A 55,459-nucleotide genomic window follows, 5' to 3' on the forward strand; every position below is an offset into this window, starting at 1 on the left:
CCGCCTGGCTCATCATCACCGAGGGCAGCAGGGGCGTCTCTCCCCCGTCACCGCTCGCAACGTGGCGCAGGCGTACGTCGGCGGTTGGGCCGAGATGGCGAGCAGTCGTACCTGTCCGTCTGCCACGCCTGCACCTCGTATCAGTGTTTTCGGTGGTCACTGGGATGCGTCGGGTTTTCGGTGGGGGCGATGCGCGCGCACCTGGCCCTCCGGATGCATCGTCGAACCGCTTCGTACCCGTGCCGACCGCGTTCTCCCGTGAAGGAATTCGGCCTGGGGCGGTAAGTACGGGTGACCGCATACGCCAGGAAAGGTCGGTATGCATGACAATCCCTCGCGAAGCAGTCGAGGTCGACGACGCGCTCCTCATCGAGAGGTCGCTGAACGAACCCGAGATCTTCGCCACGTTGTTCGACCGGCACGCGCCGCTCCTCCACCGCTACGTAGCCAGACGGTTGGGCCCCAGCGAGGCGGAGGACGTCGTGGCCGACACCTTTCTGGCCGCCTTCCAGCACCGCGGCGGCTACGACAGGAATCGCCCCGACGCCCGACCGTGGCTGTACGGCATCGCCTCCAACCTGATCGGCCGGCGGCGGCGTACCGAGATGAGCCTCTACCGCGCCTACGTGCGCAGCGGCGTGCACCCCGCGGAGCTGTCCGGCTCCCGGGTCGAGGACGGGGTCAACACCCTGGCCGTCAACCGCCCGCTGGCGCTGGCCCTGATGGAGCTCGCACCGGCCGATCGCGACGTGCTGCTGCTCGTCGCCTGGGCCGAACTGAGCTACCAGGAGGTGGCCGACGCGCTGGCCATCCCGCCGGGAACCGTCGCCTCGCGACTCAACCGGGCCCGTCTTCGGATCCGGCAAGCCCTGAGTGAACAAGGAGAACGCCGATGGACGCCCTGAAGGCCATGTGGCAGACCGTTCCCCCCGCCACCCCGGCCGAACTCGCCGGCGCGCGGCAGCGGCTGCTCCGCAGGATGCACCCGCGGCGACGCGTCGTCACCGGCCCTCGGCTGCTGGTCGCGGCCGGGGTCGCGGCGGCACTCACCGTCACGCCGTTGATCGTCGCAACCGGGCCCGCCGCCCACGCGGTGACCAGGGGCCCGGACGGCACGGTCGAGGTCACCGTCAACGAGCTGCGCGATCCCGCCGGTCTTGAGGCCAAGCTCGACGCGGTGGGCATCAAGGCCGACGTGACCTTCCTGGCCCCGGCCACGCAGTGCGCGGGCCCGCGATTCACCGGCGCGGACCGCGCCTACGGCGGGGAACCCGCTTCGAACGCGAGCGAGCTGCGTTCACTGGTGGAAGGGTCGCGATCGTACAAGGCCACCCGGGTGAAGTCCGTCCGGACGATCGAGATCTTCCCGCAGTACATCAAGCCGGACGAGACGCTCGTGGTGGAGTTCCGCGACAACAGGGACCCGCAGATGCCCTGGCGACTCGGCGCGTGGCTGGCCCAGGCGGGCACCCCCGTGAAGCCGTGCACGCCCGTCCCGGGCGCCCAGTAGAGGCCGCCGCGGGCCGGTTCACCACCGCTCTGCCCACCGTTCTCATCCTCCCGGCCGGTGGCCGGCGGCAAGCGGGGCGGACGGCAGCTCGCGGAGGTGGATGGCGGCGTGCCAGTACGCCGGGTTCCCGGGCACGGTCCACGCCCTCTGCACCACCGCTCCGAGCCCGGACGCGTCCCAGGACCCCGAGCCGTACCGGCTCAGGTCCGCCAGGATGGCGTCGTGCACCGCCCCGAACCGGTGCAGGAGCAGCGACGCGGGGAGGCGCCGGCCCGCTTCCACGCCGCCGAGGTTCAGCGCCCGCCCGACGGCGGGGTCCTCCCAGCGTGGATCGAGGCTCCAGTGCGACCGGCCGGCGGCGGCTTCGGTCAGCACGGCCAGGTTGATCTCGTCCCACATCAGGACGTGCGCGATGAGGTCGTGCAGGGACCGGCAGAAGTCGCCGAGCGGCCCGGAATCCACCAGGTGGTCGGCGTCGAGCTGCTGCTCGCTGAGTCCGGTGACGCGAGCGAGGAGGAGGTCCCGATCGGCGTTCAGGCGGCCGATCGCCTCTTCCGGGGACAGGATCGTCACGGTGGTTCTCCCTCGATGAAGTGGTTGGGAGGACTTCAGCACCACCGCGACCGTCCGGCCAGCGGGCTGACGGATGCGATCAATCGTGCTCAGCGCAGCAGCAGCGACAGCACGTCCTTGCCGAGCTCCTCCAGGACGCCGGCGGCGAGCCGGTACCGCACGAACCGTCCCTGGCGGGCCGTGGTGGCCAGTCCCGCCGCGGCCAGGGCGCGCAGGTGCCGGTTCACCTGGGTCGGGTCCACGTTCCACAACATGGCGATCTCGCCGGCCGTCCGCGGTTCGGTGGCGATCGCGCGGGCGACCTCCAGGCGGCCCTGGTGGGCGAGGGCCTCCAGTCGTCGCCGCACCACGGCGGCGGAGGGCACGGGGAGGCCCGCGTCGACCGGGTGCAGGACAAGGAGCGGCCGGCCGGGAACGTCGGCCACGTACAGGTGGGGACGGATGAAGGTGCTGGGCGCGACGACCAGCCCGCGCCGGGACACGTCATGACGGGCGGCCTGGATCTTGGCGATGCGCACGGCCACCCCGGCCGGGGCGAGCTCGACGGCGGGGTCGAGGGCGGCGAGCGCGGGGCCGGGCCCTTGCCGGGACGCCAGGTCGGCGAAGCGCCGCGCCCGCCCGGCCAGCGCCGGCCGGATCCGGGTCCACTCGGCCTCGAACCACTCCTGCCGGCTGCGACGCAGGAACGACAGGAAGTCCGCGGCCGCCTCCCGCGGACGCCTGACCAGCGCTTCGACGCGGGCCGCCACCGCCGGATCCCGGGCGCGCGACCACCGGAGCGCGACCTGCCGGTCGCCCGAGGGCGCGATCGGCCGCAGCAACTGGCCCGCCAGCTCCCGGGCGGGCATGGCGTCCAGTTGTGCGAGCCGGTCGTCGAAGCTGTCCGCCGGGGGTTCGGGGGTGACGAACGGCGTGGCTCTGATGGCCTGCGCCGTCCACCACCACGATCGTGTCCAGGCCGCCAGGCCGGGGCTCATCGCCGTGAGGATCTTCGCCGCCCAGTCGTCCAGGCCGTGGTGACGGGGGTCGCGCAGGACATGCAGCGCCGAGCCGAACTCGGTCATCGCCGACACCGCCGGCAGCAGGGTCCCCGCCTGCATGCACCGGTCGAGGCCGGTGATCACTGTGGGCATGGCACCGATCCCATCATCCCCGCGCGGTGGACGGTCACCGGGCCGAGCGGAACGCCGTGGCCCCGCAGGCACCGGCGGCGCGGGATCCGCTCGCGGGCAGCGCCGCGCTGACGGTGACGCCGCCACCGGGGACCGCGTTCGCCGACAGCCCGCCGCCCAGCGCAGCGAAACCGGCACGCCGGACGCGCAGGCGATCGGCGAGCCGTTCCGGCAGCAGGCCGGCGCCGTCGCCGCTGACCGTCAGGCGCAGCCCGCGCGCGTTCGCGGTGAGCGCGACGCCCACGGACCGCACCGAGCCGTCCTCCGCCAGGCCGTCCAGCACGTCGAGGATCGTGGCACGGACGAGCTCCGCGACGCCGCCGGGCAGGGGCCCGGCGGGCAGCGCCCAGACCTCCACGACGATGCCGGTCGAGCCGGACCAGCGTTCCAGCTCGTCGCGGGGATCTCACAGGGCCGCAGGGACGAGTCCGTCCAGAGGCATGGTCGCCATCTCAGGCCCTGCGGAGGCCGGCGAACTGCAGGCCGGTGAAACCGGCCACCGCCACCGCCTGGACGATCACGTAGGCGACGCCCAGCCCGGTCAGCGGGAACCACCCGGCGATCAGCGTCTCCGCGCTGGCCGCCACCCATGCCACGTTGACCGCCATCACCGCGATCACCGCCGCCCTGCTCACCACCGGACGGGCGGCGAGGCGGAGAAGGCTCGCGGCGTAGGCCACCAGGAACACGCCGGCCGGCACGAGCAGGGCGGCGGGCAGGCCGAACATCGAGCCGGAGATCGCGGCGACGGCCAGGAAGAGGAGCCCGTTGGCGCCCGACCCGATCGCGTCCTGCCTGAGCGCGAAACGCAGCAACTTGGAGCCGGCGGCGGCGGTGGGCGCGGCGGCGAGGGCTGCCATGATCAGATCCTTTCGTCGGTGCGGGATGCCGTCATCCCTGCTGCCGTCGAAGCTACGCAGGCCGGTGGCGCGCCGAATCTGTCATCGTGACGGTAGCGCCAGGTCACGGCCATTGCTCACCACCACCACCCGGAAGGGGCAAATGTCCGTTCCGCTAGATTTTCGGCCATGTTGTATGGGCGGGCTGCGGAGCAGGCGCAGGTGGACCGGCTGCTGGCGGACGCCCGGTCCGGGCGCAGCGGGGTGCTGGTGGTGCGCGGGCAGCCGGGCATCGGGAAGTCCGCCCTTCTCGGCCACCTGACCGAGCGCGCCGCGGGCGTGCGGGTGCTGCACGGGGTCGGCATCGAGTCCGAGGCGGAGCTGCCGTACGCCGCCCTGCACCTGCTCCTGCGCTCCGAGCTCGACCGGATCGGCGCGCTGCCCGAACCGCAGGCGGGGGCGCTGCGAGGCGCGCTGGGGCTGGGCGCGGCGGCTCCGGCGAACCGGTTCCTCGTCGGGCTCGCCCTGCTCAGCCTGCTCGCCGAGATCGCGGACGACGGGCCGCTGCTCTGCCTGGTCGACGACGCCCAGTGGTTCGATCGGGCTTCGGCCGACGCCCTGACGTTCGTGGCGCGGCGGCTGGACGCGGAAGGCGTCGCGCTGGTGTTCGCGGGCCGGGAGGAGTTCGACCCGCAGGGGCTGCCCGAGTTGTGGCTGGACGGCGTCGACCGCGAGGCCGCCGTCGCGCTGCTGGCCGAGTCGGCCGGGGACCTGGCGCCGAAGGTGCGTGACCGCGTCCTGGCCGAGGCGGGCGGCAATCCGCTCGCGCTCCTCGAACTGCCGTCCGCGTTCACCGCGGAGCAGCAGGCCGGGCAGCCGAACCCGTTCACCGCGATCCCGGTCGCCGGCCGGGTGCAGGAGGCGTTCCAGCAGCAGATCAGGGCGCTGCCCGGCACGGCGCGGACGCTGCTCGCCGTGCTCGCCGCCGACGACACCGGCGACCTCGGCATCGTGCTGCGCGCCGCGCGGTCCTTCTCCGCCCGGCTGGCGGACCTGGAGACGGCCGAGCAGGCCAAGCTGGTCACGGTGAACGGGGCCACGGTGACCTTCAGGCACCCGCTCATCAGGGCCGCCGCCTACCGGAGCGCGCCGTTGACGTCGCGGCTGGCCGTGCATCGCGCGCTCGCCGAGGCGCTCGACGGCGGCGAGCACGCCGACCGCCGGGCCTGGCATCTGGCCGCGGCGGCGACCACGCCCGACGAGGACGTGGCGGCCGAGCTGGAGTCGGCCGCCGAGCGGGCGCGCACGCGGTCGGGCTATGCGGCCATGGCCGCGGCCTACGAACGGGCCGCCGAGCTCACCCCCGGCACCGCCGGGCGGTCGGCCCGGCTGGCCGCCGCGGCCGTGGCGGCCAGCGACGCGGGACAACTCGCCCGCGCGGGCGCGCTGGCCGGCCGGGCCAGCGAGGAGATCAGGAACCCGCTGGCCCTCGCCCACCTGACCCAGGTGCGCGCCCATCGGGAGTTCGAGGAGGGCAGCCCCGCCACGGCCGGCGAGCTGATCATCGCCGGCGCGGAGCGGGTCGCCCCGCTCGACGCGGAACGGGCGGCCTACCTGCTCGTGGAGGCGATGCGCTGCGCGTGGTACGCCGGTGACCCGGGCCTGGCGGCGCGGGCGGCGAAGCTGCTCAGGGCACTGCCCGAGGTGGGGTCTCCGCTGGTGAGCGGCGCGCTCGGGCTGTCCGCACTGGCCAACGGCGAGCTGTCGGAGGCCGTCCCGCTCATGCGGGGGCTGGTGCTGGCTCCCGATCTGTCCGGGCTTCAGGTGCCTGGCCTGACCTTCATGGCCGGGCTGTGCGCGCCGATCGGGCGCTACGGCCTGGCCGAGTCCGTCGCGGCGCGCGTCGAGGCCGAGTGCAGGGCGCACGACATGGGGGGCTGGCTGACCGTCGCGGTGGAGATCCGGATGGAGGCGCAGATGCTGCTCGGCAGGTATCGCGAGGCGGCGTCCCGGCTGGAGGAGAGCCTCGCGGTGGTCGGCGACCTGGGGCAGCGGAACGGAGCCGTCGTGCTCGCCGCGCTGCTCGCGGTGACGCGCGGCGAACTGGGCGACGAGCCCGGTTGCCGGGCGGCGGCCACGGCCGCGCTGGAACAGGCCAGAGCGTGCGGGCTCCGCACGGCCGAGGCGGTGGCGGTGGCCGGGCTCGGGCGGCTGGAGCTCGCGCTCGGCCGTCCGGAGGCGTCGCTGCGGATCCTGGAGAAGATCTCGGCCGCCGACGCGCCGGTGTCCGTCTTCTCCGCTCCCGACCGGATCGAGGCCGCGGTCAGGGCCAAGGAGCCCGAGCTGGCGGGCGAGCCGCTGGCGTACTACCTGGAATGGGCGGCCGGCGTCGGCGTGCCGTCCGCCGATGCGGTGGCGCTGCGCTGCCGCGCCCTCGTCGAGGACGACGAGGACCTGTACGAGCAGGCCGTCCGGGCGCACGAGCAGGGCGAGCAGCCGCACGAGCAGGCCCGCACGCGGCTGCTCTACGGCGAGCGGCTGCGGCGGGCGCGCCGGCGCGCCGCCGCCCGCGCCCAGTTGCGCGCCGCGCTGGAGACCTTCGACCGGCTCGGCATGGCGCTCTGGGCCGAGCGGGCCCGCGCGGAGCTGCGCGCCACCGGCGACGTGCCCGCCGCGCCGCGCCGGCCGGACGACCCGCTCAGCGTCCTCACGGCGCAGGAGAGGCAGGTGGTACGGCTGGCCGCCACGGGCGCGTCCAACCGCGACATCGCGGCCCGGCTGTACCTCAGCCCGCGCACCGTCGGCTACCACCTCTACAAGGCTTTCCCGAAGCTGGGCATCTCCTCGCGGGCGGAGCTGGCCGGGATCGTCGCCTGAGCTCTGAGGTGCGATCACCTGGGTGAATATCCGAATCCCTATGGCTTCGGGTCTCATATCGCTATTGGACATCCCGCTGCCGCCTCTGGTCTTCTGGTCGCGCTCAGGAAGATCGAGATCGGGGAGTCGGGATGAGACACGTTCGTCATGGCGGGCTGCGCACCAGGCTGGGCGCCTCCGTGCTCGCGGCCTGCACGGCGGTGGCGGCCGTCGCGGGACCGGCGGGGGCCGACGCCGCGCGGCCGGAGAGCGGCCAGGCCGCCGTCAGGAAGGAACTGCGCGCGCTGGAGACCTCCTACCAGGGACGGATCGGGGCCTACGCGATCGACACCGGCACCGGGAAGACCCTCTCCTACCGGGGCGGCGAACGGTTCGCCGGCGCCTCCACCTTCAAGGCCGTCCTGTGCGGCGCCATCCTGGACAAGGCCCGGACGAGCGACCCCGGCCTGCTGGACCGCACACTGCGCTGGACGGCCAAGGACGTGGTCGTGAACTCGCCGATCAGCGGACGTCCGGAGAACGTCAGGAACGGCATGACGGTGGACCGCCTGTGCCACGCGGCCGTCACCGCCAGCGACAACACCGCGGCGAACGTGCTCCTCAAGCAGATCGGCGGACCCGCGGGGCTGACCCGCTACTACCGCTCGCTCGGCGACCCGGCCGGGCGCCTGGACCGCTGGGAGCCGGAGCTCAACGACTGGAAGCCGGGCGAGAAGCGCGACACCGTCAAGCCCGCGTTCATGGCCCGCAACCTGCGCAAGCTCAGCCTGGGCGACGCGCTCGTCCCGGAGGACCGGCAGCGGCTGAACGGCTGGCTGCGGGCCAGCGTCACCGGCGCCGAGCGCATCCGCGCCGGGGTTCCGCGGGACTGGGTCGTCGGCGACAAGACCGGGGGCGGCGCCGGCGCGTACGCGCCGGGCAACGACATCGCCGTCGCCTGGCCGCCCTCCGGCGCGCCGGTGATCATCGCGATCTTCACCCATCGCACCGACCCGGCCGCGACCATGGACAACAGCGTGATCGCCAAGGCGGCCGCCGTGCTGGTCCGCGGGCTCGGCCTGGCCGGGTAGCGGCGTCACGGCGGCGGGGCCGCGCCGGGCCCGGGCTCATGAGCGGCAGGTCCGGGCGGCACGGGCCTTCAGGAGCTGCGCCGCAGCTCCAGGAGACCTTCGGCGATCCTGCCGACGCCCTCGGCGATCACGTGCTCGTCGGCGGTGAGGCTGATCCGGAAGCACCGCCTGGCGTGGGAGGCGGCCGTGGCGTCCGGCGTCGGGTTCGCGAAGAAGTGGCGGCCGGGGACGACGAAGACCTTCTTGGTCTTCATCAGCCGGTACAGGGCCATGTCGTCGAACCAGTCGTGATCGATCCAGAGCCAGCAGAACATGCCGCCCTCCCCGGCGTGCAGCCGCCAGGTGACGGACTCGGGCAGGAGGTCGGCCAGCAGGCGTTCGGCGTACAGGCGGCGGGCCCGGTAGAACGGGTTGATCACCGTGGCGGCGAGCCGGTCCAGCAGCCCCGAGGACAGCGCCCTGGCCGCCACCCGCTGCATGAGCTGCGGCGCGTGCAGGACGGAGTTGGCCATGAACGACACCATCGCGCGGACGTAGCGGGACGGCCCGATCGCGAATCCCACGCGTTCGGCGGGCATGCCCGCCTTGGACAGGGTGAAGCAGTTGATCAGGTGGTCGTCCCACTGCGGGCCCACCCGGGAGGCGGCGACGCGCGGGAAGGGGGCGCCGTAGGCGTGGTCGACGATCAGCGGCACGTCACGGCGGCGGGCCACGTCGAGCAGCCGGGCGAGCTCGTCGCCGTCGATGCTGCGGCCGGTCGGGTTGCTGGGACTGGACAGCAGGAGCATGCCGATCTCGGGGCAGCGTTCCAACGCCTCGAAGTCGAAGGCGTAGCGGAAGGACCGCTCGCCGGTCAGCTCGATCTCGGGGGCGATGCCGGTGACGCCGTCGGGGTCCGTGGACAGGCCAAGGTAGCCGGGGTAGTCGGGGGTCATGGGCAGGACCACGCGCTGGAACGAGCCGTCGGCGGTCTGGCCGGAGAACAGCGCGGTGGCGATGAAGAAGAGCATCTGGCTGCCCGGTCCCACCACGACGTTGTCGGCCGTGATGCCCCAGCCGTAGCGGGCGTTGAAGGCGGTGACGATCTCCTCGACCAGGGTGGGCATGCCGCGTGAGGGCCCGTAGCGGCTGCTGGTCGCGGCGAAGTCCTCGGCCACGACGGTTGCGGTCAGGTCCCGCCAGGCGTCGATGACCTCTTTGATCTGGGCGGGGTTGCCGATGCTCAGGTTCAGCCAGTCGGACGCGCCCGAGGCGGTGGAGGTCGCGACGTCCTCCATGATGCTGCGCAGGCCCGACATGTCAGACATCTTCTGGCCGCTCCGCGATAACTTCATTCTTGCGTGTCCCTTCTGGGATCTGGCCCGCCGCCGGCGCACACCCGCGGTTTGTCGTGATCAAGCGAGTCCACCGCATTAGTCGTCGCCGCACAAGACGGTGGCGCACAAGACGGTGCCGCCGCACAAGACGGTGACGGCGCGCGCCGGCACGGGCCGCCCGCGCCGCCTGGTGGGGCGCACGAAGGTCCAGGTCGCGGGGCCGAGAGCCGCGCCTCCGAGAAGGGATCGCCGGGATCAGGACCGCGGCTCCTGCGGGCCGGCGGCCGCGGCGGCCCAGTACTGGCCGATGCTCTCCTCCATCAGGCGGGCGGCGAACACGGCGTCGTCCGCGCTCTCCCCCCGCCGCAGACCGTGCTCGGCCACCGCCAGCGCCTGCCGTTCGAGCTCGTCGGACTGCCCGCCGCCGTAGTAGACGACGAACTCCTCCGGCACGTCGAGCCCGGTCTTGGGCAGGCGGGCGAGCATATCGTCGCTGTCGGGAAAGTAGCGGACCATGTCCCAGTACAGCGCGAGCGCGGCGTCGGCCTGGGTGCCGAGGAGGCTGAGCCAGCCCCACGTCCCGGCGACCTGATAGGCGGCGGGGTCGGCAGGCCAGTGGCGCAGGCGTTCCTCGTCGAGGTCCAGGGCGGCCATCACCCTGCGCAGCTTGGGCCGGGCCCGGTGGATCAGGCCGAGCATGTCGTGGAAGAACTCGACCGCGAGCGGGTGGGGATCGCGGGCGATCAGCGTGGCGAACGCCGCGATCTCGGCCTGGTGGCACTTGTGGGTCACGCCCACGAGCTGCCTGACGTGGTCCATCGTGAGCGTCCCGTCGTCCATGCGTTCGAGGAACCGGTTGCATACGGGGTTGTCGTCCCGCATCTGCCGCAGCCGTCGTACGGCCTGGCCGGCCAGGGGGGTGGGCTCGAAGTCGGTGTACATGATTCTCCCGTCGTCGATGGGACGTGCGTCCGCCTCCCCTCTGCCAACCGGGTCTGACGTGGGGCTGATCGTGCTGTGACAGGGCTCTGACGTGCGCGGCGGTCGCCGTGTGCCCCCACGGAGGGCCGGGTAGGGGCGGCCGCCTGGCCCGCGGAATCCGGCGGGCACACGGTCACGCGAGCAGCCGCTCACGCGACCATCTGACCAGTCGAACGGGAGCTCCCAGTGACACGACGACCGCAGGAAGGGATCGAGGCATTCCTGGCCGAGGTGGGCGGCGACGCCTCTCCGGGAGTGCGCGAGACGACCGTGGAACGGCCGGTCACCGTTCCGCCGGACGCGGCGCGGGAGCCGGCGGTCCTGCTCGTGGCGGGCCTGACCGCGCTGCTGTCCCTGTACGGCGCGGACGGCGGCGTGCGGCTCGCCCTGCACCGCCCCGGCGACGGCTCAGCCCGGACGGTCGAGGTACGGGTGGGAGTGGACGTCCCGTTCTCCGTGCTGTGCCGGGAGGTGGCGCAGTGCCCCGCGCTCTCCCCATCGCCGGACACCCTCACGGTACGGACGGCCGATCCCGGCCGGGACGCACCCGGCCCGCTGCACGTGCGCCTGGCCCTGGAGGACGGCCGGCCAAGGGCATGGCTGGGCGTGTCCGGCCCCCGCCCGGCAGCGGAACGCGTCGGACAGCTGGCCGGCTACCTGGGCGCGCTGCTGGACGCGGTGGAGGGATCACCGGACCTGCGGCTGGGCGACCTCGACCTCGTGACACCCCCAGATCCGCGACCGGCGGGGCGGCAGGCGTCCGGAGGGACCATCCACGGTCTCGTCCGGGCGCAGGTCGAGGCGCAGCCGGACGCGATGGCGGTCGTCGGGGACGGCGAGCGCGTCACGTACGGCGAGCTGTGGCGACGGGCCGCAGAGATCGCCGGCGGTCTGGCCACGATGGGGGTACGGCCGGGAGATCCCGTCGCGCTCAGGCTCCCGCCCGCCCCCGCCACCGTGGCGGCCATCCTCGGCACGCTCCTGGCGGGCGCCTGGTACGTCCCGATCGATCCCCGCCATCCCGGCTCGCGGGCCTCGTTCATCGTCCAGGACAGCCGCAGCCGGCTGCTGGTCGAGGACACCCCGTCCGGGGAGGACAGCGCCGTCACGCTGGACGCCCTCCGGGCAGCGGCCGGGACCGGCCCGTTTCCGAAGGTCCCCGGATCGTCGCCCGCCTATTGCCTGTACACCTCAGGCACGACGGGGCAGCCGAAGGGCGTCCTGGTCACCCACGCCAACGTGGTGGCCCGGATCTCGGGCCCGCACTTCCCCTTCGGCTTCTCGCCCCACGACGTGTGGGCGCAGTTCCACTCCTGCGCCTTCGACATGTCGGTCTGGGAGATCTTCTGCTGCCTGGCCACCGGCGGCCGGCTGGTCGTCCTGCCGGACGGGGACGTCCAGAACCCCCGGGCACTGCGCGAGACGCTGCTGCGCGAGCGCGTCACGGTCCTGAACCAGACGCCGTCGGCCTTCGCCCGACTCGTCGCCGTGGACGACGCCGACCCCGTACCGCTGCCGGACCTGAGGTACGTGCTGTTCGGCGGCGAGCGGCTGGACCCGCCCCGCCTGCGCGAATGGCGCCGCCGCCATCGGCACGCCCGGCTGGTCAACCTGTACGGGATCACCGAGGCCACCATCCACGCCACGGTCCACGAGGTGACCGCCGAGGACTGCGAGCGGGACGTCAGCCCGATCGGCCACCCCCTCCCGCACACCAGCGTGCGCCTGGTGGACCCGCGTACGGGACGGCGGCTCGTCCCGGAGGGCGCGACCGGCGAGATGTGGCTCGGCGGAGCGGGCGTCGCCGCGGGGTATCTGCGCCGACCGGAGCTCGACCGGGAACGGTTCGTGCAGGACGCGTTCGGCGAGGACGTGCTCCTGCGGACCGGTGACCTGGCCCGCCGCGGCCCCGACGGCGGCCTGCTCTACCTGCGCCGCGTGGACGACCAGTTCCAGTGGCACGGTTACCGGATCGAACCGGGCGAGATCGCCGCCCGGCTGCGCGAGCACCCCGGCGTCGGCGACGCGGCCGTGCGGCTGGAGGGCGGCTCCGAGGGCAGGATCGTGGCCTACCTGGTGCTCTCGGGCGCGCCGCCGGCGCCCGACGAGCTGAGCGGCCACCTGGCCGGGCGGCTGCCGCCGTACATGATGCCGCACGCCTACGCGACCGTGCCCGGGCTGCCCCTGACCGCCAACGGCAAGCTCGACGTCCGGGCGCTCGCCGAGAAAGCCGCCGACCTGCGCAAGACGGGCGCGGACGAGACGCCGGCCACGGCCACCCAGCGGCAGATCCACCTGGCCGACCGCCTGCTGCCCGGCTCCTACCACGAGACTGTCGCCTGGCGGGCCGCCGGGCGGCTGGACGACGACGCGCTGCGCCGGGCCGCGGCCGAGCTGACCGGGCGGCACGAGATCCTGCGCACCCGCTTCCGCTCCGGCGAGCACGGGCTGCGCCGGCTCGTCGGCGAACCATGGCAGCCGGACGTGGACGTGCGGGAGATCCGGGCGCGGGAGGTGTCCGAGGACGACGTCGCGCGGTGGGCGGCCGGGGCTCCCGCTCTGGACCCGGCCGCCGGACGGCTGCTGCACCTGGCCGTCCTGCGCCCGGCCGCCGGGGACGACGTGCTGGTGCTGCGCCAGCACCACCTGGTCACCGACGGGGGCTCCGTACGCATCCTCGTGCGCGACCTCGGCCGCTGCTACGCCGCCGCGCTGGCGGGCGACGCGCCGCCGCCGTGGGAGGGGCCGCAGTTCCGCGGCGTCGCGGCGGCCGAACTCGCCGGGGACGACGAGGCCGCGCTCGCCCGCGCCGAACGGCGTCTCGCCGGCGCGCCGGGCACGATCCTGCGGCCGTCCGCACATCCCGGCGACAAGCCCGTCATGGTTCCGCTGCCGCCGGTGCGGGGTGAGCAGCTGCGTGCCGCCGGGCGGCGGCTGCGGGCGACCCCGTTCACGGTGGTGGCCGGGGCCGTGGCCGCCGCTCTGCACCGCTGGACCGGACGCGACGACGTCACCTTCGGCGTGCCCGCCGAGAACCGGGCCGATCCCGCGCTCGCCCAGGCCGTCGGGCCGTGCGTCAACCTGGTGGTCCTGCGTTCCCGCGCCGAGCCGGCCGGCACGCCGGACGAGCTGGTCGCCGTCCTGCACGACCAGCTCGCCGAAGCACTCGACGACCAGCACGTGCCCTATGAGCGGGTCGTGGCCCGGCTGCGTCCGGCCCGGCGGCTGGAGGCGGCGCCGTACTGCGAGGTCCTGCTCGCCTTCGAGACCGGCGACGCCGACGAACCGGCCGAACTGGGCGGACACCCGTTGACCAGGATGCGTTTCCCGGAGATCCGGCCGCACGCCGCTCACCCCGTCATGATCACGGTCTGGACGACCGCGGACGGCGGCCTGGAAGGGACGGTCACCTGCCGGGGCGGCCTGCTGGACGACGGCGCGGCGGCCCGCCTCGCGCAGCTGGTCGCCGCGGCCCTGGACGACCTCGCCCGGGGCCGGACCACGCCGCTGAGACCCGGCGGCCCGTCGGCGGCCGCCCCGCCCCGGGCGGACGGCCCCGTCCGCCCGGCCGGGCGGGCGGCGGCGCTGGAGGAGCACGTCCTGGGCGTGTGGCGCGAGGTGCTGCGCCTGCCGGGGGTCGGCGTGGACGACAACTTCTTCGAGGCCGGCGGCGACTCCGGCCTGCTCACCCGCGTCCAGGTGCGGCTGGAGGACGAGCTCGGCGCCGAGGTGCCCGTGACGGTGCTCTTCGCCTGCCCGACCGTGCGTTCCCTGGCCGCCCGCCTGGCCGCGGACGGCGTGGCGGCGGCCGTGGAAGGAGGCGGGCATGCCTGACCTGATCGCCATCGTGGGCATGGCCTGCCGCTTCCCCGGCGCGGCGGACGTGCGGCGGTTCTGGCACAACCTGCGCACCGGCGCCGACACGATCGAGCGCCGCCCGAGCCCGCCCGGCGGCGCGGACCCGTCCGGTGACGGGTTCGTCGCGGCGTACGGCGTCATGCCGGGGGCGGCCCTCTTCGACTGGCGCTTCTTCGGCTACAGCCGGGCCGAGGCGGCGTCCATCGATCCGCAGCAGCGGGTGTTCCTGGAGACGGTCTCGCTCGCGCTCGACGACGCCGCCCTCGACCCGGCCCGCTTCGACGGCGCGATCGGCGTCTTCGCCGGCTGCGACCCTCCGCTGGTCAAGGAGGGCGCTCCCGAGACCGCCTGGGACAAGGACATGCTGGCCACCCGGGTCGCCTACAAGCTCGGCCTGCGCGGGCCCGCGATCACGGTGCAGTCGGCGTGCTCGACCTCGCTGCTGGCCGTGCACCTGGCCTGCCGCAGCCTGCGCGACGGCGAGTGCGACGTGGCGCTGGCCGGGGGCGTGCGCATCGGCGTCCATCCGGAGGGCGGCTACCGGCATACCGAGGGCGACGTACTCTCGCCCGACGGCTACTGCCGCCCCTTCGACGCCGGGGCCCGCGGCACCGTGCCCGCCGACGGCGTGGGCGTTGTGGTGCTGAGGCGGTTGGAGGACGCCCTGCGCGAGGGGCACGAGATCGTCGCGGTCGTCCGCGGGTCGGCGGTCAACAACGACGGCGCCCGCAAGGTGGGCTTCACCGCTCCGTCCGTGCAGGGGCAGCGAGACGTGACCTCGCGCGCCCTCGACGCGGCGGGTGTCGATCCGGCCGAGGTGTCCTACGTCGAGGCGCACGGCACCGGGACCCGGCTCGGCGACCCCGTCGAGGTGGCGGCCCTGACCCAGGCGTTCCGGGCGCGCACCGGGCGGGCCGGGTTCTGCGGCCTCGGCTCGGTCAAGGGCAACATCGGGCACGCGGGCGCGGCGAGCGGCGTCGCGGGCCTCATCAAGACCGCGCTGATGCTCCGGCACGAGGAGATCGTCCCGAGCGCGCACTTCGAGCGCCCCAACCCGGACCTGGGCCTGGACAGCGGCCCCTTCCACGTCGTGACGGAGCGGCGGCCGTGGCCCGGCCCCGCGCTGGCCGGGGTGAGCTCGCTGGGCATGGGCGGGACCAACGTCCACGTCGTGCTCGCCTCGCCGCCGGCGCCGACGGCGGGCACGCCCCCTCCTGGGCCGCGGGTGCTGTGCCTGTCAGCGCACAGCGGGCCTTCCCTGTCCGCCTACCGCAAGGACCTCGCCGACCGGCTCGGCGCCGCGGACGCCCCCTCCTTGCCAGACGCCGCCCGCACGCTAAGTCTCGGCCGCCGCGAACTGCCCCTGCGGCGGGCGGTGGTGGCGCAGACGCCGGAAGCGGCCGTCCGTGAGCTGGCCAGGGAGACCAGTCCGCTGCGGGCGCGGGACGCCGGGCGGGTCGCGCTGCTGTTCCCCGGTCAGGGCGGCCCGCGGTCCGGCGGCGTCGCCGAGGCGCTGCGCGCCTGCCTGCCGGCCGTGCGGGAGGCCGACGCGCGCGCCCGGACCGTCCTCGCGAAGCGGCTCGGGCTCGACCCGGACGTCCTGGGCCGGGACAGCGGCGACACGCTCGTCCAGCAGGTGAACCTGTTCGTGCTCGGCTACGGAATCGCGCGCCAGCTCATGGACTGGGGACTGCGGCCGGTCGCCGCACTGGGCTCCAGCCTGGGCGAGTACACCGCAGTGGCCGCCGCCGGGCTGTGGACGTTCGAGGACGCCCTGGTCCTGGTGGCGGAGCGCGCGACCGCGATGCGCGGCTGCCCGCCCGGCCGGATGCTGGCCGTCGATCTGCCGCTCGACCGGGTGGCGGAGGCGGTGCCCGGGTTCGGGCGGGACACCGGCCTGTCGGTGGCGGTCGAGGACGTCGGCCGCACAATCCTGGCCGGGCCGCGCGACCGCGTCGAGCGGCTGCGCGCGGAGCTGGCGGCGGTCGGAGTGGCACACGCGCCGCTGCGCACGGGCCACGCCTTCCATTCCCTGTCCATGCGCGCCGCCGCCGACGCGCTGTCGCGGGCCGTCGCCCGGACGCCCGTGCGCGGCGGCCTCGACTTCACCGTGCTGTCCGGCCTCACCGGCGAGCCCCTGGACGCCGGGACCGCGGCCGATCCCGGCTACTGGGCGGCGCAGCTGTGCGGCACCGTCCGGATGCGCGCCTGCGTGGGCAACCTGCTGTCCGGCCCGGCCGAGCTGTTCGCCGAGCTGGGCGCGGGGACCGCGACGACGGGCTCCCTGCGACGCCATCCGTTCTGGAACGCCGATCTCGCGGCCGTCGCCCTCCCCGGCCGCCACGGCACGGACCGGACCGGCGTGCTCGACGCGCTGGGCTCCCTGTGGGCCCACGGCGCCCCCGTGAACTGGGCGGACGTGGACGACCACGGCCGGGACGACGCCGGGGCCTGGCGGCGCCCGCTCCCGGCCCCGCCGTTCGACCCGGTCACGCCGGACGAGGCCACCCCGCTCCTGCCGCCCGCGACCACCCGCGACCGTCCGGACGCCGCCCGCACCTCCCTGGAGGACCTGTGGCGGGATGCGCTCGGCGTGGACGCCGTCTCCCCCGACGACGACTTCTACCGGCTGGGCGGCGAGTCCCTGGGCCTGGTCCGGCTGGCCGCCGCGGCGCGGGAGCGGCTGGGGGCCGAGGTCCCGGTCGGCGTCCTCGCCGAACGCCCCACCTTCGGCCATCTGCTCGACCTCGCCGGACGCCGCGCCTTCGGCGAGCTGCTCGACCACGCCGACCGGCCCTCCACCGATGACGAGCAGGACGACAGGCCGGACCACGAGCCGGACGACCGGCCCACGCTCCTCGCCCGTGGCACGTCGCCCGACCCGATCTTCCTGGTACCGCCCGCGTCGGGCAGCTCTCTCGCCTACCGGCCGCTGGCCGCCGCCCTGACCGGCCGGACCTGCCACGCCTTCGACACCCCTGGGCTCGTCCCCGGGACCCACCACCCCGGCACGGTCGAGGCCCTGGCCGCCGCCCACGTGCGACAGCTCCGGCGGACACGGCCGGACGGGCGGCCCGTCGTCCTGCTCGGCTGGTCGATGGGGGCGGTCGTGGCCCACGAGATGGCCAGGCAACTGACCCGTGACGGTGACCCGGTCGCCCTCCTGATCTGCGTGGACGGCCATCCGCCACCAGGGCCCGGCATCCCCGTGGGCGCTCATCCCCGCCACCTGGCCGACGCGCTGAGCCACCTGCGCCACCTGCGCCGTGCCCGCCGCCGCCCCGGCCCCGACGCCACCGGAACCGCCACCAGGGCCGACACTGGGGCCGACACTGGGGCCGCCACCGGGGCCGGGCGGCGCATCGCCGGGCTCGTCGAGGCGTCCGGCGACGGGTTCGACCTCGCCGGGGTCTACCGCCGCAACCTGCGCGCGCTCCTGCGTCACCGCCCACGCCCGGCGCCCTGCCCGGCGGTCGTCCTGCGGGCCGGCGCATCGCCGCGCCGCTGCCGGTGGCTTGAACGGTGGCTGTCGTCCCTGTACCCGGCCGGTGTACGGGTGCGGCCGATCCCCGGCGACCACTGGAGCGTGCTGACCGACGAGGGGGCCGCCGCGATCGCCCGCGCCGTACAGGACGTCCTGCCCCCGATCACGCGAGAGGTGAGCCGCCCATGAACGTGACCGTGCCCGACATGGTGACGCGGATCGCCACCGCCCATCCCTGCCGCGTCGCGATCGAGGACGACCGCGGCGGCCTCACGTACGGCGAGCTGCTACGGCGCGCCGTCAGCGGCGCCGCGGCCCTGGACCGGGCGGGCCCGCCCGGCGCGCCGGTCTGCGTGCGCCTGCCGCGGGGGCGCGACTTCGTGGTCGCCGCGCTGGCGGCCATGCTGTCCGGCCGCCCGTACGCGCCCATGGACGGGGCGCTCCCCCGGCGGCGGCAACGGGCGCTGCTCGACCAGCTGGGGCCGGGCACGATCCTGGTGTCCGGCCGCTCGGGCCGCACGCCTGGCGAGCTCGACCGGGGCGGGACGGGGTCCCGGCGCCCCCTGTCCCGGGCCGCGTACATCGTGCACACCTCGGGGACCACCGGGACGCCCAAGGGGGTCCTGGTCGGCCACGCGAGCCTGGCCAACCTGGTCTCCTGGCACCACCGCACCTACCGGACGGGCCCGCGCACCCGCCAGCTGCACACCGCCGGCCTGGGTTTCGACGCGGCCGTCTGGGAGATCTGGCCCTGTCTGTGCGCCGGTGGCACGCTCGTGGTGGCTCCCGACGAGGTGCGGGTCTCCCCCGCGGAGCTGGTCGAGTTCGGCCGCGAGCAGGCGATCGACATCCTGTTCGCCCCCACCCCGCTCGCCGAGATGATCGTCGAGCTGGACGCCGACGACGACATCCCCTGGCGCACGATGCTCACCGGCGGCGACGCGCTGCGCCTGCGCCGGCTCCCCCGAGGCTGGGACCTGGTCAACCACTACGGGCCCGCCGAGGCGACCGTCTGCGCCACCTGGCACACCGTCGGCCGGGTGCCGGACTCGGGCCTGCCGCCCATCGGCCGGCCCATCGACGGCGCTCGCGTCGTCCTGGTGGACCCGCGGGGGCGGCCCGTGCCGGCGGGGAGCGCCGGGGAGATCCACATCGGCGGTACGGTGCTCGCGCTCGGCTACCATCGCAGGCCCGAGGAGACCGCCCGCCGCTTCGTCACCCTGCCCGGCCTTCCCGGCCATTGGTACCGGACGGGCGACCTGGCGACCGTCAACGCCCGCGGCGAGCTGGAGTTCCAGGGGCGGATGGACGACGGCCAGCTCCAGGTGCGCGGCGTCCGCGTCGAGGCCGCCGAGATCGAGGCCGCGCTGCTGCGCCATCCGCGCGTCCGCCAGGCGGCCGTCGCCACCGTCGGCGACACGCGTGCACTCGGCGCGCTCGTCGTGGTGTCCGGGCCTTGCCCCACCGTGGGGGAACTGCGGCGTTTCATGTCGGCGGAACTGCCGGAGAGCGCCATCCCCACCCGGGTCGTGCCCGGCCCGGCGATCCCGCTGACGCCCAACGGCAAGATCGACCGGCCCGGCGTGCGGCGCAGGCTGGCGCAGGAGCAGAACAGGAGCGGACGATGACCATCCCCCTGACCGGCATGGTGGAGATCTGGCGTGAGGTCCTCATGGTGGACGACGTCGGCCCCCGATCCGACTTCTTCGACCTCGGCGGCCACTCGCTGGCGGCCACCCGCATCGTCCAGCGGATCGAGGAGGTGTGCGGCGTCCGGCTTCCGGTGTCCGCCGTCCAGGAGCATCCGACGCCCGAGGCCCTGACCGCCCTCGTCGCCGGCCCGCTGGACACGGGCCGGGGGTAGGGATGCGGGCAGGGCCCGGTCGCCGGGGCGTCAGCCGGTCGACACCGACCGCCAGAAGTAGCCCATGACGTCGCGCATCACGTCGCTGAGGCGCAGCGCCTCGTCCGGGTCGTCGCCGGCGTCGAGGCCGGCCTGGATGAAGGCGACGGCCGACGCGCTCAGCCCCTCCGGCTCGCCGCCGTAGAAGGCCACCGCCTCTTCGGGCGCGCCGGAGCCGGGGCCGCGCAACCAGGCGCCCAGCTCGTCGGAGGTGGAGAAGTACGAGCGGACGTCCACCAGGGAGGCGGCGCCCAGACCGGCCCGGTTCGCGTTGAGCGCGAGCCAGCTCAGGTAGGAGCTGTAGGCGTAGGCGGTGAAGCCCTCGGCCTGGCCGTCGGCTCCGGTGCGCGGCTCGATGGGCAGCACGCGCGCGCAGTCCAGCAGTTTCTTCCGGGCGCGCGACGCCATTTCCTGGAGCTGCAGGCAGTACACGTCCTCCGGCCGGCCGGTGAATCTGGACGAGGCCAGCGCGTAGGCGGCCAGTTCGGTGCGGTTCAGCCGCACCTCGAATTCCAGCAGCCGCCGCAGATCCGCCGGCGTGAACCGTCCGTCACGCAATTTCGCGGCGATCGGATTGTCGATCGGGTTCTCCGCCGTCCGCCGGTCGATCTCCCGCACGAGGGAGCCGGCGTCGAGCCTGCGGTCGGTCTTCATATCGATTTCTCCTTGTCTGGTCGGGCTATTTGGTGGATCGATTGAGAATGGCCAGCATTTGCTTTTCCAGCGCGGGTGAGGGGGACAGCCCGATCTCTTTCGCGAAGGACACGCGGGCGAGCTGGTAGATCCCGAGCGCGTCGGCGGGACGGCCCGCGCGGTGCAGCGCGACCATCAGCTGGGAATAGAGCCGTTCTTCGAGGGGGTTCTGCAGCACCAGCGCCTCCAGCTGGGGGATGATCTCGACGTGCCGGCCCAGTTCGAGGTTGATCTCTATGAGGCTGGCCGTGGTCAGCATCCGGCGGCTCTCCAGCAGCTGCGCGGCCTGGTCCCTGATCGGGCCGCGCGGCACGTCCTGCAGCGCCGGGCCGCGCCACAGCGCCAGCGCCTCGCGCAGGAGGGCGACGGCCTTGTCCGGCTCGGCCGACTTCAGCGTGTTCGCCGCCGCGTCGAGCTTTTCGAAGCGCACGGCGTCGATCGCGTCGGCCGGAACCTGGAGGCAATATCCGGGATAGCGGGTCTGCAGCGATATTTCCAGACCGTGGCGTTCCCGCCAGCGCATGATGGACATTCGCAACCGGGACGCGTGCGCGTGCAGCGCGTTCGCCGCCTGCCTGGGCGGGTCGCCCCGCCACAACTCGGCGACCAGGTCCTCGACCGGAACGACGTCGCCGTGCCGGAGCAGCAGCACGGCGAACAACGAGCGTTTTTTCGGGCCGGCTATCTGGATCCGGTCTTCATCGACCCTGACTTCCAATGGGCCCAGAATGTCAAATGAGATCATCATCGCCCGCATCGATTGTGCCGCGCCGCCACGCAGGCATTCCTGTAAATATTAACTTACCCACGTGAACCGCGCGGAGAATGTGTTTCCCGGGGTGCTGTTGTGCTCTGATTCAGGTAGCCGGTTTCGCGCAGCCAACCGATATAGAGGTCGAGCAGTGCGGCGTCCACGGGCGGGCAGGCGGCCGGCACGTCCGGGGCCGCCTCGGCCAGGTTCGCGAGATCCGGCTCGGGCAGGGCGCCGGTGAGCTGCCGGGCCGCCACCGAGCCGTCGGGGGCCTCCTCGCCGGTGACCAGCGTGAGGTACCCGGCCAGCGGCGCGGCCGGGTCGGCGGCGCACAGACGTTCCATCTCCCGCACCCAGTCCTGCCGGGAGATGACCCGGACGGGGTAGCCGTGCCGGCGCAGCCGCTCGACCAGCAGCGGCAGGGCGGCGGGGCGCGGGTTCGCCAGATGGTAGACCCGGCCGCGCGCGGGCGTCCCGGTCAGCAGCGCCACGACGGCCTGCGCCACGTAGTCCACGGGGACGAAGTCCAGCCGGAGCGGCACGTCCGGCGCGAGCCCGGTCTCGGCGATGGCCTTGATCACGGCGGCCATCATGGTGCCGGTGTTCCACACGCCCCGGTCCCGGCTGCCGGTGATCTCGTACGGCCGGTAGAGGGCGACCGGCAGCCCGCGCCCCGCGGCCTCGGCCAGCAGTGCCTCGGCCACCCACTTGGTCTCCGCGTACCCCTGCCGCAGCCGTTCCGGGCGCGGCAGCGGATCGTCCTCGCGCACGCGCCCGCCGGTGAGCGGCCCGTCCGCGGCGGCGAGCACGTCCACCGTGGACACGTGGTGGAACGGGCGGGCGCGCCCGCCGTGGGCGGCCAGGCGGATGAGCGAGCGCACGCCGCCGACGTTGGCGTCCTGGAGCCGGGCGTAGGGATAGACGAAGTTCACCCTGGCGGCGGCGTGCAGGACGGCGTCCGTGCGGCCGGCGAGCCCGTCGAACTCCGCCGCCGTGAGCCCCAGGCCGGGCCGGGCGAGGTCGCCGGGCACCGCGGTCACCCTCGTGCCGAGGTCCGTCGTGGGCAGGCCGTACCCGCGCAGGGCCGCGCCGATCCTGCGGAGCCCGTCCTCGGCGTCCGCCGCCCGTACGAGGCACGACAGGCGCAGGTCCGTGGCGTCGAGCAGCCGCCGGACCAGGAAGGCGCCCAGGAAGCCGGTCGCGCCGGTGACCAGGATCTCGCGAGGGGGCGCCGGGTCGGCCGGGCCGAAGCGGAGGCCGGGGTCCAGCCGGGCCTCCCGGGTGAAGTCCACGGCCGGTTCGCCTCCGCCGCCGTCGTCGGCCCCCCTGCGCAGGGCGGCGATGCGCGTGGCGAAGCCCTCCAGCGACGTCGAGTCCAGCAGCGCGCGGACCAGCGCGGGGCCGGGGAGGCCGCCCATGCCGGGACGGGCGCGCAGCGCGGTGACGATCTGGACGGCCTGCAACGACGTGCCGCCGAGCTCGTAGAAGTCGTCGGCGCGGGATTCCACCGGCGTGCCGAGGACGGCCGCCCACACCTCGGCCGCGCACCGCTCGTCCTCGCCACGCGGCGGGTCGGCGGGACCGGCCGGCGGGTCGCCGGCTTCGGCCAGGGCGCGCGTGTCGACCTTGCCGCTGCTGTTCAGCGGCAGCTCGTCGGCGACCGCCACCCGGCCGGGGACCATGAACGCGGGCAACCGGTCCCGCAGGAACGCCCGCACCCGCAGCGCGAAGGACCGCCGGTCCCCCTCGCGCCGCGGCACCGCCCACGCCACCAGCGCCCGGTCCCCCCGCCCGGACTCCTGGACGGTCACGGCGGCCTCGCGCACCTCCGGATGGGCCGCCAGCTCCGACTCGACCTCGCCGATCTCCACCCGGTGGCCGCTGACCTTGACCTGCCGGTCCAGCCGGCCCAGGAACTCCAGCACGCCGTCCGGCCGCCAGACCGCCCGGTCGCCGGTCCGGTACATGCGCGCGTCCCCGCCGAGGAACGGGTCGGGCAGGAAACGTTCGGCCGTGCGCTCCTCGTCGCCCACGTAGCCGAGCGCCACGCCGTCGCCGCCGACGTACAGCTCCCCCTCCTCGCCGGGCTCGCAGGGGCTGCCGTCCTCGCGCAGCACGTAGCAGGTGGAGTTGGCGATCGGCCGTCCGATGGGGACGCGGTCGGCGTCCGGCGGCAGCCCGGTCACCTCGTGGGCGGTGGAGAACGTGCCGTTCTCCGTGGGGCCGTAGCCGTTGACCAGGTGCTCGGGCGGGCCGGCGGCCAGGACGCCGCGCACGCAGTCGGGGTTCAGCACGTCCCCGCCCGCCACCAGGTAGCGCAGCGAGGAGAACATGCCGGGGTCGGCGAAGCCGAGCTGGTGGAACAGGCCCGCGCTGAGCCACAGCACGGTCACGCCGCGCTCGCGCAGCTCGCGGGCCAGGTCCGGCGGCGACAGCAACGCCTCGGACTCGGGCACGACCAGGTGGGAGCCGTTCAGGTGCGCCCCGAAGATCTCGAAGCAGGACACGTCGAACGTCGGGTTCGTGGCGGCCAGGACGACGTCGCCGGGGCCGAACGCGGCGCAGTCGGTGCCCGTCGCCAGCCGGACGGCCGCGCGATGCGGCACGGCGACCGCCTTCGGGACGCCGGTGGACCCGGAGGTGAAGATGACGTAGGCCGGATCGGTCGCCGAGGCCACCTGCGGCGGCAGCGGCCCGGCCTCGGGCACCGGCCCGTCCAGCGGCAGCACGTGCCGCGCGTCCGGCGACGCAGGCCGGTGGGCGCGCGTCACGACGTGCTCGACGCCCAGCCGCCGGGTCAGCTCGCGCAGCCGGGCCGGCGGGTCCTCGGGGTCGAGCGGGACGTACGCGCCGCCCGCCTTGAGCACGGCCCAGATCCCCACGACGGCCTCGGCCGACCGTTCCACGGGCAGGGCCACCGGCGTCCCCGCCCGCACGCCCTGCCGCCGCAGCACCCTGGCCAGCGCGTCCGCGCGGCCGGCCAGCTCCCGGTAGGTCAGCGTCCGGCCGCCGCCGGTCAGCGCGGGCGCGTCCGGGGTCCGGGCGGCCTGGGCGTCGAACAGCTCGGGCAGCACGGCGTCGCGCGGGTAGGGGCGGGCCGTGTCGTTCCATTCCTTCAGGCTCATGCGGGGTCCTCTCCAGCTCAGCCGGTGTGCGCGGCTGCCTTCCAGAAGCTGCCGATGTGCTCCTCCATCTGCCGGGCGCGGGAGATCGCGGTGGCCTTGTCCTCGCCGTCGCGCAGGCCGTGCTCGACGACCTCCAGCGCCCGCCGTTCCAGCTCGTCGGACTGGCCGCCCTCGTAGTAGGCGACGAACTCCTCGGGCACCTCCAGCCCCTGCTTGCGCACCGCTTCGAGCAGGGCCTGGCAGCCGGGGAAGTAGACCGTCATGTCCGTGTGGAGGGCCAGCGCGTTGTCGGCCTGGCCGCCGTGCAGGGCCAGCCACGAGACGAAGCCGTTGAACGCCTGCGCGTCGGGCCCGGACGGCCACCGCCCCGCCGCGTCCGGGTCCATGCCCAGCGGGCGGGCGCAGGCCAGCAGCTTGGGGTGCGCGTCGTACACCAGGCGGGCGACGTCCAGGTAGAGGCCGACGACGGGGCTGTCGGAGAAGCGGGCGATCACGGTGCCGTACGCGGCCAGCTCGGCGATGTGGCACTGCAGCTCGATCCCGACGAGCCGGCGCAGGTGCTCCAGGGTGAGCCCGCCGACCTCGGCCAGGTCCAGCAGGCGGTTGCCGACCGGAGTGCGGTCGCGCAGCCGTTGGAGCTCGGTGACGGCGGAGGTGGCCAGGGTGAGGTCTGCGATGGCGGTCATGGTGAAGCCTTTCTGTTGTGCGAACCTGTCTGCGTTCCCCGGGGCCATGACAAGGGCCTGACGCGGGCCTGACATCCGGCTGCCGCGCGGCGCGGCCTAACCGAGCAGCGTGCGGACGATCAGCTCGGCGGCGAGGTCCCGGGCGCCGGCCTGGCGCAGGCGCGCCATCGTCCGCCGGAGCTGCCCGCCGTCCTCGCAGGCCACCCGTACGGTCAGGTCAAAGTCGCCGACGACCACGTGCGCGCCGACCACGCCGCTCATCTCGCGCAGCCTTCGCTCGAAGTCGCGCGTCGTCACCCCGGGGGCCAGGCGGACGTGCACGTCGGCCCGGACCGGGGCGGTCATGCCGGGCTCCTGCCGTGGCGCCCGGGTCGTCCCCTCACGTGCGGGCCGCCGCCGTCCAGAGCAGGGCCATGTACCTGTCGCACAGCCGGGCCGCGCGCAGGGCCTCGCCGGGGTCGTCCCCCCGGGCCAGGCCGTCGTCCACGACCGCCGCGGCGTCCTCGGACAGCAGCGGGTCGGGGGTGTTGCCGTAGTAGGCCGTGAACTCCTCGGGCACCGTCACGCCGCGCTCGCCCAGCAGCCGCACCAGCTCGACGGCGCCGCCGTAGTAGACGCCGTCCGGGGCCGAGTACAGCGACAGGGCCATGGCCGCCTGGCTGCCGTGCAGGGCCAGCCAGGAGACGTACCCGCAGAAGGCGTGCGCGGCCAGGTCGTCGCCGACGTCCGGCGGCTCGCCCAGGCGCTCGGCCACGACGGCGAGCGCGGCCCGCGCCTCGTCCACCAGCCCGGCCACCTTGAGCAGGAAACCGGCGGCCGGCGGGTGCGGGAACTGGGTGAGCAGCTCGCCGTAGGCCACGAGCTCGGCATGGTGGTAGGAGCGCTCGATCGCGACGAGGCGGCGCAGGTGGCCGACGGTGGCCCGGCCGTCGGCCGCCAGGGCGAGCAGCGGGTTGGGCGGCGGCGACTGCTCCCGGGCCCGCGCCAGTTCCTTGATCAGCGTTTCGGCGGTCATTCCGCGGCGCCTTCCACGCCGTCCTCCGGGTTCCTGAGGCCGCCCTTGTCGAGGAACTCGTGCGCCTGGGTCATCGTGGCCTGGCCGCTGTGGAACAGGTTGTTGACCAGGGCGTGCCGGGCGCCGCCCGTCGTGAGCCCCTCGTACAGGTGCTCGACGGAGCCGGCGCCGCCCGAGGCGATGACGGGGACGCCCACCGCCGCGGCGATGGCCGGCGTCATCTCCAGGTCGTAGCCGTTGCCGGTGCCCTCCTGGTCGAGGCTGTTGGCCAGCAGCCGGCCGGCGCCCAGGTCGGCCAGCATCTTCGCCCAGACGACGGCGTCCAGGTCGGTCTCCTGCTCGCCGCCGCGGATGGCGACGTTCCAGCGGCCGTCGCCGGCGCGGGCGACGTTCATGACGCCCACCACGCGGCCGGAGCCGTGCCGCTGCACGAGCGTGTGCAGGACCGAGGGGTGCTCCACCGAGGTGGTGCTCAGGCCGACCGCAGCCGCGCCCGCCGCCAGCAGGGCCTCGGCCGCCTCGATGGAGGGCATGTAGCCGTTGTCCACGGTGACCCAGAAGGTGCCGCCCGTCCCGCTCAGCGCCTGGATCAGGGGGAGGAACGTCTCGTGCTCCGTCCACGGCTCCTGCACGTCCACGAAGATCGGGCCGGCGCCGTCGCGCAGGTAGACCGAGGCGATCTCGACGGCGTCGGCGGGGTCGGCCAGGCCGGCGATCCCCGAGGGCGGCGTCGCCCTGCCGCCGGCCACGTCGATGCACGGGATGATGAGGTCGTTCATGATGTCCCTTTCCGTCATTCGGGTTGGGGGTCGCCGGCCGGCCCCGGGGCGGGGGCGTCCGGTCGTCGTTCGGTGAGCAGCACCTTTCCCGCGCCGCCGGTCCGGGCGCTGTGCCGTACCGCCGCCCGGATCTCGGGCAGCGCGTACCGGCCGGCCACGTCCACGCCGGGCCGGCCGTCCGCGAGGTCGGCGACCACCTCCTCGGTGAGGCGGGCGCGGTCGTGCGGGTCCAGCGCGGCGAGCCGTTCGGGCAGCCAGAAGCCGCTCACGGTGAGGGAGGAGAAGATGACCCGGCGGGACGGCAGCGGGATCGGCTCGCCGGACAGCGCCCCGAACACGACCAGCCGGCCACCGGGACGCAGGCAGTCCAGCAGGCCCCGGCCCACCTGGCCGCCGACCGAGTCGATCGCGGCGTCCGCCCCGCCTGACGTGAGGGCCAGCACCCGGTCCACCCACGGGCCGGCGGAGACGTCGATCACCTCGTCCGCCCCCAGCAGGCGCAGCGGCGTCACCTGTTCCGGCCGCCTGACCAGGTGCAGGCACCGGATCCGGCGTCTTGCCGCGCAGGCCAGGACCATGCGGCAGACGGCCGACGCGCCCGCCGACAGCAGCAGCCATCCGCCGGGCGGCACGTCGAGCTGGTCCACCAGCAGGCGCGCCGCGAACGGGTTCACCGTGAGCTGGCAGGCGACCTCGTCGGGCATGGCGTCCGGGACCGGGATCAGCTCGGCGGGCGCGGCGCTGACGTAGTCCTGCCAGGTGCCGGTGGCGGCCACGGCGACCCGCGCGCCCTCGCGGTACGTGCCCGCCCGGTCGGCCCGCTCCACCACGCCCACGCCCTCGAACCCGGCCGGTGAGGGGAACGTCGCCTCGCGTCCGTACTCGCCTCGCACGTACATGAGGTCGGAGGGGTTGATCGGCCGGGTGGTCATCCGTACGAGCAGGTCGTCCGGTCCCTTGACGGGGACGGGCACGTCGTCCACGGACAGGACGGCGGCGGGGTCACCGTGATGATGGAACCGCACGGCACGCATGACATACCTCCTTGCCTGGGTCGGGTTTGTCTGATTGGGGCCTGTCCCGCGTCAGGCGGACAGGAGCTGCGCCAGGCGCGGCGAGCGCGGCGCGAGCCTGCGGGCGACGGCGACCGCCGACCGCACGGCGGACTCCTGGCTGGAGACCCACGTGGTGTACTGGCCGGCGAGGTGCAGCCCGCCCCGTCCCTGCAGCGCGTCGAGGCGGCGCTGGGCCCGGACGGCCGCGGGCGTGATGAGCAGGTGCCGGTAGTCCTCCCGCAGGACCACCTGCCTCGGCAGCCGGTCGCGGTGGGTGAGCTGGCTCTTGAAGACCTCGACGCCCCTGGACGGGCCGAACCAGTCGGTGCTCTCGCTCCAGCCGTCGTGCACCTCGAAGGCGCTGGTCGACCAGTGGGCGCGGCTCTCGGGCAGGTACGCGGGATCCAGGTGCAGCGCGTACGTCGTGTCCACCGGCTCGAAGCAGCCCAGGACGTCCCGGACCTCCTGGGCGCCGGCCAGCGGCCCGAGCAGCCGCACCGCCTCCCACGGCGGCACCGCGAGGACCAGCTCGTCCACGACGTGCCGCTCGCCGGCGGTGTCGAGGAGCTCGTAGCGCCCGTCCGCGCGGCGGATCTGCCGCACCCCGGCCGCGGTCCTGATCCGGGCGGCGGGGGCGCGCGCCGCCAGGGCCCAGGCCGTGCTCTCCAGCCCCGGGAGGAGCTGCTGCCATCTCGGCTCGCCCGAGGTGCTGACGTAGAAGGCGACGGCGGCGCGGGCCGAGAGGGTCATGGCCTGTTCGAGGCTGCAGCAGAACAGGAAGGCCGGGCGGGCGTACAGCACGTCCCGCTTGATCTCCTGGCTCACCGGCAGGGGCTCGACCAGGTCGGCCAGCGGTCGTTCCCAGCTGACGTCCTCCTTGTCCCATTCGGCGGCCCGCTGGAGGAAGGTCCCGACCGCCTGCCACGCCGGGCCGAGCCGCTCGTGCCGGGGCCAGGACGGCTCCGGGGTGTGCGGGCTGACCAGCAGCGGCTCCCGCCGTCCCGCCTTCAGGACGGTGAGCGAGGCCGGCAGGTCCACGAACTGGTCGTCGGCGTACCCCAGCAGCTCCAGCAGCCTGCGGTGGGTGGGGAACAGGTCCGGCGAGATGTCCTGGGCGCCGAGGTCGAGCGTCGCCTCGCCGCCGCCGGCGCGGACGCGGACCGACCGCATCGTGCCGCCGACGCGGTCACGGGCTTCGAGCACCACGGTCTCGCAACTGTCGGCCAGGAGCCAGGCCAGGGTGAGCCCCGACAGACCGGCTCCGACGATTCCGACGCGCATGTCATTTCACCTTGAGAAAGCTAGAGGGGACGTGCTCCGGTAGCGCGCCATTACCCGTCGCCCCGCAGATCGCACGGCGACTTCCGGGGGAATCGACAGGCGTGCGGCGGATGTCAGCGCGGATTCAGGGCCATGTCAGGAATGCGTGGCAGCGAATCGTCGGCAATGCCGCGCGACGAAGGAGGAATTTCCATGGACGGGCCGTCGGACAGGGCTCCTGTGGTGGTCGGCGCCGACGTCTCCGGGCCTTCGTCCGTCGCCCTGGAATGGGCGGCGGAGGACTCGATCCGCCGGAACAGGCCGTTGCGGATCGTGCATGCCATGGATCTGGCCGGATATTTCGCGGGGCCTCCGGCGGCCAAGGCGTTCGCCGCTCCGATGATCGTCGAATCGGCGTACGAGATCGCCGTGGGGGTCGCCGCCGACGCGCTGGCCCGGGTCCGCGGCAGGCGGCGGCACCCGGCGGTCACGGCGCACGTCGCGCCCGGCGCGCCGGCGGCCGTCCTGCGCGAGGCGGGGCGGGACGCCGTCGAGATCGTGATCGGCCACCGTCCCCGCAACGAGGTGGTCGACCTGCTGTTCGGCTCGGTCGCGCTCGCGCTGGCCGCCAGGGCCGACGCGCCGGTGGTCGTGGCCAAGGGCGCGACGGCGCGTCCGTACGACGACGTCGTCGTGCTCCTGGAGCCCGGGCCCGCGCCGGACGCCCTCCTCGGCTACGCCTTCCGGACCGCGTCCGCGCACGGCGTCAGGCTGCGCGTCCTGCGCGCCGGCCCGGCCGCCGGGCCCTCGCTCGGCGGGTGGCGGCGGCTGCATCCGGAGGTGCGGGTGCACGAGCAGCGCTGCGACGGGGACGCCCGCTCCGCCCTCCTGGCGGCCTCGGTCGCGGCCCGCCTGCTCGTGGTGGGGTCCCGGCGTCCGGCGGGGATGCCGGCGTGGGGGCGGCCGTGGCGGCGGCCGTGGGGGCTGGCTCGGCTGATCCGGCGCTCGGCGTGCCCGGTCGCGATCGTCCCCGCGCCGGCGGGCTCCCGGTGACCCGGCCCGCCCCCCGGCGGCGCCCTGAGCGGCCGTTCCGGTGCGGATCGAACGCAGGCTCGGCGCCCACTGGATCAAGTTCGCCGCGACCGGCGGCTTCGTCAGCCCCGCGCATCCGCCGGGCCGTGCGCGCGGGCGCCCGGGACAAGGTGGCGCCGGTGGCCGACGACATCCAGCGCAACGCCTGCCGCCTGCTGTCGGGCCAGGTCCCCGTCGCCTTGGCACCGATGCGGGGACCGTCCCGTTCGAGGACGGCCGGCGGGAGGTCGTGGTGCCGGTGTCGGAGGGGATGACGCCCCTGGCCGTGCTCCGGGCCGCCACCTCGCGGGCCGCGCGGCTGCTCGGCCGGGCCGACCTGGGGGTCCTGCGGCCCGGCGCGCGGGTGTGCGGATGACGTCCTCATGGAAGCCGCTCAGCGCAGGACGGCCGTCAGCAGGTCGGCGCCCAGCGCCGTCAGGTCGGGGAGATTGACGGTGTAACGGACGTAACGGCCGTGCCGCCGGGACGTGAGCAGGCCCGCGCGGCGCAGGACGGCGAGGTGGCGGGAGACCTCCGGAGGCGTCAGTTCCCAGGCGTGGGCCAGCTCGCCGGTGGTGTGCGGGCCGCGGGCCAGGGTGCGCAGCAGCCGCAGCCGCACCGGATGCGCGAGCGCCTCCAGCCGCAGCGTGACCGTCTCCAGCGACACCGGCTCCGACGGCTCCGCCTCGGCCACGGGGTACTGCACCACCGGCTGCCAGCCGGGCGCGTGGACCACCACCAGGTGCGGGCGGCCGAAGACGCTGGGGAGGAAGGTGACCCCGGCGCCGTGGGCGGTGATGGCGTTGTCCTGCAGCTTGTCCACGATGATGCGGTCGCCGTCCGGCGCCAGGGCGATCGCGCCGGAGACGGACGCCAGCGCCGCCCCGATGCCCTGGCGCTTCAGCAGGTCGTTCTTCAGGCGCAGGTCGGCGGCGAGTTGCGCGGAGACGCCCGTCCAGGCGACGTCGAAGAACGCCTCGGCGCACTGTTCGAGGGTGTCGCGCACCCGCGCCCGCACGGCGGCCGGGTCCGCGAGCAGCCGTTCGGCGAACGCCTCCTGGAGCGCGCCGCGGGCCTGGGCCAGGTCCAGCGCCCGCTCGCGCGCCGTCGCGTCGCTGAGCGGCGACGGCGCGGCGAAGTGCACCCGGTTGCTGCCGCAGGTGGTGATGAGCGCGGCGGTCACGTAGGTCTCGTCGTCGATCCGGTCGACGTCGTCCAGCTCCTCGGCGAGGGTCGGCCGGGGACGCGCGGGCACCAGGAAGTCGGCCCGCGAGGAACGCCAGAGGAACTCCGCCTCCCTGAGCCGCTCGGCCAGCTCCGGCCGCAGCCCGGCCCAGACGTCCCCGGCCCAGCCGGCGAGCTGCGGGTGATGCCCGGGTTCGGCCAGCACGTGCAGCATCGCGGTCAGCTCGGCCAGCGGGGAGGCGGCGAACCGCAGCCGCCCGGACGGCGGCCCGCCGATGTCGATCCTCAGCGTCATCCCCACATCATCCCTGGCCGGGCGGCCGGCGACCGCGTCGGTTGACGATGTCCGTCAACTGGCGGAGCCACCCGCGGCGGCCGAACGCATGGTTGACGCCATGGCATCCACCACCAAGATCCGGCCGCGTGCCCTCGTCCGCGCCTCCGGAGGCCCCCGCTACGCCGTCGCCCTGGCCGTGGACGCGCTCGGCACCGGCCTGCTGCGGCCCTTCCTGCTGCTCTACGGGGTGACGGTGCTGGGGCTGTCCGCGCCGGTCACCGGCGTCGCCATGACGGCCGGCGTCGTCGTGGGCCTGGTGTGCATGCCCGCGGTCGGCCGATGGCTGGACCGGGGCGCACGCAGCGCGGTCGTGGCGGCGTCGATGCTGGTGCGGGTGCTGGGCGTGGCGCTGCTGCTGGCCGCCCCGGCGGGGCACGTCTGGCTGTTCGCGACGGCGGCGCTCTTCCTCGGCATCGGCAACCAGTCCTGGCCGGCCGCCCACGCGGCCCTCGTGGCCACGGTCGCCCACGGCCGCGAACGCGACGCCGCCCTCGCGGCGGGCCGCGCCCTGCGCAACGCCGCTCTGGGCGTGGGCGCCCTGCTCGCCACCGCGTGCCTGGCGGGCGGCGCCACCGCGTTGCAGGCGCTGGCGGCCGTCACCGGGGTCGCCTATGTCGCGGCGGCGGCCTTGGCGTGGTCGGTGCGCCTGCGCGCCCGCCCTGCCACCGCTCCGGCCACCGCTCCGGCCGCTGTCCCGGGCGCTGCTCCGGCCGCTGTTCCGGGCGCTGTTCCGGGCGGGGACATGAGCGGTGGGTCCGCGCCCCGGATGCGGGCGTTGCTGGCCGCCAATGTGGTGTACGTCTTCTGCCTCAACGTCCCGGAGATCGCGGTGCCCCTGGTCCTGGTGACGCAGATGCACGCGTCCCCGGTGTGGCCGGCGGCCGTCTTCGTGGCCAACACGGTGCTGGTGGTCACGTTGCAGGTGCCGGTGACCGTCCTGCTGTCCCACTTCTCCCGGCGGACCGTGCTGGCCCTCGCCGGCGTGGTGCTCGCCGCGTCCTACCTCGGCTTCCTCGCGGCCAGCTCCCTGGGGCCGGGCTGGGGCGTCCCGGCCGTCGCCGTGGTGTCCGTGCTCTGCACCATCGGCGAGATCACCTACGCCGGCAGCGCGACGGCGCTCGTCACCGCCCTCGCGCCGGCCCATCTCCTGGGACGCGCCCTCGCCCGCTTCCAGCTCTCCACGGGCTTCGGCCTCGCCGTCTCCCCGGCGGTCATCACCGCCCTCGCCTCCCACGGCCCGGCCGCCCTCTGGGGCACCCTCACCACCGCCACCCTCCTGTCCGCCTCCGCCGTCGCCGACCGCCGCAGGGACTCCACAGCGCGGAAATAACATGTACAGTCAGTAGGAAATGTGGGCTACGGCCGCGAGCAGCGGCACGTGACAGGAGGACGTCCCCCATGAGCGTCACCGACCAGCTGATCGCCAACTCCGAACGCTACGCCGCCGCCTTCGACTCCGGCGACCTGCCGCTGCCGCCCGCCCGAGGGGTGGCCGTGGTGGCCTGCATGGACGCCCGGCTCAACGTCTACGGCCTGCTCGGCCTGCGCGAGGGCGACGCGCACGTGATCCGCAACGCCGGCGGCGTCGTGACCGCCGGCGAGCGTCGCAGCCTGGCCATCAGCCAGCGCCTCCTGGGCACCCGCGAGATCATCCTCATCCACCACACCGACTGCGGCATGCTCACCTTCACCGACGACGGCTTCAAGCACGACATCTACCAGGAGGTCGGCGTCAAGCCCGACTGGTCCGCCGAGGCATTCCAGGACCTGGAGGCGGACGTGCGCCAGTCGGCCAGGCGCATCCACGCCGACCCGTTCATCCCGCACAAGGACTCCGTCCGCGGGTTCGTCTACGACGTCGCCACGGGCCGGCTGAACGAGGTCAAGCTGGACGCCGCGTAGGCACGCCCGCATCGGGACCGCGATCCTGATGACGAAGGCCGGAGGCCTTCCGGCCACGGCTCGTCCTGCCGGGGCCGGTCCTCGGCTACGGTCGTCGCACGATGGGGAACGTGCCGATGTCGACGCGTGCCCCTCCCACCCCACGGTGAAGGCACCGATGCGGACCGGTTCCCGTCCGACCATGTCGACCTCCCAGCGGAGGGCCCTCACGACCGTAGGACCGGCCGGGACCCCGCGCGCGCCTCGGAGGACATGGCCCAGATGGTGGAGCTCGTCCTCGAGGGGGCCGGTCGGCCGACCATTGCGCCGAGGGCTCCCGCCTCCCGCAGAAGGTGCTCGACGACCAGGGCGGCGTCGCCGATCCGCTCCCGGATCTTCCCGCCGGCCGCCTTGACGCGCTTGTGGTCATGATCACCGAGCCTGAAAGCCCCGTTCGCCGGGTTGACCGCACGGGTGCCGGTCCCGGCGGCGGGCCGCGGCGGCCACGTTGACCGGCATCCGGCCGAAGATCAGGCCGTGGAAGGGCGAGATCGCCCACCAGTACAGATGGCCGAGCAGGCCGTGCGGATGGAAGACGGCACGTTGCGTGTAGATCGTCCGGCCGCCGGAGCGGATGACGCCGAGCTCCAGCCAGGCCAGTCCGGGCAGCCGCATCTCGGCGCGCAGCCGCAGCAGCCGTCCGGGCAGCACCTCCTCCACCCGCCAGAAGTCGATCGAGTCGCCGACCCGCAGCCGGGCCGGATCGCGCCGGCCGCGCCGCAGCCCGACCCCGCCCACCAGCCGGTCGGCCAGGCCCCGGAGCTGCCACGCCATCGGCAGCGAGTACCAGCCGTTACGTCCGCCGATGCCCTCGATCACCTGCCACAACGCCTCCGGGCTCGCCTGCACGGCCCGGCTGCGGTCGTCCACGAACAGGCTCCCGCCCGCCCAGTCGGGATCGGTGGGCAGCGGATCGCTCGGCGCGCCCGGCGTGGACGCCGAGGACCAGCGCGTGGCGACGTCGGCCTCCTTGATCTTCATCAGCGCCAGCGACACCGCCCGGCGGAAGCCGACCAGCCCGTCCTCGGGGTCGGGCACGTGGCGGGCGATGTCGTGCTCGCCGCACACGGCCTCGTTGCGCAGCGACTCCACCAGCGGGCGGGCGATGCTCACCGGGACGGGCGTGACCAGCCCCACCCACAGGCTCGACAGCCGGGGGGTGAGCAGCGGCACCGGAATGATCAGCCTCGGCGGCAGCCCGGCCACCGCGGCATAGCCGTGCATCATGTCGGCATATGTGAGGACATCAGGGCCGCCGATGTCGAACCCCCGGTTGACCGTGCCCGGCACCCGCGCCCACGCCACCAGATAGCGCAGCACGTCCCGCACCGCGATCGGCTGCGTCCGGCTGCGCACCCAGCGCGGCGTCGTCATCACCGGCAACCGCTCGGTCAGGTGGCGCAGCATCTCGAACGAGGCCGACCCCGACCCGATGATCACCGCGGCCCGCAGCACGACCGCCGGCACCGCGCCCCGCAGGAAGATCTCCCCCACCTCGGCCCGCGACGACAGGTGCGGCGAGAGCCGCTCGTCCGCCGTCAACCCGCCCAGGTAGACGATCCGCCGCACGCCCGCCTCGGCCGCCGCGGCCGCGAACGTGCGGGCCGCCAGGCGGTCCCGCTCGGCGAACCGGCCGCTCGTCCCCATCGCGTGGATCAGGTAGTACGCGACGTCCACTCCGTCCAGGGCCCGGCGGGTGCGCTCGGCGTCGGTGGCGTCGGCCTCGACGACCTCGACCTGCTCCGCCCACGGCAGGTCGCGCAGGCGTCCGGCCGAGCGCACCATGCACCGCACGTCGTGGCCGGCGGCCAGCAGCTCGGGCGCCAGCCGCCCGCCGATGTACCCCGTCGCCCCTGTCACCAGGCACAGTGCCATGTCCCCGCACCTTCCCCGTCCCCCGGGCCTCATGCCAGAGCGGTCGGGTCGCAAGCGGTGCCCCGCGCGCGTGCGGGTGGGGCAGGCGGGGCATCTGTGAGGCATGGCTGAGGTTCCCGCGACCGCATCCCGTCCCGTCGTGAGGGGACCGTCGATGGACACGGTGATCGTCCTGCTCAACAGGGACCTGCGGGTGCACGACCACCCGGCCCTGACGGCCGCCTGCGAGCGCGCCCGCGCCGTGCTGCCCCTGTTCGTGCTGGACGACGCCGTCCCCGCCGGCCGCCGCCGCGGTTTCCTGCTGGAGTGCCTGGCCGACCTGCGGGCCTCCTTGCGGGCACGCGGCGGGGACCTGCTCGTACGGCACGGCGACGTCGTGGCCGAGACCATGAAGCTCGTCCACGCGACGGGAGCGGAGGCGGTCTTCGCCAGTGCCGACGTCAGCCTGCTGGCCAGGCGCAGGCAGGACCGGCTGGCCCGCGAACGCCTCTCCTACCAGCTCTTCCCGGGGGTGACGGTGGTGCCGCCCGGCACGCTCACGCCGTCCGGGGGCGGGGATCACTACCGGGTCTTCACGCCGTACTGGCGCGCCTGGAGCCGGCACCGGCGCCGCCCCCTGCTCGCGGCCCCCCGCCACGTGCCGACGCCCCGCGACCTCGACGCCGGGCGGCTGCCGGACCCGGCCCGGCCGCAACCCGTGCCCGGCGGCGAGACCGCCGCCCGCGACCGCGCCCGGCAGTGGATCCGCCGCGCCCTGCCGGGGTACGCCGACGGCCACGACGATCTGGCCGGTGACCGCACCTCCCGCCTGAGCCCGTACCTGAGGTTCGGCTGCCTGTCTCCGCTGGAGCTGGCGCACCTGGCCGCGGCCAGCGAGCCGTTCGTCCGCCAGCTGTGCTGGCGGGACTTCTACCACCAGGTCGCGTACGCCTTCCCGCGGATCAACCGGGAGGACTACCGCCCCCGCGGCCACCGCTGGCGCGACGACGAGGACGCGCTGCAGTCCTGGCGGGAGGGCATGACCGGGCTGCCCATCGTGGACGCCGGCATGCGCCAGCTCCTCGCCGAGGGCTGGATGCACAACCGGGCCCGCCTCATCGTGGCCGCCTACCTGGTCAAGGTCCTCGGGATCGACTGGCGGGCCGGCGCCCGGCACTTCTTCGAGCACCTCCTCGACGGCGACGTGGCCAACAACTCGGGCAACTGGCAGTGGATCGCCGGCACCGGCAACGACACGCGTCCCAACCGCGCCTTCAACCCGCTGCGGCAGGCGCAGCGGTTCGACCCGGCGGGCGACTACGTGCGCCGGTACGTGCCCGAGCTCGCCGGCGTGCCGGCCGCCCACGTCCACCAGCCGTGGCTGCTGGACACGCCCCCGACCGGCTACCCGCGTCCGATGCTCTGACGGCTCAGGACGGCCGGAGGGCTCAGATCGGCCGTCACCCGGCTGGAGACGGACGCCGGACCTTCGCCGGTCAGCCGGCCCTTCTCCCGGAACCGTCCGCCGACGGCTCCCCGTCCGGGACGGGGCGGAAGCCGGAGCAGAGGATACGCAGCCAGGCGATGCGCTCGCCGGCGACGCTGTAGTAGACCTGGTGTTCGACCAGGTAGCGGACCGAGCCGGTACGCACCTGGAGGCGGTAGGCGAGGTGTTCCCTGTCGCCCACGCGGCCGGTGGCGACGTGCAGGAGACGTTCGATGTCGTCGCCGGGTCCGAACGACTGACCGAGGACGATCCGGTCCACGACCTCGCCGGGGTCGTCGGCGTCCCAGTGGGCTCCCGGGGTGAGCGCCCTGAAGTCGATCGGGTCGCCGAGCAGGGCGTGCAGCGCGTCGCGGTCCTTGGCGGCGAGCGCCCGCGCGAACGCCGCCCCGAGCGCGTCCGCCGTCACCGGCGTCCCCCCTCGGCCTGGAGGGTCACGGGACGGCCGTGCTCCTTCCAGGCGTTGAGCCCGCCGTCGAGGTGGGCGACGCCGGCGTAGCCGAGTTCCCGCAGCGCCAGGGCGGCGAGCGCGGACCGGCCGCCGGACGCGCAGTACAGGATGGTCGTGGCCGCGGGATCGAACTCGGGCCGGTGGTGGGGATTGACCGGATCGGCCCAGAACTCCAGCATGCCGCGCGGCGCGAGGACGGAGCCGGGAATCCTGCCCTCGCGGGCGACCTCGCCCGGTTCGCGCAGGTCGATCAGGGTCACCGGGCCCGACTCCAGGGCCTCGGCCACCTCTGCGACCGACAGGTTGGGCACCCGTGCGCGGGCGTGCGCGATCATTTCGCTGACGGAGCTTGCCATGCGCGGGTCCTTCCAGGAGGCTTCCGCCATCACACCTCACGCTCGAAGCCGGCACATCCGTGCTCAGTACGGAGCTCTTCCCGGGGGATGGTCGCGTCATGAAGGACGCCGCTCTGCCGCAGGCGTTACGGTCCGCCGGGGTCACCAGGCGGGAGGCGGAGGTCTTCTGGCTGGTCGGCGACCGGCTGGCCAACCGTGAGATCGCCGACCGGCTCAGGCTGTCGGAGCGGACCGTGGAGAGCCATGTGTCGTCCCTGCTGCGCAAGCTGGGCCATCCGGCCAGGCGGGACCTGGTCGAGCGCGCGGCGCGGCTGCGGAGCCGGGCGCACGCCCTGCCCAGGGCGTTGTCGTCGTTCGTCGGCAGGGAGCGCGAGCTCCGCGACCTCGCCGGGCTGGTCGCCGAGGCCCGCATGGTGACCCTGACCGGGCCCGCGGGCATCGGGAAGACGCGCCTGGCCCTGCGCCTGGCCCACGAGGCGGCCGGGCCGGCTCCCGCGGTCCTGGTCGATCTGGCCTCGGCCGCACCCGGCAGGCCGGTCGAGAGGGCCTTCGCCGCCGTACTCACCGCCGGCCGCGGAACGCCACCCGCCGAGCTGCTCGAAGCCCTCAAGACCGCGTACGCGGGACCCGGCTGAGCGATCAGGGCCGGCGCGAGATGAACATGATGTACTCGCAGGGAGCGTTCGTCCGGTTGGCGAAGCCGTGGTCGGCGTCGGCCTGGAAGAACAGGGAGTCGCCCGTCTCCAGGGTCTCGTTGATCCCGCCGATCGCGACGGTGAGGGTGCCTTCGAGCACCACGAGCTGCTTCTCCGTACCCGGCGGATAGGCGGGCAGCAGCCCGGTGGACACCTGGGCGGGGAGGTGGTGGAAGACCATCTCGGCTCCGCCCGCGCCCGGGGCCGCGGACACCATGTGCCGCTCGAAGCCGGTCTCCGGGTCGCGGAACACCGGGCGATGGTCCTTGCGCATGACGACGGCCACGCCGGACGCGGCCCCGGCCGGCGCGCCGATCAGGTCCGAGAGCGACGCGTCCAGGGCGTGGGCGATCCTGGAGGCGACGCCGATCGTCGGGCTCTTCTCACCGCGTTCGACCTTGGACAACATCGCCCGGCTGACCGACGACTGCGCGGACAGCTGCTCCAGCGTCAGCCCCGCCTCCTCGCGACGTCGCCGCACGTTGACGCCGAACGCGCCGGCCAGGTCGTCACCGTGCTGCGGTTCGGCCGCGTTTCCGTCTTTCTCGACCACCGTGCTCCTCGATCGATCGGTACCTCGCTGTCCCACAGTGTAGGGTTTCTTCTAAAGAAGATAGAGTCTTCTATCGAAGACGGGCGATGCGCGCCCGACATGACGGAGGTTCCATGCGTTTCAGTTCGGGTGGCCGGCTCCACGCCACGTTCGAGTTCGGCGAGCTGCGGGTGATCGCGTTGCGCGACGGGTACATCGACATGCCGCCCACGCGGCTGCGCGACGAGGGCGGGCGCCCGCTCGGCGAGCTGCCGGCCGCCGTCCCGCTGGCCGGCGGCAACCTGCGGCTGTCGGTCAACGCCTTCTACGTCACCGACGGCACGCGGTCGGTGCTCATCGACACCGGCGCGTCCGACGCCTGGCACGTCCCCACCATGGGGCTGATCTACGACGCGCTCGACGAGGCGGGCCTCGACCGCGCGGACGTGACGGACGCGGCCATCACCCACAACCACGAAGACCACGTGAGCGGCCTGATCGCGCCGGACGGCTCGGAGGCGTTCCCGGAACTGGAGCGCGTGTGGATCGGCGCGGGCGACGCCTCGGTCTTCGCCGGGCGGCGGCTGGAGCCGATCCGCGACCGGGTCGTGCCCGTGTCGGAGAAGGCGGCGATCAACGAGTGGGCCACCGCGCTCCCGACGCCGGGCCACACCCCCGGGCACACCGTCTACGAGATCAGGAGCGGCGCCGGCTGCCTGCTCGTCTGGGGCGACACCGTGCACGTCCCCACGCTGCAGTTCGATCAGCCGGAGGTGTCCTGGGAGCTCGACGGCGACCAGTCGCGGGCCCGCGCCGCGCGAGCGGCGCTGCTCGAAAGGCTGAGCCGGCCACACCACTTCGTGGCCGGCGCCCACCTCGACTCACCCGGCGTCGCCCGCGTCACTCCCTCGGGCGAGGGTTACGCGCTGGAGTACCTCGCGCCGCCGATCGGCTGATCCGGTTCCGGGCCGCGGCTGCGGCTCAGGCGTCGGTCACCACGACGTCCTCGCTCCTGACGAACATGACGCGGTGGCCGAACTGGATCTGGTGGTACTCCTGGGTTCCGCGGACCACCCGGTGCTGGGTGGTGTCGAAGGTCGTCGCCTTGTAGTACTCGCCGGTGGTGGTCAGTCCGACCGTGTACGCCTGCCCGGCCGGGAACGTGTACTGCAGCGGGACCAGCGGCTGCGCCTCCACGTCCGGCGGGTACGCCGCCTCCTCCGGGTAGGCGCGGCCGTACACCGGGACGGAGTCCAGGCCGGGGCGGGGCGTCGCCGTCCGGGCCCGGCTGGGCACGGCCACGGGCGCGGACTCCGGGTTGTGGAACCACGCCTTCTGCCCCAGGTACCAGATGGCGGTCCACTCGCCCTGCCGATCGGCGACGACGTAGCGCTGCCCGGTGGCGGCGCGGGCGGCGTGGTCGTACACGCTGAACGTGGACTCGCCCGTCGGATGCTTGCCGATGTCCTTGACCAGGGGCGCGTCCTCGCGCGGCTCGGTGTGCAGCCAGACCGAGCCCGCCCCGTGCGCCGGGCAGTCGGCTTCGGGATGGTCCTTGTCGCAGCCGATGTAGTGCGGACGGTTGGTGTCGTAGTCGGGCCGGATCATGACCGTGGCCGTGCCGGCGTCGCCGTCGGGGCTCAGCGGAGCGCCCAGCAGGTCGAAGAAGTGCGCCCAGTCCCAGTACGGGCCGGGGTCCTCGTGCATCCCCTGCACCTTGTCCGGCAGCAGGCCGGGCACGTTGTCGTGGCCGAGGATGTGGGCCCGGTCCAGCGGGACGCCGAACCGGTCGGCCAGGTACCGCACGAGCTTGGCCGACGTGCGGTACATCGCCTCGGTGTACCAGGTGCCGCCGGCGGCGAGGAAACCCTCGTGCTCCAGGCCGATCGCCTTGGCGTTGACGTACCAGTTGCCGGCGTGCCAGGCCACGTCCTTGGTGTGCACGTGCTGGGCGAGATGGCCGTCGTGCGAGCGCAGCGTGTAGTGCCAGCTCATCTCCTTCGGGTCCTGCACGAGGTCGAGCGTCTTGTCGTACAGCTCCTCGGTGTCGTGGATGACGATGTACTGGATCGTCTGGCTGGTGGGACGGTCGGCGATGTCGTGGTTGCCGTACTTGCCGGCCGGCAGCTCGCTGTACGGCGCCGGGATCCACTCGCCGGACAGCGAGTCGGGGCACTCCACGGCGTCCGCGCCGGCCAGGCGGGGCAGGTCCAGCCTGGTCAGCCAGGACCGCACCGGGGACACCTCGGGAGAGGGCGGCAGCCGCACCTCTGTGCCGCTGTCGGTCATGCGGGTGGCGCCCTCGTGGATGACCTCGTACACCTCGTCGGCGAAGTTCGCGGCGATCTCCTCGGCCGTGGCGCCCGAGTAGCGCGCCACCGCCCCGTACCAGTCGGCGGGGTCGGCGCTCGCCGGCGCGCCCAGGGCGCGCTGGTAGTCGGCGAGCAGCGCCGCGCCGCCGTCGATGTTGGCCGCCGGGTCCTTGCGCAGCCGCTCGACGCTCTCCCCCGTCAGCTCGGCGGCGCGTTCGAGAGTGTGCAGGGACGCGGGCAGGCCGCCCGGCCGCTCCGCCGGCTCGGCGGGACGCAGCACGGGCCGCGCGTCGTCACCGCGCGGGTCCTCTTCCCCGTCGATGTGGTGGTGCCGCGAGGTGCGCAGCATGGCGCCGTCGGTGAGATGCATGGGGCCGAACCCGCCGGCCGTACTCGGCTTGCCGCCGTTGCAGTCCCAGCGCGACTCCATGTACGAGACGGCGAGCAGGACGCTCTCCGGCACGCCGTGTCTCCTCGCGGCCTGTTCGAACGCCTGCGGCATCGTCATCGTCGTCGTCATGACCACCACCTCCACCTGCACCGTCGCACGGATACGGGCCCAGCTGGAGGTCACATGTCATAGTTTTCCGCTTTCTTTCTGGAGACCTCGGACCTTTCTTTCCGGGGACCCGGCCCCCTTCCCCGGGAGACCCTGGACCCCGTGCAGGCTCTCCGCCTCACTCGTCCGGCCCGCTCTCACGTCAGGTCGAGCACCGCCTTGCCGTGCACGCGGCGGTCGAGGAGGGCGGTGGCCGCCTCGGCGGCGTCGTCCCAGCCGCCGCGCCAGGTGATCTCCGGGCTCAGCGTGCCGCCCGCGACCCGTCCGGCCAGCCAGGTCAGGTCGCGGTGCAGGCCGTGGCAGTAGAGCAGGTGGAAGGTCACGAGCGAGCGGTCGTGGCGGTCGGGCCCGCCGAACAGCGCGCCGAACGGGAAGCTCTCCCCCTCGCCGGTGGAATGGCCGACGGCGACCAGCGTGCCGCCCTCGGTGAGCTGGTCGAACGCCTCGACCAGCGGGACGCCGCCGAGCATGTCCAGGACGCCGTCGAGCCGTCCGCCGCTCTCGGCGGGGGCGGCGACGATCTCGTCCGCGCCGAGCGCGCGCAGCCCGTCGCCGTGCCGGTCCGGGTCGCCGGTGGCGGCGATGACGTACGCGCCGCCGAGCCGGGCGAGCTGCACGGCGTACCGGCCGACGCCGCCCGTCGCGCCGGTGACCAGCACGCGCCGCCCCAGGATCGGCCCGAGCCGGTCGAGCGCGCGCAGCGCCGTGGCGCCGGCGACCGGGATCGTGCTGATCGCGCCGGGGTCCGCGCCCTGCGGCACCACCCCGATCCGGTCGGCCGGGACGGCCCGCAGCTCGGCCCACCCGCCGTCCGGGCCCAGCGTGACCACGGGCGTGCCCGCGGCGGGCCCCGAGCCGTCGGCCGCGGCCTGGACGACGACCCCCGCGGCGTCCCAGCCCAGCACCGTGCCCTCGGGCGCCTCCTGCAGGGCGTGTCTGACCTCGCCGTAGTTGAGCGACGTGGCGGTGACGCGGACCAGCGCCTCATCGGGCGCCGGCACCGGGTCGGGCGCCCGCCCCACCCGCAGGCCACCGGCAACGGAACGGTCGACGATCAGAGCGCGCATGACGACATCCTCCAAAGTGCCACTGAGTGGCATAAGCCTATAGGAGGCATATGCCCTCGGGATACACTGGGGACGATGACCGCCGACCTGCTGCCGCTCCGCGAGCGCAAGAAGCTCAAGACCAGGGCCGCCCTGGTGGACACCGCGCTCGCGCTGTTCACCGAGCGCGGCTTCGACCAGGTGACCCTCGACGAGCTGTGCGCGGAGGTCGAGGTCTCCAAGCGCACGTTCTTCCGCAACTTCGCCAGCAAGGAGGAGGTCGCCTCCGCCCCGCTGGAGGCACTGTGGACCGCGCTCCTCGACGACGTCGAGCACGCGCCGCTCGGCGGCCGTCCCGTGCTGGAGGTGCTGCAGGAGGCGATGCTCGCGGCGGTGCGCCGGATGGCGGCGGAGGGGCCGGAATGGGTGACCCGCGTGCGGCTCAGTCAGGAGCTGTCGCAGCGTACGCCGTCCATCGCCGCGCACGGGCTGCAGTTCTGCGACCGCACCAGCGCCGCCTTCGAGACGACCCTGCGCAGGCGGCTCGGCCTCGGCGACCGCGACCAGCGGCCCAGGCTGGCGCTCGACCTGCTGGTGGCGGCCTTCCACGCCGCCCTGCGCGGCTGGACCACCGCCTCACCGGGCGCCACGCTCGACGACCTGCTCACCGAACTCCGTACCGTCTTCACCGCCGCACCACAGGCGGCCACCTTCACCGGCGACGAGCCGGTCCACACCTGACCCACGCGGACCCTCACCCGGCGTCACGACCGCAGGTGGACTGGAAGGGATGTCCCGGGAAATAGGCGGCCCAGTTCTCCGGCGTGAGACCCTGACCCGCCCTGTCGCAGACCTTGGCGGCCGCGACCTCCGGGGTGAGGTCGAAGCGCTGGTACGGGATGCGCTCAGCTGCGACGTGAAGGGCGTTGCCGCGCAGGCTCATGGCCAGGACGGTGCCGCCAGGAGTGGCGATGGGCGCTCCGATGGGCTGCCGGGTGTCGGTGTCCCACAGCTGAACCGCGCCGTTGGTCATCCCGACGGCGAACACGCGCCCATCCGGGGAGAACGCGAGCGCGCTGACGTCCGCGGCCAGGGCGGTGGACGTCAGGGTGCCGAGGTGTCGTTGCGCTGTGCCGTCCCACAGCGCGGTCTGCCCGCCCCCGCTGCCGACGGCCAGGAAACGTCCGTCAGGGCTGAAGGCCAGCGCGCCGGCCACACCGGTCCCGCCCTCACGGCGCGCCGGTGTTCCGGTGGTGAGATCGGCGATCTGCCCCTGCGTCGTGACCAGCAGTCGCTCGGCGGGATCGACGGCGAGGCGGCCGGTGATGCCGGGCACGGTCGCGGAGATGCGGCCTTTGATCGGATCCCAGACGGCGGTCGTCGTGATGCCAGGGGGAAAGCCGGCGAAGGTCACGCCGCTGATCAGCAGGCTGTTGCCCGCGAAGGCGAGATCCTGTCCCGACGGCAGCAGAGGCGAGCTCGCGCTGACGCGCCGGCTGTCGAGGTCCCACAGCCATGCCTTCAGCCACGGGGCCTGAAGGACGTCGCCGTAGGCCAGAAGCCGGCCGTCACGCCGGAAGGCGGCGACGGCGCGGCATCCGGGCCGTCCTGAGGTGGTCGCCGGACAGGGCATTGGCGGTGGTCCGGGAAGGCGCTGTCCGCCGGCGCCGTCACGCAACTCCACGCGGTTTGCGTACGTGAGGGCAAGGCGCCGGCCGTCGGGGCTGAAGGTCGCGCCCGTGGCGAGGTCGTCTCGCCGGCCGCTGTCGAAGGCGGCGTTGAGTCGCAGCGTGCGGACGGTGGTCAGACCGGTGAGCGCCCCGGCCAGGTAGCGGAGACGGTCAGCGGCGGGGTCGATCCTGAGGTCGAACGCGCGCTCGCCGCCGAGAGGGTGCCGGAACAGCAGCTCGCCGGCCTGGCCCGACCGCCATACCAGGAGCTCGTCCCTGCCGGCCGTGGCCAGGAAGGAGCCGTCCTGACTGAACCCGATCTCATACACGTCCGGCGCCGGGAGGGCGGGGGCCTCTTCGCCATCGGGCAGACGCCACTGCCGGACCTGGCCGTCCTCGGCCAGCAGCAGGTGCTGCCCGTCCGGGGCGAGGAACAGGCGTTCTTCCCGGCACTGCTCGGCCGACAGCCTCGGCGCCCAGGACGCCGTGATCTTGTGGCCGTCGTCCAGGTCCCACAGCTGTACCGGCGCGCCGGGCACGCACAGCGCCATGACCTTGCCGTTCGCGCTGATCGTGGCGTCGGGAGCGCAGGCGGGGCCAGGCGGTCAGCAGCGCCTCGTGGGCCAGGTCGGCGGTGTCGTCGTCCAGGGTGATCAGGCGGGCGGCGGCCAGTCGTTCCAGCAGGACGGGGCCGGGGTCGTGCGGGTCGCCGGTGAGCAGTTCGGCGCGACGCACGGGGCGGCGGGTGTCCTGGGCGCCGGCCTCCCCCGGTGTGACCAGGCGCAGCAGCAGCTCGCGTAATCGCAGCCGCTGGGTGGGGGTGAGGTCGGCGTAGAGGTTCTCGGCGGTGTGGGCGACGGCGCCGTGGATGCCGCCGGTGGCCTCGTAGTCGGCCAGGGTGAGTGCCTTGCCGTGATGGCGGCGCCAGGTCTCCAGCAGGGCGTGCGACATCAGCGGCAGCCCGCCGGGCTCGCCCGCCACCTGTTCGATGACGGTGGCGGTCAGCTCGCGCTGGACGATCAGTCCGGCGGCCGCGGCCGGCTTGGTGATCGCCTCGCGCAGCTCCGATCGGCTCATCGGGCCGACCGGGACCGTGGAGTCCCGGACGGCCTCCATGAGCGCGGGATGGCGGGCGCAGTGGTCGAAGAAGTCCGCGCGGACGGCCAGCACCACCCGGCCGCCCCGGTCGTCGGTGCCGGCGGTGACCAGGGCGTCGATGAACGCCCGCTGATCGCCTGGGTCCTGGCACAGCGTGAACGTCTCCTCGAACTGGTCGACCACGATCACCTCCTCCCCACCGATCTCCCCACCAGCCTTCGGCAACGACGCCCCCGCCAGCGCCGCCTCCGCCAGCGTCTCCCGCGGATGGGCGCCCGGCGTCACCACCCGCACCCCGCGCGGGCGCAGCCTCGGCACCAGCCCGGCGCGCAGCAACGAGGACTTGCCGCAGCCCGACGGCCCCACCACCACGACCAGGCGATGCGCCTGCACCAGCTCGGCCACGCGCTCGACCAGCGCGCTCCGGCCGAAGAAGTACGCCTGATCGGCCGTCTCGAACCTGGCCAGCCCCCGATACGGCGCCCGCCCCGGATCCCCGCCCGGGCCGGTGGCCTCACGGGTCGCGGCCAGAGCCTGCTCCCACCGGGTCCGCCACTGTTCGACGTCTCCGCCGCACGCCTGCACGTAGGCCAGCGTGACCGGCAGGGTCGGCAACCGGTCTCCCGCGGCGGCCTGCGCCAGCGTCGCGGCCGAGCACGGCACCCGGGCGGCCATCGCGCGATAGGACGGCCCGCCCGCCTCCTGGCGGAGCTTGCGCAGTTCCACGGCGAAGGCGGCTACCGGGCCGTCCGCCGGATCGACCGGCCGTTCACGACGTCCCACACGATCCCCCATATCCCCGAATACGGGCAAACCAGCACAACGTACCCAGCGCAGTGCGAGTTGATCAAGTTTTGTTCAGGTGGCGAATCGGGGTTCCAGACAATGCAGCAGCCGCTAAGACTGGCCCCTGCCTGCCGTTATCCGCTCGGCGGGCCGCCCCTTTCATGACCTGGGAACGCCCAGGCAACAAAGCGAGGAGAACTCATGCTGAAAAGATTCATCCCGGCAGCCGTCGCCGCCGCCTCTCTGGCTGGGCTCACGTTCGCGTCGCCGGCGAGCGCGGAAGCCCTTTCCTCCTACAAGGCGTACGGGTGCGCGGCCGGAGACTTCTGCATGTATTCGACCGAGGTCATCTCCGAAGGCACGAAGATCAGCATCGGCCGTGGCGAGGACTACGGGCCGGTCAGCGTGGCCAACAGCCCGTACAAGGGCGTCCGATCCTTCTTCAACAACGGCGTGGTTGCCACCTATGACCATGTCCTTGTCTCTTACGTCTACTCGAACGGCGCCGCGTACTCGAAGTGCATTCACCGCGCGGAGGACGGTGACCTCGGGGCGGGGCACGAGACGGTGGACTCCCCCGTTACCGTCACCCGGATCCAGTGGAGAAAGGAAAACTGCGCCCTGTAACGGGCGTCGCCGACAGTCCAGCTGAACCGGTCCGGTCCGACGCCACGGAGGCCGTCCGACCGGACTGCCGGGGCCGCGCCCCGGACCGTCCCAACCGGGCCCGGTCGTCGGCTTGGCCGTCCGGTGGGGGGCCGACGGTGATGCGGTGTGCGCCGTGCCGAGCTCAGCGGCCACGCACTCGAACTCGGCCTCGCGCGGCTGCCGGGCCCCAGTGGACACTCCACCAGCCACCCGGACCGGCCTCCGCCTGCCGTTACCCGCTCGGCAGGCGGCCCTTCCCCAGCCTGGGCTTGCTCAGGCAACAAGGCGAGGAGAACTCATGCTGAAAAGACTCATCCCGGCAGCCGTCGTCGCCGCCCTCTTTCTGGCGGGACCGGCGTTCGCGTCACCCGCGAGCGCGGCCCCCCTTCCCGGCCCCATCGACAGTTGCCCGCGAGGCTACTTCTGCCTGTATACGGCAGATGGGCAGATGATCGTCACCGGCGACGAAGACTGGGGGCCGGTCACCCCGGCCAACAGCCAGTACGAAAATATCCGAGCCTTCTTCAACAACAGCACGGCCTCCCCGTATGACCACGTCCTTGTCTCTTACGTCTACTCAAGCGGCACCGCCGTCTCGCAGTGCATTCACCCCGCAGCGGGATACGAAACGGTCAGCTCCCCCGTGACCGTCACCCGGATCCAGTGGAGAAAGGAAAACTGCGCCATGTAGTCCGCATCCGCCGGTGATCCAGCGGAAAAGAGTCCGGTCCGACGCCACGGAGGCCGTCGGACCGGCTTGCGGGGACGCTCGACCCGGAACCAGATCGCCGACGGAGCTCCGCTCGGGCATCTGAGCCTGACGCACCTCGGCATCACGGCCCCGCCCGAGCCCCCTCCCAGGCCCGCCTCGCTCAGGAGAGCCCGGCCTACGTCTTTGCCGACGCCGCCGGCTGGGTACGTGGCTACCGTACGACATGGATCGATTGCACGATGTAGCGGCGAGGACATCATGGCCACCAAAACAATCGACGTTTCTTTGGCGACCATTCACAACATAGGCACGCGTAGCGTCTCGCCGAAAGGCGGCATAACCGCGAGGATCGTCCGCGCTGCGGACGACGAGCAAACCTTCGAGGCCGAATCCCTGTATCTGCGCCTGAACCTCGAAGAACCCATGCATCCGAGCGGGGCGACACGCATCAAGCCAGGCGAGAGCCTCACCTACAACGTCACGAAGCGGCTTACGGTTTCGCACTTCGACCAGGAGACCGACGGGCATCTCAACCAGATGCTGGTATTCAACCAGAGCCTGGAAGAACACATAGCGTTTCTCGACGAAGACCTTCCTTATCAAGGCCCCTACAACCGCAAGGTACGCTTCGACGAGATCGACGGCTTCCAGACGATCGAGTGCAACTATCACGCCTTCACAGAAGATGTCGACGCAAAAATCGTCGTGGACTACACAGTGAATCTCGTTTCTTCCTCCGGATGAGTCTGCGGGCCACGGCGACGGCGTCCGCGCTGAGGGCCTGTTGATCCATAGGCTTGGCCTATGGGTGATGCCAGGGTCAGCGAGTGGACGCAGACGGGTGAACTGGACGAGCCGGCCGGATTCCTGGAGGTCCGCGCCCGCCGCTACCGCTACCCGGACGGCAACGAGGACGTGTGGGACATCCTCGTGGGCGGCGCGACCGTCGCGGTCGTCGCCCTCACCGACGACGAGCAGGTGGTGCTGGCCCGGCAGTACCGGCCCGGGCCTGGACGCGTACTGCTGGAACTGCCAGGCGGAAACGCGGACCAGGACGAACCGGTCGAGGCCGCGGCGGCGCGGGAACTGCTGGAGGAGACCGGCTACGAAGCCGCGACGCTGGAGGTGGTCATGCAGACCTTCCTGGCGTCGTACGCCTCGCATCGCCGCCACGCGGTCCTGGCCCGCGGATGCCGGAGGGTCGCCGAGCCGAGGCCGGGTGACGGCGAGTTCGTCGAGACCGTGCTGATGCCGGTGGACGCGTTCGTCCAGCACGTGCTCAGCGGGCAGATGACCGACACCGACATCGCCTTCGCGGGGCTGGTCGCCGCCGGATACCTGAAGCCGTGAGCACCGGCGCATTGTCCCGACAGCCGGCCAGCAGCCCGTCGACGTCGTCGGGACGAACTCCCGCAGGGCCAGCCTCGGGGAGGAGATCGTGACCGGGTACATGCAGGCTGACCTTACCGGCCGCCCGCGCCGAGCGGTCGGCGTTCCCGACACGGACAGAGCGTCGTGCGGAGGGTCACCTCGGCTGCGAGCAGCCGATCTTCTTGCCGACGAGCGTGGCGCCCATGCGCGGGTAGAACCGCCGGGCCGCCTCGTCGGCCTGGGCGACCTCCCAGCGGGTCACCCTGCCGCTGGCGGCTGCGGCGACCTGGCCTCGTAGCCGCCGAGCCGGACGCCTTTACAATGTAGATTAAATTCAGGGCGACACACCGGCCCGCAGCCCGCTCTCCCCGCTCAACCTGCCCGGGAGAGAACGGAGCCGCCCGACATTCCTGCCGCCCCGCCCGCCCCTGAGCCGTTCCGGCTGGTCCGGGGGCCGTCAGTGCGGCATGTCCAGGCCGGCGCTGCGGGCCGCGTCCATCGCCGCGGTGACGAACTGTTCGTACGTTCCCATGCCGTTCTTCAGGCCGAAGAGGTCGGTCTGCCGGTACTCCACGACCACGTGCGTCGCCTTGTACGGCGTCGTCTTCTGCCCCATGGAGTAGGTGAACCACTCCGCCGGCCGTCCGGCGAAGGGCTCGTGGGCGGGGTAGCCGCGAGGCGGGGACATCGCGTCGTAGGCGATGCCGCGCGGGCCGTCGCCGCTCATGTGGACGGCCAGCGTCTCGTCGCCCTGGCCGGGGTCGCCGGCCTGGATCGAGCGCAGCCACCAGAACAGGGTGAGCTGGTTGTCATACGTCTGCCGCCCGCCCAGCCCGTACGGCCGGGGGCACACCCGGGAATTCTTGTCCCCGTCGGACAGGGCGTTGACCATGGCGTCGAAGGCGGACCGTTCCACGTCCGTCAGCGCGTTCATGTAGACCGAGCGCAGGTTCGTGCGCGGCAGCAGCGCGAAGCCCGCCTTCGGCCCGTCGCCGGTGGTGAGGTTCTGATGGGCGAAGACCCACAGGATGTACTGGATCAGCGTGACGAACCCGATGAGGTTGGGCGTCTGGTGGCGTCCCCTCAGCCAGGCGCCCACCTGGGCGCTCGGATCGAAGCCGAGCACGCCGAGCCGGGCGGGCAGCTCGGCCAGCTGCACGTCCAGGGTGGCCTGGGCCGTGCCGTGGGCGAGATCCCTGCCGGCGGTCAGGCCCAGCACGTCGCCCTTGGCGTAGACGGTCGTCATCACCGGGTTGCCGGTGGAGTCGAAGTCGCACCGCTTGATGGGCGCCGCCAGGGACACGGCCAGGACGTTGCCCATGTTGGTGCCCGGCACGAAGTGCAGCGCGTCGGTCGGCTGGATGTCGTCGTGGGGCCGCAGGTGTCCCTGGGCCACGCGCACGGCCTGCGTCTTGGTGCTCGTCCGGGCCCTGCTCGACCGTCTGGAGCCGGTCGTCGTGTCGCCCTCCTGCTCGTCGGAGCGCAGGAACGTGCCGGGGAGCTTGGTGGCGTCGGACGAACGGCCCGTCAGCAGGGTCATCAGCTCGCCGATGAAGACGAGCTGACGGCGCAGGTCGGCCCACGTCGTCACCGGGTCGGTGATGATCTCGACGTCGCCGCCGTCGGACTCGACGGCGACCCCGGGGTCCTGCCAGGAGCAGACGCGTCCCTTGGACGGCAGGGCGGCCTCGGTCTGCCAGCCGTTCTTGGTCTCCGCCAGAAACCTCAGCTCGTCACGCTGGAACTGCCATTCGAACCCGATCCTTGGCATGGACGCCTCCTGGGGATGTGTGTGGCTGCCCCTCCCGAGCGGGTCCGGCGTGCCTCAGATACGTGCAGCCCGCGTCCGGCTCCGCCAGTTACCCACCCCAAAAAAGCCCATAAATCCCGATTTTTCCGCCTATTTACCTCGATATTGACCTCCTGTAGTTCATCAACTCAAATGCAGGTGACCCCATCGATCGCCCAGCGGCGCAAGAGGAGCGACCCCATGAGACGCAATGCCGTGTTAGCCCTGGTCACGAGTGCCGTCTGCGTGCTCGTGGCCACTTCGGTCCCCGCTCCGGCGGACGCCTCCAAGGGCGATCCCGCCGACCTCCTGGTGAAGGCCAGGCCCGCACTGCTCCACAGCTCGCCCGAGGACGCGTACGTACGGCAGGGCCCGATCGAAGGGCAGGGCGGCCTGCGCTACACGCCCTACACCCGCACGTACGCGGGCCTGCCCGTCTACGGCGGCGACTTCGTCGTGGTCAGCGCCGCCACCGGCGAGGTCGTGAGCACCTCCGTCTCCCAGGAAAGCCCCCTGGACGTGGCCACCACGCCCAGGCTCGGCGCGGCCGAAGCGGCCCGGGTGGCCAGGAGCCAGCTTCCCCGGGTGTCCTCGATCGGCACGCCCCGGCTGGTGGTCATGGCGCAGGGACGCGGCCGGCTGGCCTACGAGGTGCTCGTGCACGGCGCCGTCAACGGCAGGGAGAGCAGGCTGCACGTCTTCGTCGACGCGCTGACCGGCGCGGTCGTCCTGAAGTCCGACGAGGTCAAGGAGGGGGTGGGCAACAGCTACTACAACGGCAACCCGGTGACCATCGGCACCATGGCGACCGGCTCGTCCTTCGCCATGATCGACCCGGTACGGCGGAACGTGCGCTGCGGCGGCCCGAACGGCGCCGCCTTCACCGGGCCCGACGACTTCTGGGGCAACGGCAGCGGCACCAACCTCGAAACCGCCTGCGTCGACACGCTCTTCGCGATCGACACCGAATGGGACATGCTCAAGTCCTGGCTGGGACGCAACGGCTTCAACGGCTCCGGCGACGGCTACCCCGCCCGCGTCGGCCTGAACGACGTCAACGCCTACTGGAACGGCGTCAACGCCGCCTTCGGCCACACCTCCGACAACCGGCGCCAGCTCACCGCGATGGACGTCGTGGCGCACGAGTACGGCCACTCCGTCTTCGCCACCACGCCCGGCCTCGACCTCGGCGACAACGAGAAGGCCATACTCAACGAGTCCACCGGCGACATCTTCGGCGCGCTGACCGAGCAGTACGCCAACGAGCCCGCCACCCTCGACCCGCCGGACTACACCGTCGGCGAGGAGGTCGACGTCGACGGGAACGGCCCGATCCGCTACATGTACAAGCCGTCGCTGATCCCCGGTCACCCCGACTGCTTCAGCAGCGCGGTGCCGTCGATGCCGCCCCAGGTCGGGGCCGGCGTCCAGAACCACTGGTTCTACCTGCTGGCCGAGGGCAGCAACCCGGCGAACGGCCAGCCGCCCAGCCCGACCTGCGACTCCTCCTCCATCGTCGGGCTCGGCGCGCGCAAGGCGGGCCAGATCTACATGGGCACGCTGCTGCGCAAGACCTCGGCCTGGCCGCACACCATGGCCCGCCGCGCCTCGCTGCAGGCGGCCCTGGACATGTTCCCGGGGTCGTGCCTGGAGTACAACACGGTCAAGGCCGCGTGGAACGCCGTCCGCGTGCCCGTCCGGGCCGGTGAGCCGTTCACGTGCGACTTCTCGGTCGCGGTCAGCCCCGCCGCGGCGACCGTGCAGGCCGGGCAGAGCGTGAGCGTCACCGTCGGCAGCGCCGTCGTCTCGGGCGCCCCGCAGCAGATCTCGCTGTACGCCAAGGGGCTTCCGGCGGGCATGACGGCCTCCTTCAGCCCGGCGAGCATCACCACGGGCGCCACCTCCACGCTGACCGTCACGGCCGGCGCGAGCACCGCGTCCGGCACGTACCCGATCACGGTGCTGGCCGACGGCGTCGCCCTCGACCACACCGCCACCCTCACCGTGACCGTGGTCCCATGAGCCGCTGACGCCCACCGCACGGCAGGAGACCCCAGCCGGGCTGTGCCCCGGCTGGGGCCGGCGGCCGCGCACGCCGCCGCTACAGATCCCCCAACGCCGACAGAACCCGCCCGATCCAGGCGAACAACCGCAGGATCTGACGGAAGGGCCAGACCGCCGCCCAGAAGCCCGGTTCGAGCCACCGGAACGGGCCGAGGAGGAAGGCCAGGACCGTCATGACCGCGTCCGGATCAGCGACGACGTGTGCCCCGGCCAGCTCTTCCGCGCCTTCCACTTCCCCGCCGGCGGAGAACGCACGGCAGGCCAGACATGACGGTGGGTGGCTTCGGGGTAGGGGGAAGGGCAGGGGCTCGGGGGAGGCGGAAGATGGCTGGACGGATCGTGGCGGGCGTGGACGGCTCTCCGCCCTCGATGGCGGCCGTCGAGTGGGCCGCGGCGGACGCCCGCAGGCGCTCGCTGGACCTGCGCCTGGTGCACGTGTGCGAGCCGTGGGCAGGCGACGCCGGGACGGCCGAATACTGCGCCGGGATGCTGGAATCGGCGGCGGACCGGGTGCGCGGCCTGTTTCCCGGCATGGAGGTCGGCACGGAGATCCTGCCCGACCCGGTGGTGCACGACCTGGTGCGGGAGTCGGCGGAGGCCGACAGCCTGGTGCTGGGCAGCAGGGGGCGGGGCGGGTTCGCCGGGATGGTGCTCGGCTCCACGAGCCTGGCGCTGGCCGGGCACGCCGCGTGCCCGGTCGTGGTCGTCCGGGAGGCCGCCACGCTGCGCCACGGCCGGATCGTGGTCGGATTCGACGGCCGGCGCTCACCGGCCGCCATGGAGTACGCCCTGAAGCAGGCCCGCGCCCAGGACGCGGAGCTCCTGGTGCTCTACGCCTGGCGTCCGCCGATCCTGTCCTCCTACGCCTCCGCCTACAGCACGTTCGGCGAGAGCTTCGAGGAGCACGCCCGCGACGCCGTCCAGAAGGTGGTCCCATGGCGGGAGGGGAACCCGGACGTGCGGATCGTCGACGAGCAGGTGTGCGATCATCCGGTCGCCGCCCTCAGGAACGCGTCGTCCGCGGCCGACCTGGTCGTGGTGAGCTCGCGCGGGCTGGGCGAGTTCGCCTCCACGATGCTGGGGTCGGTGAGCCACGGGGTGCTCCACCACGCGGCGTGCCCGGTGGCGGTGGTGCCTCCCGGCGGTGACTCCCCCGCGTCCGGCTGACGGGCCGGCGCCGAGCGAGAGGCGGCCACCGGGGCAGCCGCCTCTCGCGTGCCGGTTCAGCCCGGCGTCACATCCTGTCGCAGGGCAGGCCCCAGCTCGAATAGCCGCCGCCGGGCTCGTGGTGCCAGAGCTCGGCGCAGATGTTGGTGCCCGCGGGCACCGGCCAGGGGTTGTTGAACGTCAGGGCGACGCCGCTGTAGGTGTAGGTGCCGCTGTTGGTGTCGCGACCAGGGCTCCAGACGTGGATGTGGTACAAGCCGTTGGGGCCGCACCGGCTCTGGTGCTGGAGCTTGATCCTGCCGTCCTGGGCCCAGAGCCCGAGGCATCTGCTGATCCCGGCCGCCTTCCGGGCGTCTGTGACCTCGGCCGAGGCAGGTGGGTTCGCGACCGTCGTGGTGACCGCGAGGGCGGTCGCCATCGTCAGGAGGGCGCCGAGCAGGCGGCCCTTCCTGAACGTTCCCGCTGTCTTCATGGGGGTTTCTCCTCTGCTCATGGAATTCCCGTGGCGTGCTGCCTGCCAGGCAAAAGCATGCCCGCCGCGGCCGGAGCAGGGCTTTCGGCTGCGTGCACGGATGTTCAGCCAGCGCGCACTACCGCGTGCGCTACTGCGTGCACTGCCGGCGGAACTCGCTCGGCGACAGCCCGTAGGCGCTGCGGAACGCCTGGCTGAAATGCGCCGGGCTGGTGAACCCCCACCGGGCCGCGATCGCGCTGATCGGCTGGCCGGCCAGGTGCGGCTCGGCGAGATCGCGGCGGCACTGCCGCAGGCGGCGCTCGCGGATCCAGCCGGCCACGGTGTGTCCTTCGGCGTGGAACAGCTTGTTCAGATACCGCAGGGAGATGTGGTGCGCCGCGGCGATGGCGGACGGGGTCAGGTCCGGCTCGCCCAGGTTCGCCTGGACGAAGGCGTGGATCCGGGCGAGCAGCGCGCGTCGCCGGCTGCCCGGCGGCACCGCGCTGCGGGCGTCCAGGGCGCCGGCCAGCGCGGCGGTCAGGACGTCGAGGGTCAGGGTGGAGACCCGCGCCGCCTCGGCCGGGCTGAACTCCTCCAGACGCCGGGCCAACTGGAGCAGGAACTGCGAGGCCAGCGCGCCCATCCCCCGGTCGCCCCGGATCGGCACCGCGTTGAGCTCCCGCAGGCCCCGCTCGGGCAGCGGCAGCAAGGAGCGCGGGAACTGCAGTGACAGCACCTGGCCGCCGGCGGGGCCCCTCGACCCGAACGTGGTCACATAGGGCTGCGAACTGTCCCGCAGCATCAGGTCCCCGACCTGCAGCTCCGCCTGCCGACCGGCTTGCCCGCCGCCGGCGTGACCCCGGACGGCGCAGGTCACGAAGAAGGTCTCGGGGTCGCAGCGGCGGATCAG

50 protein-coding genes (1 of these 50 only partly in view) are annotated in these 55,459 nt (G+C 73.5%); 22 read left to right on the plus strand and 28 right to left on the minus strand.

Going from position 1 to position 55,459, the window contains the following annotated elements:
- Positions 1-323: 323 nt before the first annotated feature.
- The gene (locus ACIBQ8_RS03305) at positions 324-905 is read left to right on the plus strand and encodes an RNA polymerase sigma factor (protein ID WP_397168659.1); all 582 of its coding nucleotides are present in this window, start codon (positions 324-326) and stop codon (positions 903-905) included.
- The gene (locus ACIBQ8_RS03310) at positions 893-1,510 is read left to right on the plus strand and encodes a hypothetical protein (protein WP_397190903.1); all 618 of its coding nucleotides are present in this window, start codon (positions 893-895) and stop codon (positions 1,508-1,510) included. The genes ACIBQ8_RS03305 and ACIBQ8_RS03310 overlap by 13 nt, the downstream gene beginning before the upstream one ends.
- Before the next feature lie 42 nt (positions 1,511-1,552).
- On the opposite strand, the gene ACIBQ8_RS03315 is transcribed toward ACIBQ8_RS03310, so the two are convergent.
- The 4 genes from ACIBQ8_RS03315 to ACIBQ8_RS03330 form a co-directional block, all read right to left on the minus strand.
- A complete protein-coding gene (locus ACIBQ8_RS03315) occupies positions 1,553-2,083 on the minus strand; it encodes a hypothetical protein (protein WP_397190904.1) in 531 nt (176 codons plus the stop codon).
- Between the two features lie 89 nt (positions 2,084-2,172).
- Positions 2,173-3,216: a DUF5937 family protein gene (locus tag ACIBQ8_RS03320; RefSeq protein WP_397190905.1), complete on the minus strand. Its 1,044-nt coding sequence runs from the start codon at positions 3,214-3,216 to the stop codon at positions 2,173-2,175.
- 34 nt (positions 3,217-3,250) lie between these two features.
- The gene (locus ACIBQ8_RS03325; RefSeq protein WP_397190906.1) at positions 3,251-3,613 is read right to left on the minus strand and encodes a hypothetical protein; all 363 of its coding nucleotides are present in this window, start codon (positions 3,611-3,613) and stop codon (positions 3,251-3,253) included.
- A 94-nt stretch (positions 3,614-3,707) separates the two neighbouring features.
- Complete coding sequence (locus ACIBQ8_RS03330; protein ID WP_397168668.1) at positions 3,708-4,115, minus strand: hypothetical protein; 408 nt, start codon at positions 4,113-4,115, stop codon at positions 3,708-3,710.
- Positions 4,116-4,283: 168 nt separating this feature from the next.
- On the opposite strand from ACIBQ8_RS03330, the gene ACIBQ8_RS03335 reads away from it, so the two are divergent.
- Entirely contained in the window at positions 4,284-6,971 is a 2,688-nt protein-coding gene (locus tag ACIBQ8_RS03335; RefSeq protein ID WP_397190907.1) for an ATP-binding protein, read from the plus strand.
- Between the two features lie 131 nt (positions 6,972-7,102).
- Entirely contained in the window at positions 7,103-8,041 is a 939-nt protein-coding gene (bla, locus tag ACIBQ8_RS03340; protein ID WP_397190908.1) for a class A beta-lactamase, read from the plus strand.
- 68 nt (positions 8,042-8,109) lie between these two features.
- Here the strand turns inward: bla and ACIBQ8_RS03345 are convergent, their stop codons facing one another.
- Together ACIBQ8_RS03345 and ACIBQ8_RS03350 are read right to left on the minus strand one after the other, a co-directional pair.
- Complete coding sequence (locus ACIBQ8_RS03345; protein WP_397190909.1) at positions 8,110-9,375, minus strand: valine--pyruvate transaminase; 1,266 nt, start codon at positions 9,373-9,375, stop codon at positions 8,110-8,112.
- Positions 9,376-9,612: 237 nt separating this feature from the next.
- On the minus strand, positions 9,613-10,299 hold the full coding sequence (locus tag ACIBQ8_RS03350) for a hypothetical protein (RefSeq protein WP_397168672.1): 687 nt from the start codon (positions 10,297-10,299) through the stop codon (positions 9,613-9,615).
- Positions 10,300-10,524: 225 nt separating this feature from the next.
- On the opposite strand from ACIBQ8_RS03350, the gene ACIBQ8_RS03355 reads away from it, so the two are divergent.
- From ACIBQ8_RS03355 to ACIBQ8_RS03370, 4 genes are read left to right on the plus strand one after another with little or no spacing between them, the layout of a single operon-like run.
- Positions 10,525-14,172, plus strand: a complete 3,648-nt coding sequence (locus ACIBQ8_RS03355) for an amino acid adenylation domain-containing protein (protein ID WP_397190910.1) — start codon at positions 10,525-10,527, stop codon at positions 14,170-14,172.
- Positions 14,165-17,869, plus strand: a complete 3,705-nt coding sequence (locus ACIBQ8_RS03360) for a type I polyketide synthase (RefSeq protein ID WP_397190911.1) — start codon at positions 14,165-14,167, stop codon at positions 17,867-17,869. The genes ACIBQ8_RS03355 and ACIBQ8_RS03360 overlap by 8 nt, the downstream gene beginning before the upstream one ends.
- Complete coding sequence (locus tag ACIBQ8_RS03365; RefSeq protein ID WP_397168677.1) at positions 17,866-19,308, plus strand: amino acid adenylation domain-containing protein; 1,443 nt, start codon at positions 17,866-17,868, stop codon at positions 19,306-19,308. Before ACIBQ8_RS03360 ends, ACIBQ8_RS03365 begins: the two co-directional genes overlap by 4 nt.
- Positions 19,305-19,544 carry an acyl carrier protein gene (locus ACIBQ8_RS03370; protein ID WP_397168679.1) on the plus strand — a complete coding sequence of 80 codons (240 nt, stop codon included), beginning with the start codon at positions 19,305-19,307 and terminating at the stop codon, positions 19,542-19,544. The genes ACIBQ8_RS03365 and ACIBQ8_RS03370 overlap by 4 nt, the downstream gene beginning before the upstream one ends.
- A 30-nt stretch (positions 19,545-19,574) precedes the next feature.
- Here the strand turns inward: ACIBQ8_RS03370 and ACIBQ8_RS03375 are convergent, their stop codons facing one another.
- From ACIBQ8_RS03375 to ACIBQ8_RS03415, 9 genes are all read right to left on the minus strand, one after another.
- Positions 19,575-20,237 (minus strand): hypothetical protein, encoded by a 663-nt coding sequence (locus ACIBQ8_RS03375; RefSeq protein ID WP_397190912.1) that lies wholly within the window; start codon positions 20,235-20,237, stop codon positions 19,575-19,577.
- A gap of 25 nt (positions 20,238-20,262) precedes the next feature.
- The gene (locus ACIBQ8_RS03380; protein ID WP_397168682.1) at positions 20,263-20,994 is read right to left on the minus strand and encodes a BTAD domain-containing putative transcriptional regulator; all 732 of its coding nucleotides are present in this window, start codon (positions 20,992-20,994) and stop codon (positions 20,263-20,265) included.
- Positions 20,995-21,077: 83 nt separating this feature from the next.
- On the minus strand, positions 21,078-24,152 hold the full coding sequence (locus ACIBQ8_RS03385; protein ID WP_397190914.1) for an amino acid adenylation domain-containing protein: 3,075 nt from the start codon (positions 24,150-24,152) through the stop codon (positions 21,078-21,080).
- Positions 24,153-24,169: 17 nt separating this feature from the next.
- Positions 24,170-24,838, minus strand: coding sequence for a hypothetical protein (locus ACIBQ8_RS03390; protein WP_397190915.1), 669 nt, complete (start codon positions 24,836-24,838; stop codon positions 24,170-24,172).
- A 96-nt stretch (positions 24,839-24,934) separates the two neighbouring features.
- Positions 24,935-25,183, minus strand: coding sequence for an Lrp/AsnC ligand binding domain-containing protein (locus ACIBQ8_RS03395; RefSeq protein ID WP_397168686.1), 249 nt, complete (start codon positions 25,181-25,183; stop codon positions 24,935-24,937).
- Between the two features lie 34 nt (positions 25,184-25,217).
- A complete protein-coding gene (locus ACIBQ8_RS03400; RefSeq protein ID WP_397190916.1) occupies positions 25,218-25,853 on the minus strand; it encodes a hypothetical protein in 636 nt (211 codons plus the stop codon).
- Positions 25,850-26,632 carry a HisA/HisF-related TIM barrel protein gene (locus ACIBQ8_RS03405; RefSeq protein ID WP_397168690.1) on the minus strand — a complete coding sequence of 261 codons (783 nt, stop codon included), beginning with the start codon at positions 26,630-26,632 and terminating at the stop codon, positions 25,850-25,852. The genes ACIBQ8_RS03400 and ACIBQ8_RS03405 overlap by 4 nt, the downstream gene beginning before the upstream one ends.
- Positions 26,633-26,646: 14 nt before the next feature.
- The gene (locus ACIBQ8_RS03410; protein WP_397190917.1) at positions 26,647-27,666 is read right to left on the minus strand and encodes a zinc-dependent alcohol dehydrogenase family protein; all 1,020 of its coding nucleotides are present in this window, start codon (positions 27,664-27,666) and stop codon (positions 26,647-26,649) included.
- Between the two features lie 51 nt (positions 27,667-27,717).
- Positions 27,718-28,968, minus strand: coding sequence for an FAD-dependent oxidoreductase (locus tag ACIBQ8_RS03415; RefSeq protein ID WP_397190918.1), 1,251 nt, complete (start codon positions 28,966-28,968; stop codon positions 27,718-27,720).
- A gap of 192 nt (positions 28,969-29,160) precedes the next feature.
- Between ACIBQ8_RS03415 and ACIBQ8_RS03420 the strand changes: the two genes are divergently transcribed.
- A complete protein-coding gene (locus tag ACIBQ8_RS03420; RefSeq protein ID WP_397190919.1) occupies positions 29,161-30,000 on the plus strand; it encodes a universal stress protein in 840 nt (279 codons plus the stop codon).
- 271 nt (positions 30,001-30,271) lie between these two features.
- The gene (locus tag ACIBQ8_RS03425; RefSeq protein ID WP_397190920.1) at positions 30,272-30,394 is read left to right on the plus strand and encodes a hypothetical protein; all 123 of its coding nucleotides are present in this window, start codon (positions 30,272-30,274) and stop codon (positions 30,392-30,394) included.
- Positions 30,395-30,412: 18 nt separating this feature from the next.
- Here ACIBQ8_RS03425 and ACIBQ8_RS03430 read toward each other — a convergent pair whose 3' ends face one another.
- Entirely contained in the window at positions 30,413-31,498 is a 1,086-nt protein-coding gene (locus tag ACIBQ8_RS03430) for a DUF5937 family protein (protein WP_397190921.1), read from the minus strand.
- A gap of 100 nt (positions 31,499-31,598) precedes the next feature.
- Here ACIBQ8_RS03430 and ACIBQ8_RS03435 point away from each other — a divergent pair, with 100 nt between their 5' ends.
- On the plus strand, positions 31,599-32,870 hold the full coding sequence (locus ACIBQ8_RS03435; RefSeq protein ID WP_397190922.1) for an MFS transporter: 1,272 nt from the start codon (positions 31,599-31,601) through the stop codon (positions 32,868-32,870).
- Between the two features lie 68 nt (positions 32,871-32,938).
- Positions 32,939-33,442, plus strand: coding sequence for a beta-class carbonic anhydrase (locus tag ACIBQ8_RS03440; RefSeq protein ID WP_397168703.1), 504 nt, complete (start codon positions 32,939-32,941; stop codon positions 33,440-33,442).
- Positions 33,443-33,853: 411 nt separating this feature from the next.
- On the opposite strand, the gene ACIBQ8_RS03445 is transcribed toward ACIBQ8_RS03440, so the two are convergent.
- Positions 33,854-35,356 carry an SDR family oxidoreductase gene (locus ACIBQ8_RS03445; protein ID WP_397190923.1) on the minus strand — a complete coding sequence of 501 codons (1,503 nt, stop codon included), beginning with the start codon at positions 35,354-35,356 and terminating at the stop codon, positions 33,854-33,856.
- A 154-nt stretch (positions 35,357-35,510) separates the two neighbouring features.
- Between ACIBQ8_RS03445 and ACIBQ8_RS03450 the strand changes: the two genes are divergently transcribed.
- A complete protein-coding gene (locus tag ACIBQ8_RS03450) occupies positions 35,511-36,761 on the plus strand; it encodes a cryptochrome/photolyase family protein (protein WP_397190924.1) in 1,251 nt (416 codons plus the stop codon).
- Positions 36,762-36,831: 70 nt separating this feature from the next.
- Here ACIBQ8_RS03450 and ACIBQ8_RS03455 read toward each other — a convergent pair whose 3' ends face one another.
- A complete protein-coding gene (locus ACIBQ8_RS03455) occupies positions 36,832-37,248 on the minus strand; it encodes a hypothetical protein (RefSeq protein WP_397190925.1) in 417 nt (138 codons plus the stop codon).
- The gene (locus ACIBQ8_RS03460; RefSeq protein WP_397168710.1) at positions 37,245-37,646 is read right to left on the minus strand and encodes a rhodanese-like domain-containing protein; all 402 of its coding nucleotides are present in this window, start codon (positions 37,644-37,646) and stop codon (positions 37,245-37,247) included. The genes ACIBQ8_RS03455 and ACIBQ8_RS03460 overlap by 4 nt, the downstream gene beginning before the upstream one ends.
- A 98-nt stretch (positions 37,647-37,744) precedes the next feature.
- On the opposite strand from ACIBQ8_RS03460, the gene ACIBQ8_RS03465 reads away from it, so the two are divergent.
- Positions 37,745-38,281 (plus strand): LuxR C-terminal-related transcriptional regulator, encoded by a 537-nt coding sequence (locus ACIBQ8_RS03465; protein ID WP_397190926.1) that lies wholly within the window; start codon positions 37,745-37,747, stop codon positions 38,279-38,281.
- A 4-nt stretch (positions 38,282-38,285) separates the two neighbouring features.
- Here ACIBQ8_RS03465 and ACIBQ8_RS03470 read toward each other — a convergent pair whose 3' ends face one another.
- Positions 38,286-38,894, minus strand: a complete 609-nt coding sequence (locus tag ACIBQ8_RS03470) for a helix-turn-helix domain-containing protein (protein ID WP_397168714.1) — start codon at positions 38,892-38,894, stop codon at positions 38,286-38,288.
- Between the two features lie 113 nt (positions 38,895-39,007).
- On the opposite strand from ACIBQ8_RS03470, the gene ACIBQ8_RS03475 reads away from it, so the two are divergent.
- A complete protein-coding gene (locus ACIBQ8_RS03475; RefSeq protein ID WP_397190927.1) occupies positions 39,008-39,829 on the plus strand; it encodes an MBL fold metallo-hydrolase in 822 nt (273 codons plus the stop codon).
- Between the two features lie 25 nt (positions 39,830-39,854).
- Here ACIBQ8_RS03475 and ACIBQ8_RS03480 read toward each other — a convergent pair whose 3' ends face one another.
- A complete protein-coding gene (locus tag ACIBQ8_RS03480; RefSeq protein ID WP_397168716.1) occupies positions 39,855-41,705 on the minus strand; it encodes an N-acetylmuramoyl-L-alanine amidase in 1,851 nt (616 codons plus the stop codon).
- 176 nt (positions 41,706-41,881) lie between these two features.
- Positions 41,882-42,811, minus strand: a complete 930-nt coding sequence (locus tag ACIBQ8_RS03485) for a zinc-binding dehydrogenase (RefSeq protein ID WP_397190928.1) — start codon at positions 42,809-42,811, stop codon at positions 41,882-41,884.
- Between the two features lie 75 nt (positions 42,812-42,886).
- Between ACIBQ8_RS03485 and ACIBQ8_RS03490 the strand changes: the two genes are divergently transcribed.
- Positions 42,887-43,531, plus strand: a complete 645-nt coding sequence (locus tag ACIBQ8_RS03490; RefSeq protein WP_397168720.1) for a TetR family transcriptional regulator — start codon at positions 42,887-42,889, stop codon at positions 43,529-43,531.
- Between the two features lie 13 nt (positions 43,532-43,544).
- Here the strand turns inward: ACIBQ8_RS03490 and ACIBQ8_RS03495 are convergent, their stop codons facing one another.
- Positions 43,545-44,789 carry a WD40 repeat domain-containing protein gene (locus tag ACIBQ8_RS03495; RefSeq protein ID WP_397190929.1) on the minus strand — a complete coding sequence of 415 codons (1,245 nt, stop codon included), beginning with the start codon at positions 44,787-44,789 and terminating at the stop codon, positions 43,545-43,547.
- Positions 44,782-46,341: a hypothetical protein gene (locus ACIBQ8_RS03500; protein ID WP_397190930.1), complete on the minus strand. Its 1,560-nt coding sequence runs from the start codon at positions 46,339-46,341 to the stop codon at positions 44,782-44,784. Before ACIBQ8_RS03500 ends, ACIBQ8_RS03495 begins: the two co-directional genes overlap by 8 nt.
- 204 nt (positions 46,342-46,545) lie before the next feature.
- On the opposite strand from ACIBQ8_RS03500, the gene ACIBQ8_RS03505 reads away from it, so the two are divergent.
- From ACIBQ8_RS03505 to ACIBQ8_RS03520, 4 genes are all read left to right on the plus strand, one after another.
- Positions 46,546-46,971, plus strand: a complete 426-nt coding sequence (locus ACIBQ8_RS03505; RefSeq protein WP_397190931.1) for a hypothetical protein — start codon at positions 46,546-46,548, stop codon at positions 46,969-46,971.
- 319 nt (positions 46,972-47,290) lie between these two features.
- Positions 47,291-47,683 carry a peptidase inhibitor family I36 protein gene (locus ACIBQ8_RS03510; RefSeq protein ID WP_397168726.1) on the plus strand — a complete coding sequence of 131 codons (393 nt, stop codon included), beginning with the start codon at positions 47,291-47,293 and terminating at the stop codon, positions 47,681-47,683.
- A gap of 279 nt (positions 47,684-47,962) precedes the next feature.
- Positions 47,963-48,448: a hypothetical protein gene (locus tag ACIBQ8_RS03515; protein WP_397168728.1), complete on the plus strand. Its 486-nt coding sequence runs from the start codon at positions 47,963-47,965 to the stop codon at positions 48,446-48,448.
- A 60-nt stretch (positions 48,449-48,508) separates the two neighbouring features.
- Positions 48,509-49,054: an NUDIX hydrolase gene (locus ACIBQ8_RS03520; RefSeq protein WP_397190932.1), complete on the plus strand. Its 546-nt coding sequence runs from the start codon at positions 48,509-48,511 to the stop codon at positions 49,052-49,054.
- 478 nt (positions 49,055-49,532) lie between these two features.
- Here ACIBQ8_RS03520 and ACIBQ8_RS03525 read toward each other — a convergent pair whose 3' ends face one another.
- Positions 49,533-50,846, minus strand: a complete 1,314-nt coding sequence (locus ACIBQ8_RS03525; RefSeq protein WP_397168733.1) for a hypothetical protein — start codon at positions 50,844-50,846, stop codon at positions 49,533-49,535.
- Between the two features lie 219 nt (positions 50,847-51,065).
- Between ACIBQ8_RS03525 and ACIBQ8_RS03530 the strand changes: the two genes are divergently transcribed.
- Positions 51,066-52,886 (plus strand): M4 family metallopeptidase, encoded by a 1,821-nt coding sequence (locus ACIBQ8_RS03530; RefSeq protein ID WP_397190933.1) that lies wholly within the window; start codon positions 51,066-51,068, stop codon positions 52,884-52,886.
- A 79-nt stretch (positions 52,887-52,965) separates the two neighbouring features.
- On the opposite strand, the gene ACIBQ8_RS03535 is transcribed toward ACIBQ8_RS03530, so the two are convergent.
- Positions 52,966-53,160: a hypothetical protein gene (locus ACIBQ8_RS03535; protein WP_397190934.1), complete on the minus strand. Its 195-nt coding sequence runs from the start codon at positions 53,158-53,160 to the stop codon at positions 52,966-52,968.
- A gap of 92 nt (positions 53,161-53,252) precedes the next feature.
- On the opposite strand from ACIBQ8_RS03535, the gene ACIBQ8_RS03540 reads away from it, so the two are divergent.
- Positions 53,253-54,095, plus strand: a complete 843-nt coding sequence (locus ACIBQ8_RS03540; RefSeq protein ID WP_397190935.1) for a universal stress protein — start codon at positions 53,253-53,255, stop codon at positions 54,093-54,095.
- Positions 54,096-54,162: 67 nt separating this feature from the next.
- On the opposite strand, the gene ACIBQ8_RS03545 is transcribed toward ACIBQ8_RS03540, so the two are convergent.
- Together ACIBQ8_RS03545 and ACIBQ8_RS03550 are read right to left on the minus strand one after the other, a co-directional pair.
- A complete protein-coding gene (locus tag ACIBQ8_RS03545) occupies positions 54,163-54,567 on the minus strand; it encodes a hypothetical protein (protein WP_397190936.1) in 405 nt (134 codons plus the stop codon).
- 130 nt (positions 54,568-54,697) lie between these two features.
- Positions 54,698-55,459: the 3' portion of a helix-turn-helix domain-containing protein gene (locus ACIBQ8_RS03550; protein ID WP_397190937.1), read on the minus strand. Its footprint extends 210 nt past the window's final position; only the last 762 of its 972 coding nucleotides appear in the window; its start codon lies off the right edge, out of view; its stop codon occupies positions 54,698-54,700.

The sequence above is a fragment of the Nonomuraea sp. NPDC049646 genome, from assembly GCF_044465525.1.
In the GTDB taxonomy this organism is placed as follows: domain Bacteria; phylum Actinomycetota; class Actinomycetes; order Streptosporangiales; family Streptosporangiaceae; genus Nonomuraea.

What these genes read in the sequence shown, in the direction of transcription:
- ACIBQ8_RS03375 (WP_397190912.1), bottom strand. Translation starts at nt 20,237, where the DNA reads ATGAAGACCGACCGCAGGCTCGACGCCGGCTCCCTCGTGCGGGAGATC.
- ACIBQ8_RS03475 (WP_397190927.1), top strand. Translation starts at nt 39,008, where the DNA reads ATGCGTTTCAGTTCGGGTGGCCGGCTCCACGCCACGTTCGAGTTCGGC.
- ACIBQ8_RS03410 (WP_397190917.1), bottom strand. Translation starts at nt 27,666, where the DNA reads ATGCGTGCCGTGCGGTTCCATCATCACGGTGACCCCGCCGCCGTCCTG.
- ACIBQ8_RS03345 (WP_397190909.1), bottom strand. Translation starts at nt 9,375, where the DNA reads ATGAAGTTATCGCGGAGCGGCCAGAAGATGTCTGACATGTCGGGCCTG.
- ACIBQ8_RS03335 (WP_397190907.1), top strand. Translation starts at nt 4,284, where the DNA reads ATGTTGTATGGGCGGGCTGCGGAGCAGGCGCAGGTGGACCGGCTGCTG.
- ACIBQ8_RS03305 (WP_397168659.1), top strand. Translation starts at nt 324, where the DNA reads ATGACAATCCCTCGCGAAGCAGTCGAGGTCGACGACGCGCTCCTCATC.
- ACIBQ8_RS03460 (WP_397168710.1), bottom strand. Translation starts at nt 37,646, where the DNA reads ATGGCAAGCTCCGTCAGCGAAATGATCGCGCACGCCCGCGCACGGGTG.
- ACIBQ8_RS03330 (WP_397168668.1), bottom strand. Translation starts at nt 4,115, where the DNA reads ATGGCAGCCCTCGCCGCCGCGCCCACCGCCGCCGCCGGCTCCAAGTTG.
- ACIBQ8_RS03360 (WP_397190911.1), top strand. Translation starts at nt 14,165, where the DNA reads ATGCCTGACCTGATCGCCATCGTGGGCATGGCCTGCCGCTTCCCCGGC.
- ACIBQ8_RS03385 (WP_397190914.1), bottom strand. Translation starts at nt 24,152, where the DNA reads ATGAGCCTGAAGGAATGGAACGACACGGCCCGCCCCTACCCGCGCGAC.
- ACIBQ8_RS03490 (WP_397168720.1), top strand. Translation starts at nt 42,887, where the DNA reads ATGACCGCCGACCTGCTGCCGCTCCGCGAGCGCAAGAAGCTCAAGACC.
- ACIBQ8_RS03505 (WP_397190931.1), top strand. Translation starts at nt 46,546, where the DNA reads ATGCTGAAAAGATTCATCCCGGCAGCCGTCGCCGCCGCCTCTCTGGCT.
- ACIBQ8_RS03310 (WP_397190903.1), top strand. Translation starts at nt 893, where the DNA reads ATGGACGCCCTGAAGGCCATGTGGCAGACCGTTCCCCCCGCCACCCCG.
- ACIBQ8_RS03545 (WP_397190936.1), bottom strand. Translation starts at nt 54,567, where the DNA reads ATGAAGACAGCGGGAACGTTCAGGAAGGGCCGCCTGCTCGGCGCCCTC.
- ACIBQ8_RS03510 (WP_397168726.1), top strand. Translation starts at nt 47,291, where the DNA reads ATGCTGAAAAGACTCATCCCGGCAGCCGTCGTCGCCGCCCTCTTTCTG.
- ACIBQ8_RS03400 (WP_397190916.1), bottom strand. Translation starts at nt 25,853, where the DNA reads ATGACCGCCGAAACGCTGATCAAGGAACTGGCGCGGGCCCGGGAGCAG.
- ACIBQ8_RS03525 (WP_397168733.1), bottom strand. Translation starts at nt 50,846, where the DNA reads ATGCCAAGGATCGGGTTCGAATGGCAGTTCCAGCGTGACGAGCTGAGG.
- ACIBQ8_RS03320 (WP_397190905.1), bottom strand. Translation starts at nt 3,216, where the DNA reads ATGCCCACAGTGATCACCGGCCTCGACCGGTGCATGCAGGCGGGGACC.
- ACIBQ8_RS03515 (WP_397168728.1), top strand. Translation starts at nt 47,963, where the DNA reads ATGGCCACCAAAACAATCGACGTTTCTTTGGCGACCATTCACAACATA.
- ACIBQ8_RS03465 (WP_397190926.1), top strand. Translation starts at nt 37,745, where the DNA reads ATGAAGGACGCCGCTCTGCCGCAGGCGTTACGGTCCGCCGGGGTCACC.
- ACIBQ8_RS03450 (WP_397190924.1), top strand. Translation starts at nt 35,511, where the DNA reads ATGGACACGGTGATCGTCCTGCTCAACAGGGACCTGCGGGTGCACGAC.
- ACIBQ8_RS03370 (WP_397168679.1), top strand. Translation starts at nt 19,305, where the DNA reads ATGACCATCCCCCTGACCGGCATGGTGGAGATCTGGCGTGAGGTCCTC.
- ACIBQ8_RS03445 (WP_397190923.1), bottom strand. Translation starts at nt 35,356, where the DNA reads ATGGCACTGTGCCTGGTGACAGGGGCGACGGGGTACATCGGCGGGCGG.
- ACIBQ8_RS03480 (WP_397168716.1), bottom strand. Translation starts at nt 41,705, where the DNA reads ATGACGACGACGATGACGATGCCGCAGGCGTTCGAACAGGCCGCGAGG.
- ACIBQ8_RS03420 (WP_397190919.1), top strand. Translation starts at nt 29,161, where the DNA reads ATGGACGGGCCGTCGGACAGGGCTCCTGTGGTGGTCGGCGCCGACGTC.
- ACIBQ8_RS03485 (WP_397190928.1), bottom strand. Translation starts at nt 42,811, where the DNA reads ATGCGCGCTCTGATCGTCGACCGTTCCGTTGCCGGTGGCCTGCGGGTG.
- ACIBQ8_RS03520 (WP_397190932.1), top strand. Translation starts at nt 48,509, where the DNA reads ATGGGTGATGCCAGGGTCAGCGAGTGGACGCAGACGGGTGAACTGGAC.
- ACIBQ8_RS03540 (WP_397190935.1), top strand. Translation starts at nt 53,253, where the DNA reads ATGGCTGGACGGATCGTGGCGGGCGTGGACGGCTCTCCGCCCTCGATG.
- ACIBQ8_RS03395 (WP_397168686.1), bottom strand. Translation starts at nt 25,183, where the DNA reads ATGACCGCCCCGGTCCGGGCCGACGTGCACGTCCGCCTGGCCCCCGGG.
- ACIBQ8_RS03405 (WP_397168690.1), bottom strand. Translation starts at nt 26,632, where the DNA reads ATGAACGACCTCATCATCCCGTGCATCGACGTGGCCGGCGGCAGGGCG.
- ACIBQ8_RS03430 (WP_397190921.1), bottom strand. Translation starts at nt 31,498, where the DNA reads ATGACGCTGAGGATCGACATCGGCGGGCCGCCGTCCGGGCGGCTGCGG.
- bla (WP_397190908.1), top strand. Translation starts at nt 7,103, where the DNA reads ATGAGACACGTTCGTCATGGCGGGCTGCGCACCAGGCTGGGCGCCTCC.
- ACIBQ8_RS03415 (WP_397190918.1), bottom strand. Translation starts at nt 28,968, where the DNA reads ATGCGCGTCGGAATCGTCGGAGCCGGTCTGTCGGGGCTCACCCTGGCC.
- ACIBQ8_RS03530 (WP_397190933.1), top strand. Translation starts at nt 51,066, where the DNA reads ATGAGACGCAATGCCGTGTTAGCCCTGGTCACGAGTGCCGTCTGCGTG.
- ACIBQ8_RS03350 (WP_397168672.1), bottom strand. Translation starts at nt 10,299, where the DNA reads ATGTACACCGACTTCGAGCCCACCCCCCTGGCCGGCCAGGCCGTACGA.
- ACIBQ8_RS03440 (WP_397168703.1), top strand. Translation starts at nt 32,939, where the DNA reads ATGAGCGTCACCGACCAGCTGATCGCCAACTCCGAACGCTACGCCGCC.
- ACIBQ8_RS03365 (WP_397168677.1), top strand. Translation starts at nt 17,866, where the DNA reads ATGAACGTGACCGTGCCCGACATGGTGACGCGGATCGCCACCGCCCAT.
- ACIBQ8_RS03435 (WP_397190922.1), top strand. Translation starts at nt 31,599, where the DNA reads ATGGCATCCACCACCAAGATCCGGCCGCGTGCCCTCGTCCGCGCCTCC.
- ACIBQ8_RS03390 (WP_397190915.1), bottom strand. Translation starts at nt 24,838, where the DNA reads ATGACCGCCATCGCAGACCTCACCCTGGCCACCTCCGCCGTCACCGAG.